General features: G+C 57.9%; 51 protein-coding genes and 1 riboswitch (1 of these 52 running past the window's edge). Of the genes, 21 read left to right on the top strand and 30 right to left on the bottom strand.

The annotated features are described in order from the left end of the window. On the top strand, positions 1–612 hold the 3' portion of the coding sequence (locus ABLU50_RS12905) for a TerC family protein (RefSeq protein ID WP_023318705.1). Its footprint begins 972 nt before the window's first position; 612 of the gene's 1,584 nt are visible here — the last part of the coding sequence; the start codon falls outside the window, past its left edge; its stop codon occupies positions 610–612. 414 nt (positions 613–1,026) lie between these two features. Here the strand turns inward: ABLU50_RS12905 and asmA are convergent, their stop codons facing one another. From asmA to alkA, 4 genes are all read right to left on the bottom strand, one after another. Then, positions 1,027–2,874 (bottom strand): outer membrane assembly protein AsmA, encoded by a 1,848-nt coding sequence (asmA, locus tag ABLU50_RS12900; RefSeq protein WP_049003005.1) that lies wholly within the window; start codon positions 2,872–2,874, stop codon positions 1,027–1,029. A 30-nt stretch (positions 2,875–2,904) separates the two neighbouring features. After that, a complete protein-coding gene (gene dcd / locus ABLU50_RS12895) occupies positions 2,905–3,486 on the bottom strand; it encodes a dCTP deaminase (protein WP_004151145.1) in 582 nt (193 codons plus the stop codon). Between the two features lie 90 nt (positions 3,487–3,576). Then, on the bottom strand, positions 3,577–4,218 hold the full coding sequence (udk, locus tag ABLU50_RS12890; RefSeq protein WP_002912442.1) for a uridine kinase: 642 nt from the start codon (positions 4,216–4,218) through the stop codon (positions 3,577–3,579). Positions 4,219–4,332: 114 nt separating this feature from the next. Further along, entirely contained in the window at positions 4,333–5,181 is an 849-nt protein-coding gene (gene alkA / locus ABLU50_RS12885) for a DNA-3-methyladenine glycosylase 2 (protein ID WP_048325112.1), read from the bottom strand. 138 nt (positions 5,182–5,319) lie between these two features. Here alkA and yegD point away from each other — a divergent pair, with 138 nt between their 5' ends. From yegD to ABLU50_RS12860, 5 genes are all read left to right on the top strand, one after another. Continuing rightward, entirely contained in the window at positions 5,320–6,672 is a 1,353-nt protein-coding gene (gene yegD, locus ABLU50_RS12880; RefSeq protein ID WP_087832212.1) for a molecular chaperone, read from the top strand. Positions 6,673–6,960: 288 nt separating this feature from the next. Beyond that, entirely contained in the window at positions 6,961–8,817 is a 1,857-nt protein-coding gene (locus ABLU50_RS12875) for a sensor histidine kinase (RefSeq protein WP_087832211.1), read from the top strand. 14 nt (positions 8,818–8,831) lie between these two features. Next, positions 8,832–9,539: a response regulator transcription factor gene (locus tag ABLU50_RS12870; protein ID WP_087832107.1), complete on the top strand. Its 708-nt coding sequence runs from the start codon at positions 8,832–8,834 to the stop codon at positions 9,537–9,539. A 237-nt stretch (positions 9,540–9,776) separates the two neighbouring features. Further along, complete coding sequence (locus ABLU50_RS12865; RefSeq protein WP_140414657.1) at positions 9,777–9,917, top strand: small membrane protein; 141 nt, start codon at positions 9,777–9,779, stop codon at positions 9,915–9,917. Positions 9,918–10,033: 116 nt separating this feature from the next. Continuing rightward, complete coding sequence (locus tag ABLU50_RS12860) at positions 10,034–10,645, top strand: LuxR C-terminal-related transcriptional regulator (RefSeq protein WP_087832106.1); 612 nt, start codon at positions 10,034–10,036, stop codon at positions 10,643–10,645. Positions 10,646–10,919: 274 nt separating this feature from the next. Here the strand turns inward: ABLU50_RS12860 and ABLU50_RS12855 are convergent, their stop codons facing one another. Next, a complete protein-coding gene (locus ABLU50_RS12855) occupies positions 10,920–12,194 on the bottom strand; it encodes a dicarboxylate/amino acid:cation symporter (protein ID WP_032456376.1) in 1,275 nt (424 codons plus the stop codon). Positions 12,195–12,494: 300 nt separating this feature from the next. On the opposite strand from ABLU50_RS12855, the gene ABLU50_RS12850 reads away from it, so the two are divergent. The 8 genes from ABLU50_RS12850 to yegS all read left to right on the top strand — a co-directional run bounded on the left by ABLU50_RS12850 (position 12,495) and on the right by yegS (position 26,381). Beyond that, a complete protein-coding gene (locus ABLU50_RS12850) occupies positions 12,495–13,733 on the top strand; it encodes an MdtA/MuxA family multidrug efflux RND transporter periplasmic adaptor subunit (protein WP_004201552.1) in 1,239 nt (412 codons plus the stop codon). Beyond that, entirely contained in the window at positions 13,733–16,855 is a 3,123-nt protein-coding gene (locus ABLU50_RS12845; protein ID WP_017899361.1) for an MdtB/MuxB family multidrug efflux RND transporter permease subunit, read from the top strand. The genes ABLU50_RS12850 and ABLU50_RS12845 overlap by 1 nt, the downstream gene beginning before the upstream one ends. After that, a complete protein-coding gene (mdtC, locus tag ABLU50_RS12840; RefSeq protein WP_087832105.1) occupies positions 16,856–19,933 on the top strand; it encodes a multidrug efflux RND transporter permease subunit MdtC in 3,078 nt (1,025 codons plus the stop codon). A 1-nt stretch (position 19,934) separates the two neighbouring features. Continuing rightward, on the top strand, positions 19,935–21,350 hold the full coding sequence (locus ABLU50_RS12835; protein ID WP_043520380.1) for an MFS transporter: 1,416 nt from the start codon (positions 19,935–19,937) through the stop codon (positions 21,348–21,350). Beyond that, positions 21,347–22,843: a two-component system sensor histidine kinase BaeS gene (gene baeS / locus ABLU50_RS12830; protein ID WP_087832104.1), complete on the top strand. Its 1,497-nt coding sequence runs from the start codon at positions 21,347–21,349 to the stop codon at positions 22,841–22,843. The genes ABLU50_RS12835 and baeS overlap by 4 nt, the downstream gene beginning before the upstream one ends. Then, positions 22,840–23,562 carry a two-component system response regulator BaeR gene (gene baeR / locus ABLU50_RS12825; protein WP_004201558.1) on the top strand — a complete coding sequence of 241 codons (723 nt, stop codon included), beginning with the start codon at positions 22,840–22,842 and terminating at the stop codon, positions 23,560–23,562. Before baeS ends, baeR begins: the two co-directional genes overlap by 4 nt. 318 nt (positions 23,563–23,880) lie before the next feature. Continuing rightward, positions 23,881–25,242 (top strand): tRNA 5-hydroxyuridine modification protein YegQ, encoded by a 1,362-nt coding sequence (gene yegQ / locus ABLU50_RS12820; RefSeq protein ID WP_087832103.1) that lies wholly within the window; start codon positions 23,881–23,883, stop codon positions 25,240–25,242. Between the two features lie 242 nt (positions 25,243–25,484). Further along, on the top strand, positions 25,485–26,381 hold the full coding sequence (gene yegS / locus ABLU50_RS12815) for a lipid kinase YegS (protein WP_348864763.1): 897 nt from the start codon (positions 25,485–25,487) through the stop codon (positions 26,379–26,381). Positions 26,382–26,621: 240 nt separating this feature from the next. Here the strand turns inward: yegS and ABLU50_RS12810 are convergent, their stop codons facing one another. The 10 genes from ABLU50_RS12810 to dalD form a co-directional block, all read right to left on the bottom strand. Then, positions 26,622–27,395, bottom strand: coding sequence for an ABC transporter ATP-binding protein (locus tag ABLU50_RS12810; RefSeq protein ID WP_004180550.1), 774 nt, complete (start codon positions 27,393–27,395; stop codon positions 26,622–26,624). Positions 27,396–27,405: 10 nt separating this feature from the next. After that, positions 27,406–28,269, bottom strand: a complete 864-nt coding sequence (locus ABLU50_RS12805; RefSeq protein ID WP_004175147.1) for an ABC transporter ATP-binding protein — start codon at positions 28,267–28,269, stop codon at positions 27,406–27,408. Beyond that, complete coding sequence (locus ABLU50_RS12800; protein WP_004200464.1) at positions 28,241–29,146, bottom strand: ABC transporter permease; 906 nt, start codon at positions 29,144–29,146, stop codon at positions 28,241–28,243. The genes ABLU50_RS12805 and ABLU50_RS12800 overlap by 29 nt, the downstream gene beginning before the upstream one ends. Continuing rightward, positions 29,143–30,180 (bottom strand): ABC transporter permease, encoded by a 1,038-nt coding sequence (locus ABLU50_RS12795; protein WP_106479208.1) that lies wholly within the window; start codon positions 30,178–30,180, stop codon positions 29,143–29,145. The genes ABLU50_RS12800 and ABLU50_RS12795 overlap by 4 nt, the downstream gene beginning before the upstream one ends. Then, complete coding sequence (locus tag ABLU50_RS12790) at positions 30,177–31,799, bottom strand: ABC transporter substrate-binding protein (protein ID WP_087832101.1); 1,623 nt, start codon at positions 31,797–31,799, stop codon at positions 30,177–30,179. Before ABLU50_RS12790 ends, ABLU50_RS12795 begins: the two co-directional genes overlap by 4 nt. A gap of 119 nt (positions 31,800–31,918) precedes the next feature. Further along, on the bottom strand, positions 31,919–33,073 hold the full coding sequence (locus ABLU50_RS12785; protein ID WP_087832100.1) for a mandelate racemase family protein: 1,155 nt from the start codon (positions 33,071–33,073) through the stop codon (positions 31,919–31,921). Positions 33,074–33,370: 297 nt separating this feature from the next. After that, positions 33,371–34,033 (bottom strand): HAD-IA family hydrolase, encoded by a 663-nt coding sequence (locus ABLU50_RS12780; RefSeq protein WP_087832099.1) that lies wholly within the window; start codon positions 34,031–34,033, stop codon positions 33,371–33,373. Positions 34,034–34,082: 49 nt separating this feature from the next. Then, the gene (dalT, locus tag ABLU50_RS12775) at positions 34,083–35,360 is read right to left on the bottom strand and encodes a D-arabinitol transporter (RefSeq protein WP_032418653.1); all 1,278 of its coding nucleotides are present in this window, start codon (positions 35,358–35,360) and stop codon (positions 34,083–34,085) included. A 70-nt stretch (positions 35,361–35,430) separates the two neighbouring features. Further along, complete coding sequence (gene xylB / locus ABLU50_RS12770; protein WP_087832097.1) at positions 35,431–36,894, bottom strand: xylulokinase; 1,464 nt, start codon at positions 36,892–36,894, stop codon at positions 35,431–35,433. A 9-nt stretch (positions 36,895–36,903) separates the two neighbouring features. Continuing rightward, positions 36,904–38,271 (bottom strand): D-arabinitol 4-dehydrogenase, encoded by a 1,368-nt coding sequence (gene dalD, locus ABLU50_RS12765; RefSeq protein ID WP_087832096.1) that lies wholly within the window; start codon positions 38,269–38,271, stop codon positions 36,904–36,906. Positions 38,272–38,477: 206 nt separating this feature from the next. Between dalD and ABLU50_RS12760 the strand changes: the two genes are divergently transcribed. After that, the gene (locus tag ABLU50_RS12760; RefSeq protein WP_004201572.1) at positions 38,478–39,419 is read left to right on the top strand and encodes a sugar-binding domain-containing protein; all 942 of its coding nucleotides are present in this window, start codon (positions 38,478–38,480) and stop codon (positions 39,417–39,419) included. Positions 39,420–39,440: 21 nt separating this feature from the next. Here ABLU50_RS12760 and ABLU50_RS12755 read toward each other — a convergent pair whose 3' ends face one another. Next, on the bottom strand, positions 39,441–40,442 hold the full coding sequence (locus ABLU50_RS12755) for a LacI family DNA-binding transcriptional regulator (protein ID WP_023318719.1): 1,002 nt from the start codon (positions 40,440–40,442) through the stop codon (positions 39,441–39,443). 256 nt (positions 40,443–40,698) lie between these two features. Between ABLU50_RS12755 and ABLU50_RS12750 the strand changes: the two genes are divergently transcribed. The 3 genes from ABLU50_RS12750 (at position 40,699) to ABLU50_RS12740 (ending at position 44,447) form a co-directional block, all read left to right on the top strand. Continuing rightward, positions 40,699–41,448, top strand: a complete 750-nt coding sequence (locus ABLU50_RS12750; RefSeq protein ID WP_023318720.1) for an SDR family oxidoreductase — start codon at positions 40,699–40,701, stop codon at positions 41,446–41,448. A 27-nt stretch (positions 41,449–41,475) separates the two neighbouring features. Further along, positions 41,476–43,083, top strand: a complete 1,608-nt coding sequence (locus ABLU50_RS12745; RefSeq protein WP_087832095.1) for an FGGY-family carbohydrate kinase — start codon at positions 41,476–41,478, stop codon at positions 43,081–43,083. Between the two features lie 80 nt (positions 43,084–43,163). Next, positions 43,164–44,447 (top strand): RbtT/DalT/CsbX family MFS transporter, encoded by a 1,284-nt coding sequence (locus ABLU50_RS12740; protein ID WP_004201577.1) that lies wholly within the window; start codon positions 43,164–43,166, stop codon positions 44,445–44,447. 60 nt (positions 44,448–44,507) lie between these two features. Here ABLU50_RS12740 and fbaB read toward each other — a convergent pair whose 3' ends face one another. The 4 genes from fbaB to ABLU50_RS12720 form a co-directional block, all read right to left on the bottom strand. Further along, positions 44,508–45,560, bottom strand: coding sequence for a class I fructose-bisphosphate aldolase (gene fbaB / locus ABLU50_RS12735; protein ID WP_004201578.1), 1,053 nt, complete (start codon positions 45,558–45,560; stop codon positions 44,508–44,510). 147 nt (positions 45,561–45,707) lie between these two features. Beyond that, positions 45,708–46,508 (bottom strand): bifunctional hydroxymethylpyrimidine kinase/phosphomethylpyrimidine kinase, encoded by an 801-nt coding sequence (thiD, locus tag ABLU50_RS12730; RefSeq protein WP_009307429.1) that lies wholly within the window; start codon positions 46,506–46,508, stop codon positions 45,708–45,710. After that, entirely contained in the window at positions 46,505–47,278 is a 774-nt protein-coding gene (gene thiM / locus ABLU50_RS12725; protein ID WP_087832094.1) for a hydroxyethylthiazole kinase, read from the bottom strand. Before thiM ends, thiD begins: the two co-directional genes overlap by 4 nt. Before the next feature lie 34 nt (positions 47,279–47,312). After that, a riboswitch (TPP riboswitch) is annotated at positions 47,313–47,410 on the bottom strand. 194 nt (positions 47,411–47,604) lie between these two features. Continuing rightward, complete coding sequence (locus ABLU50_RS12720) at positions 47,605–47,781, bottom strand: DUF3606 domain-containing protein (RefSeq protein ID WP_071579603.1); 177 nt, start codon at positions 47,779–47,781, stop codon at positions 47,605–47,607. Between the two features lie 234 nt (positions 47,782–48,015). On the opposite strand from ABLU50_RS12720, the gene ABLU50_RS12715 reads away from it, so the two are divergent. After that, the gene (locus ABLU50_RS12715; RefSeq protein ID WP_116362711.1) at positions 48,016–48,264 is read left to right on the top strand and encodes a hypothetical protein; all 249 of its coding nucleotides are present in this window, start codon (positions 48,016–48,018) and stop codon (positions 48,262–48,264) included. A 26-nt stretch (positions 48,265–48,290) separates the two neighbouring features. Here the strand turns inward: ABLU50_RS12715 and ABLU50_RS12710 are convergent, their stop codons facing one another. The 7 genes from ABLU50_RS12710 to ABLU50_RS12680 form a co-directional block, all read right to left on the bottom strand. After that, entirely contained in the window at positions 48,291–48,503 is a 213-nt protein-coding gene (locus ABLU50_RS12710; RefSeq protein WP_048988640.1) for a hypothetical protein, read from the bottom strand. Positions 48,504–48,625: 122 nt separating this feature from the next. Further along, entirely contained in the window at positions 48,626–49,642 is a 1,017-nt protein-coding gene (locus tag ABLU50_RS12705; protein ID WP_116362709.1) for a major capsid protein, read from the bottom strand. 18 nt (positions 49,643–49,660) lie between these two features. Further along, positions 49,661–50,005, bottom strand: a complete 345-nt coding sequence (locus tag ABLU50_RS12700; RefSeq protein WP_116362707.1) for a hypothetical protein — start codon at positions 50,003–50,005, stop codon at positions 49,661–49,663. A gap of 680 nt (positions 50,006–50,685) precedes the next feature. After that, a complete protein-coding gene (locus ABLU50_RS12695) occupies positions 50,686–51,000 on the bottom strand; it encodes a hypothetical protein (protein ID WP_017900996.1) in 315 nt (104 codons plus the stop codon). Positions 51,001–51,604: 604 nt separating this feature from the next. Continuing rightward, positions 51,605–52,315 carry an HTH domain-containing protein gene (locus tag ABLU50_RS12690; protein ID WP_116362703.1) on the bottom strand — a complete coding sequence of 237 codons (711 nt, stop codon included), beginning with the start codon at positions 52,313–52,315 and terminating at the stop codon, positions 51,605–51,607. Continuing rightward, the gene (locus ABLU50_RS12685) at positions 52,293–52,469 is read right to left on the bottom strand and encodes a hypothetical protein (RefSeq protein WP_165454598.1); all 177 of its coding nucleotides are present in this window, start codon (positions 52,467–52,469) and stop codon (positions 52,293–52,295) included. The genes ABLU50_RS12690 and ABLU50_RS12685 overlap by 23 nt, the downstream gene beginning before the upstream one ends. Positions 52,470–52,598: 129 nt before the next feature. Then, positions 52,599–53,030, bottom strand: coding sequence for a hypothetical protein (locus ABLU50_RS12680; RefSeq protein WP_070596174.1), 432 nt, complete (start codon positions 53,028–53,030; stop codon positions 52,599–52,601). Between the two features lie 1,009 nt (positions 53,031–54,039). On the opposite strand from ABLU50_RS12680, the gene ABLU50_RS12675 reads away from it, so the two are divergent. After that, entirely contained in the window at positions 54,040–54,411 is a 372-nt protein-coding gene (locus ABLU50_RS12675) for a hypothetical protein (protein WP_070596175.1), read from the top strand. A gap of 437 nt (positions 54,412–54,848) precedes the next feature. On the opposite strand, the gene ABLU50_RS12670 is transcribed toward ABLU50_RS12675, so the two are convergent. From ABLU50_RS12670 to ABLU50_RS12660, 3 genes are all read right to left on the bottom strand, one after another. Continuing rightward, positions 54,849–55,400: a recombinase family protein gene (locus ABLU50_RS12670; RefSeq protein WP_116362701.1), complete on the bottom strand. Its 552-nt coding sequence runs from the start codon at positions 55,398–55,400 to the stop codon at positions 54,849–54,851. A gap of 545 nt (positions 55,401–55,945) precedes the next feature. Next, a complete protein-coding gene (locus tag ABLU50_RS12665) occupies positions 55,946–56,260 on the bottom strand; it encodes a hypothetical protein (RefSeq protein ID WP_116362699.1) in 315 nt (104 codons plus the stop codon). 68 nt (positions 56,261–56,328) lie between these two features. Further along, entirely contained in the window at positions 56,329–56,775 is a 447-nt protein-coding gene (locus tag ABLU50_RS12660) for a hypothetical protein (protein WP_239729678.1), read from the bottom strand. A 580-nt stretch (positions 56,776–57,355) separates the two neighbouring features. Between ABLU50_RS12660 and ABLU50_RS12655 the strand changes: the two genes are divergently transcribed. Beyond that, on the top strand, positions 57,356–57,622 hold the full coding sequence (locus tag ABLU50_RS12655) for a hypothetical protein (protein ID WP_348864762.1): 267 nt from the start codon (positions 57,356–57,358) through the stop codon (positions 57,620–57,622). Positions 57,623–57,671 lie beyond the last annotated feature (49 nt).

The following is a 57,671-nucleotide window of genomic DNA, read 5'->3' as shown; positions in this document are numbered from 1 at the left end:
CGCAGCCTGGTGGAAAAAAATCAGCATACCCGCCTGGTGGTGACCGGCGGGAAAGATAATGAAGACCTGCTGGGAGTGGTGCATGTTATCGACCTGCTCCAGCAGTCCCTGCGCCAGGAGCCGCTGGATCTGCAGGCGCTGGTGCGCCAACCGCTGGTCTTTCCTGAGGGGCTGCCGCTCCTCTCCGCGCTCGAGCAGTTCCGTCAGGCCCGCACCCACTTTGCCTTTGTGGTGGATGAGTTTGGCTCCGTCGAGGGGATTGTGACCCTGAGCGACGTGATGGAGACCATCGCCGGCAACCTGCCCAACGAGGTGGAGGAGATCGACGCCCGGCACGATATTCAGCATCATCAGGACGGTTCATGGACGGTCAACGGCCATATGCCGCTGGAGGACCTGGTGCAGTACGTTCCGCTGCCGCTGGATGATAAGCGTGAGTACCACACCGTTGCCGGTCTGCTGATGGAGTATCTGCAGCATGTGCCGCAGGTGGGAGAAACCATTGAGATTGACGGTTATACCCTGCGCACGCTGCAGGTCGACAGCCATCGGGTGCAAAAGGTGCAGATCGTCCCGCCGGTAAAGCAGGATGAGCTGGATTATGAGGTGTAATCCTAAGGGATAAATAACGGCCCGGGGTATCCCGGGCCGTAAAATTGATAGCCAGGTACCCTGTTTATTGCCTGATGGCGCTTCGCTTATCAGGCCTACGGAATGGCGACACAAACCGGGGGACTCCCCCACCGCACAACCCAGGCCGAGTCAGGCGTAGCCGCCGCCCGGCGTTAACGTGACATCACACTTTGACGATATTCTCTCATCACGGGGAATTGATGCTCTACAGCCGCCACACTGCCTGACGGCGCTTCGCTTATCAGGCCTACGGGACGGCGACACAAACCGGGGGATTACCCCTATCGCACAACCCTGGCGGGATCAGGTCTAGCCGCCGCCCGGCATCCACGTGACATCCTACTTTGACGACATGCTCACAGCCCGGTAGTCCCGGGCTGCTGGTCTGGACGATTACAGCTTATCGAGCAGCTTTTTGGCGTCTTTGCTCTCTTTGCTACCTTTATTACGTTCGACCCAGTCGTTGAGGCGCTGCTTCGCTTCATCCTGCAGCTGTTTGCGCAGGATCTGGTCGACCTGCAGGCTGTAGCTCAGCGACTGCCAGTCGCCATAGATGCGCAGCGGGATAGCGGTCTGTTTCAGGCGGTCGATAAGTTTGCCCTCGCCTTTCCAGCCGCCGAGCACGCGCACGTTAAAGCGCATATCGCAGTTCTCTTTCTGCAAATCAAGCTGACCTTCGCCGGTCATCGCCATCACATCGGACTGCCCCTGCAGGCGGTTCAGCGTCACCAGCCCGTTATCCAGCGTGAGCTGGCTGCTCACGGCATCCAGGCGGGTGGCATTGTCATAGTTTTCCTGCGCCCGCACGTTGGTGCTGCGCTCCACGGCCTGTTGCACCAGCTGCTGGAAGTTAAGTCCTTCGGTTCGGGTATCGGTCATCTGGAGCTGCGCCTGGCCCTGCCAGTGACGGCGGAAATCATCCGCGTCAATGCGCGTTCCGGAAAACTCGCCGGTCAGTGACAGCTTGCCGGTCAGGCTTAATGAATAGTTGAAGGCTTTGATCAGCGAACCAATCTCCACGTTCTGCAGCGCCGGCTGGAACGTCGCCTGCGGCGTGTCGCCGCGGGCATCAAGGGTCCCGGGGAGGGAGAGCTGGCCGCCGTCGAGGGTGCCCTGCATTTTGCTGACCGTCAGTAGCCCCTGCTGATTGCTGATTTCGCTCTGCACCTGGGTGAAGTTCAGGCCGCGCCACTGCAGCTGGTCGGCGCTCAGGGCCATCCGGCCGTTAAAACCGCGCAGGCTCTGATAATCTTCGCGCTCATCGCTGTCGGCGATCACCGGACGCAGCGGTCGCGTCTGGCTCTGGCCCTGCTGGCTGGCGCTGCTGTCGGTCGCCGGCGAAGAGGATGCCAGCAGACTGTCGAGATTCAGGGTGGTGGCATGCAGATCCAATGACCAGTCCGGGCGGTCTCCCAGAACCACGCTGCCGTTGCCGGTGAGGGTGCTGCCGCTGGCCATCAGGTTCAGATTATCAAAGCGCAGAGTCTTGCTATCTTCCTGCCAGCTGGCCTGCAGGCTCCCCTGACCATTGATGCCGTCGGGGGGCAGCTCGGCGCCGCGCAGCTGCCAGCTGAGCTGGCTAAAGTCGGCTTTTAACGAGTGCGGATAGTCGCCACCCTGCACGGTGGCGGAGAAGCTCAGCGCCAGGTCGCGCTGGTCGCGGTTGACGCGGCCGGAGAAATCGACGGTGGCCCGGTGGTTCTCATCCTGCTCCATCTGCAGGCGGATGTCGCGCACGGTCACCTGCTCGCCGTTCTCATGCTGGAAGAAGAGCACGCTGTCGGCCACCTGCAGCTGGCGCACGTCGTAGGACCATCCGCGGTCCTCCGGAGCCAGCGGCAGGGTGTTGTCATGCGGCACCACCGGCGCGGCGCTGTCGCGAACCGCCTCGGTTTTCGGGGTCAGTTGGATCACCGCCCCCTTGAGCATCACCTGCTTCACCTGCAGCTGGTGCGAAAGCAGCGGCAACAGCGCCACGTCGAGGCGCATGTTGTCGGCGCGGATCACCGGCTCCTCGGCACCTCGGGCGGTCAGCGTCATGCGCCCGCTGAGAATGCTGAGCTGCGGCCAGACGTGCCAGCGCAGGGGGCCATCGAGTTCAAGCTGATAACCGCTGCGCTCTGCCACCTGATGCACCATATAGGCGCGAAAATCGTTGGGATTGACCAGCAATACCAACGAGGTAAGCCCGGCGACAATGACCGCCAGCAGGATCATCAGCGTTGTCAGTATTCGTCTCATGGCACCCTCAGCAACACCCCGTTGACGTTATCAATCCTTGTCGATTCGGCTCGCCACCGCGCCCTGTTGGTCGCGATATTTGGCGTCTTCACGGCGGTTATATGGCCGCGCCGCCGGGCCCGATAAGGGTTCAAAGCTCAGCGCGCCGATGGGCATCCCCGGGCGCAGCGCCAGCGGCAGTTTGCCGGAATTGTAGAACTCAAGCACGATGCAGCCGGACCAGCCCGGGTCGATGCGGTGCGCAGTCACGTGCACCATCAGCCCCAGGCGCGCCAGCGAGGAGCGTCCGTCAAGCCAGCCCACCAGGTCGGCAGGCAGGGTGACCGACTCGTAGGTCACCGCCAGCGCCAGTTCGCCTGGATGCAGGAAAAAGGCCTCCCCTTCCGGCAGAACGATCTCTTCGCTCATCACACGGTCCAGCGCGGCGCTGACCTCGGCCTTCGGGCCGCTTAAATCGATAAACGGCGCCGTGTGGCCGCGGAAGGTGCGGAATTTATTACCCAGCCGTACATCAACCGTCGCGCCATTAATACGCTCAACGGGCGGGCGCGGATTGATGGCCAGTCGCCCTTCATCCAACCAGGCTTCAATATCTCGGTCACACAGACGCATGGGCTTTCTCCTTATAAGGCTGCTTCCCGCACGCTTCGCGGCGGAGAGGGCAACAGGGCTACTCTTTGCACGTTACACAATTCGGCCAGGTTATTCAAAGAACTGACTGATTTTGGCCTTCAGAATATCAATCGCGATGCGGTTTTTGCCGCCGCGCGGCACGATGATGTCGGCATACTGCTTCGACGGCTCAATAAACTGCAGGAACATCGGGCGCACGGTTTTCTGATACTGGGCCATCACCGAGTCCATGGAGCGGCCGCGCTCGTTTACGTCGCGCTTAATGCGGCGCATCAGGCAAATATCGAGCGGGGTGTCGACGAAAATAGAGAAGTTGAGTTCGTTACGCAGACGCGCGTCGGTCAGCAGCAGGATCCCTTCAAGAATAATCACCTTCTTCGGCTCGACGTGAATGGTGTTCGGCGTGCGGGTATGCTCGACGTAGCTGTAGACCGGCAGTTCAATCGGCTGGCCGCTTTTCAGCATCTGCAGGTGCTGGAACAACAGACTGTGGTCCATTGAGCTCGGGTGGTCATAGTTGGTTTTGACGCGCTCTTCCATCGACAGATGACTTTGATCTTTGTAATAGCTGTCTTCCGGAATGACGCCAATATGTTCGTCGCCAACTTGTTCACGCAATTCGCGATAGAGAGTACTGGCAATAAGACTTTTGCCAGAAGCCGATGCGCCGGCGATACCTACAATGACGCACTGATGGGACATATCAGTCATAAATTTTTGCGACCTGATTAACCTGGATAGAGATGGAGGGTGGCGGCGGACCGCCAAACGCGGCAATTATAGGGATTTCAGCGTCCCGATACCAGTGGTATGCGCCCCGGACGGCTATTCCGCCGCCGGCGCCCAGTCATCGGTATACCAGATATGCAACAGCGCATAAGATCGCATCGGCTGCCAGCGGCGGGCATAGCGGGCGATGGCGGCTGGCGTCATTCCCGGAAAGCGCTGTTTAATCAGGTAGTCGTCCGGCAAAAAGATATCCTTCGCCTGCCAGCCGCGCAGGGCAAAGTAGTTTGCCGTCCAGCGGCCAATCCCGGGCAGAGTCTGCAGCTGACGCAGCCCGGCGTCGATATCCGCCGGCGCCGTCAGTGGCAGCTCGCCGCTGAGCGCCGCCCGGGCGAGGTGGATCAGCGCCTCCGCGCGGCGAAGCGGCATCCCCAGCGCCTTCAGCCCCTGCGGATCGGCCCGGGAGAGCGCCTCCGGCGTCGGGAATAAGGCATAGCCGGGGGCGTCCGCCAGCGGTTCGCCCCAGCCGGCCGCCACTTTGCCGGTGAGCCGGGCGGCCATCGCCACGCTCACCAGCTGGCCGAGCACCGCGCGCACCGCCTGTTCGAAAGCGTCCAGCGCCCCGGGCAGGCGCAGCCCCGGTCGCGCCTGCGCCAGGTCGCCCAGCGTGCGAGCGACCTGCTGCGGGTCGCAGGCCAGATCGAACAGCTGGCCAATTCGCGCATAGCAGATCTCAGCCACCGGCTGCAGCCCCGGGGAGAGCGTCACCCGCAGGCCCTGCGCCTCCTCGTCCGGCGCCAGATGAATCAGCCCGCCGTGGCCTGCTACGCGAAAGCTGCGGCTGTAGCCGCCGTCATGAAAACGCTCGACGCCAGCGACCGCACGCGCCTGCAGAAAACCAACCATCCACGCCCAGTCGTAAGGCGGGGTCCAGGGTAACAACACCATAAGCTCTCCTTTATATAGCGTTTCAATGATAGTCGCCCTTCACCGTCAGCGCCTTGCTTTTAAATTCCGGTTGTCGCCATGACGGCGATCCGCTAAAGTCGCCCCCCCTTCTTCACCGGCATGGGGATTTTGCAGACGATGTTTATTGGTTTTGACTACGGCACCGCCAACTGTTCGGTGGCCGTGATGCGGGAAAACAAGCCCCAGCTGTTGACGCTGGAAAACGGCAGCGCGCTGCTGCCCTCGATGCTCTGCGCGCCGACGCGCGAAGCGGTCAGCGAGTGGCTCTATCGCCATCATGACGTCCCCACCCACAGCGATGAAAACCAGGCGCTGCTGCGCCGGGCGATTGCCGCCAACCGCGACGAAGACATCGAGGTGCTGCGCAACAGCGTGCAGTTCGGCCTCGCCTCACTGCATCAATATGTTGAAGATCCGCAAGAGGTCTACTTCGTTAAATCGCCAAAGTCCTTCCTCGGCGCCAGCGGCCTCAAGCCGCAGCAGGTGGCCATGTTTGAAGACCTTGTCTGCGCCATGATGCTGCACATCAAACTGCAGGCGGAAAGCCAGCTGCCCGAGCAGATTGACCAGGCGGTGATTGGCCGACCGATTAACTTCCAGGGCCTCGGCGGCGACGACGCCAACGCCCAGGCGCAGGGGATCCTTGAGCGGGCAGCCCTCCGAGCCGGTTTTCGCGACGTGGTCTTCCAGTTTGAACCGGTGGCCGCCGGCCTGGATTTCGAAGCTACCCTCAATGAAGAGAAGCGGGTGCTGGTCGTCGATATCGGCGGCGGCACCACCGACTGTTCCCTGCTGCTGATGGGTCCGCAGTGGCGGGAGCGCGCCGACCGCCAGCAGAGCCTGCTCGGCCACAGCGGCTGCCGCATCGGCGGTAACGACCTCGACATTGCCCTGGCCTTTAAATGCCTGATGCCCCTTCTCGGCATGGGCGGTGAAACGGAGAAAGGCACCGCGCTGCCGATCCTCCCGTGGTGGAATGCGGTGGCGATCAACGACGTCCCGGCGCAGAGCGATTTCTACAGTACCGCCAATGGCCGACTGCTGAACGACCTGCTGCGCAGCGCCCGGGATGCCGATAAGGTGGCCCTGCTGCTGAAGGTCTGGCGTCAGCGTCTGAGCTATCGCCTGGTGCGCAGCGCCGAAGAGAGCAAAATCGCCCTCTCCAGCGCCGCCCGCGTTGAGACCGCGCTGCCGTTTATTCAGGACGAGCTGGCTACCGATATCGCTCAGCAGGGTCTGGAAGCGGCGCTGGATCAGCCTCTGGCCCGCATTATGGAGCAGGTGCAGCTCGCCCTCGACAGCAGCCAGACCACCCCGGATGTGATCTATCTTACCGGCGGTAGCGCCCGCTCGCCGCTGATCAAAAAGGCTCTGGCGGCCCGGCTGCCCGGTATTCCGCTGGCCGGTGGCGATGATTTTGGCTCGGTAACCGCCGGGCTGGCCCGCTGGGCGCAGGTGGTTTTCCGCTAGTCCCCCCCGGCGCTGCCGCGCAGCAGGTCTGTCCTGATCGTGGCGCTGCAGATTACGCTGGAATATTCCTGGTCTCCCACGCAAAATGGCCTGTTCTTCCGGACAGGCCAGTCCACTTTCCTCCGCTTCCGGGGGCGTATTATCCATACCGTAGCCAGTCGTCTGCGGTCAGTAATCTTTGCATGCCGCAAGGGGGCGTGATTGAAAAGGGTGTCTGCGATTTTCGCGGCGGTCCGGCGTTGCCGGCCGCAGTTCCTGGCAGGCTGGCTGGTCAGCTGCGGATTGCTCTTGCTGCTGGCCGCCCCACAGGCGCAGGCGGCGACGCGCCAGGTGGGCATTGATATTCCGGTCCAGTGGTACGCGGACGACAGCGGTCGGATGACCATCGATGGTTTTACTGCCCTGCCCGCGGACCGGCTCGCCACCACCCGGCAAATCCCCTCCTTCGGCTATTCACGCAAAACCCTGTGGCTGCGCAGCGAGCTGCCGGGTGATTGGTTTGCCGGCGAGTCGCGCTGGCTGCAGATTGGCCCCTCTTTTGTCGATCACCTGACCCTCTATTACCGGCCACTGGGTAGCGATGCCCCGTGGACAGCGCGTACCTTTGGCGACCGTGACCCGGCCCGCGAGAGCGATCTTCACTATCGGGAAAGCGTGCTGATCCTCCCTCCGCCGCCGACCGCCGCCGGCTATGAGATAGTCTTTCGTCTGCAGAGCACCAGCACTCTGATCCTGCTAGCCTCGCTCTCCTCGCCGCAGGCCTATGTGCAACGGGCCGCCGCCGACACCGCCTTCTGGAGCTTCTATTTTGGTCTCGCGGCGGTCGCCAGCGGCGTGGCGCTGTGGCTGGCCCTGGCCCTGCGCCGGCGTCTGCTATGGGGCATCTGCTTCTTCTCGCTCAATTATCCGCTGGTGGCTGCCCTGCACGGCTTCCCGGAGTGGTTCTTCGGCCACGCCGCACTGCCCTTCCAGGACTTTATGATCAGCAGCCTCTCGCTGTTCAGCTATGCCACCGCCCTCTGGCTGCACAGTGAGATATTCGATTTAAATAAAAATATGCCGCGGCTTTACCGGCTGCTGATCGCCGCCGTGGTGCTCAACCTGCTGCTGCAGGTCAGTATTCCGCTGGGTTTTTACGGCCTCGCGATGCAGATTGAAGGGGTCGTCTTCATCATTATCACCCCGGTGCTGCTGTTCACCTCCTGGTGGCTGTGGCGCAAAAAAGCTATCGACCGCAACACCCTCCTGCTGGGGCTCCTGCCGCCGTTCTATGTCGCCGCCGCGGTGTTGGTGCAGCTGTCGATCCATGGGATTATCCCGTTTCATATGGCGATCTATTCCCTCTGGCAGTACGCGCTGATCGTCCACATTATTACGGTGCTGATCATTGCCATCCTGCGGGTGCGGGCTGAAAACCGCCAGCTGGAGCAGAAGCAGCGCCTGGCGCGCGAGCTGCAGATTGAGCGCGAGGCCAGCTTCCACCAGCGGCAGTTTATGGGCATGGTGGCGCACGAATTCCGCACCCCGCTGGCGGTGATCCAGGCGGCGCTGGAGAATCTCCGCCTCTCGGCGGCCTCCGCCAGCCAGGAGGCGCGCTTCGATCGCATCGGCCGCGCCACTACCCGTCTGGTACAGCTCACCGATAACTGCCTCGCCGACGCGCGCCTCGCCTCCCACGATCTGCACGTCGACCGCCAGCAGACCGCCCTGCTGGCGGTGATCAACATGGCCGCCTCGGTGGTGGCCATCTCCCATGATCACTACCTGAACATCCACCATCACGGCGCGGTGGAAAGCCCCCAGCTGCAGGCCGATGCCGGCCTGCTGTGCATCGCCATCGCTAACCTGCTGGATAACGCCGTCAAGTATTCGCCGCCGGGAGAAATCACCATCGATATTCACGCTGATGCCGGGCAAACAGAGCTGCGCATTCGCGACTACGGTCCTGGGCTCCCCGCCGGACAGGCGGAACTGATCTTTGAGCGCTATCGCCGCGGGGAACATACGTCGCCGGTGCCGGGCGGAACCGGTCTCGGACTGTATGTTGCGCGTCAGATCGTGCAGGCTCATGATGGCAAACTGTGGCTGGCCGAGCATGGCCCGGACGGCTGCACCTTTATTCTCACCCTCCCCACGGTTGCTTAAGAGGAGAACGACGCATGGCTTTACGGCTGGCGATAATTGAAGATAACCCCGATCTGCTGGATGAACTGCTGGCCTGGTTGGGCTATCGCGGCTTCGAGGTATGGGGGACGCGGAGCGCTGAGGCCTTCTGGCGGCAACTGCACAGCCATCCTGTGGACATCGTGCTGATTGATATCGGTCTGCCCGGCGAGGATGGCTTCAGCGTGCTGAGCTACCTGCACGAGCTGGGGCACTACGGTCTGGTGGTGGTCAGCGCCCGCGGCCAACAGCAGGATAAACTGCAGGCGCTGAGCCTCGGGGCCGATGCCTATCTGATCAAGCCGGTTAACTTCGCCCATCTCGCGGAGACCCTGACCGCCCTCGGCACCCGCCTGCAACAGGATCGGCCGGCCCCTCAGCAGCCAGAGATGGCCAGCGCCGCCCCCGCTCCCGTTCCCGCCACCGGACTGTGGCGTCTGCATGAGGATAAACTGATCTCCCCGGACGCCCGGACGCTGGAATTAACCCAGCAGGAATATCGCCTGGTGGAACTCTTAATGCGCAATCGCAACGAAGTGTGTAGCAAACTGGATCTTCATGCTTGCCTGTTTGCCCATGAAAGCGAGCCTGACCTGCACCGTATCGACGTGGTGGTTAGCCGCCTGCGCCACAAGGCTCGCCAGCAGGGGATCCATCTGCCCGTACGCGCAATTTTTGGTAAGGGGCTGGCTTTTATCTCCTGAACGACGGGGCATGTCGGCGGCCGCGCGGGATATGAATGGCTCGCAAGTGTTAATTTTTCTCATTTTCTGAGAGAAATGAGAGGAATGAGACTGACGATAACCTTAAGAACTTTCTTATAGTGCTACTACATCAGGATGATGTCGTATGATTTTCATCGGACAGAAAAGCATATAACAAAACGTATTAGCCGTTCGCGGCAAATTCTGACACCATGCAACACAAACAAGGTATAAACAATGGCCATGCAAACGTGGTTAATTTTATTGCTATGCATTTTTTTCTTCAGCATCTCTGTATACAGTTTTATTTCCTATCTGAAAGACAGGAGACGGCAGAAATTTACCTTCAACGATAAGCGTTCAATGCGTCGTAAATAATTCACTGTAGAATAATAAAAACATATTGTAGGCACTTTAATACAGTCAACACACCGCATACGCCCGGAGGATGTGTCACAGCATGGCGTTATGTTTTTGCGTAAGGAAATAACGCCATGAGAAACATTAATGTCACCATCAACACCCGCAATAGCTTTGTCCGTGAATCGCTGATGGCTATGGTCAATGACCTCACGCAGGGCGAAATACGGGCGCGTTTTTCCTGGCGTAATAATGACCTGTCAGGGGAAGACATCATCATTTGCGAAGTGATCCCCGGCGAAATCTACCTGTGCAATACGCTGATTAAAAACAGGAAAAAAGGCAGTTCGCTGATTATCCTCCACAGCTACGACCAGTTGCCGGAAGATGATTTCATGATTAACTGCCTCAAAGGGGTTATTTTTGTTTCGCTAAAAACCGCCAGTATTCCGCAACTGCTGACGATCATTAAAAGCGAGCTCCAGCATTGTATGAGCCCGTCAGCCACCGACGCCGCGGGTCGGGAACTCAGCTGCGCCAGCTGCCCGCACCGCGTGCTGTCGCGCTCGCAGACCGCCGTGGTGCACGGTATTCTCGAAGGGATGGATATGAGTAAAATCGCCGCCCTGCAGCGCGTCAGTCCCCGTACCGCCGCCTATCATAAAAATAAGATTATGGAAAAATACAGTCTGAATAATAACCATGACTTTTTCCAGTTTATGAATCTGTTACGAGAGCGCTGGTAGCTAAATAGCGAGCAGAAGAGAATAAGATATTCGCCTGGCGATATTGTAGTAAATCCGAAAATAGCCACAGGATGCTAAAAAAGCGCCAGCGCTGCCAGACATAACGTTAAACTCTGACGCTTCCTCGGTATAAAGACGTTACCGCGCGCCTTTATATAAGAAAAAAGACTATTTACGAGGAAAACTGATACTTCGTCACATTGCCCCTGACGTGCCTGTCAGGGGTCTTTTTTTCGGTGTGGAATGGCGCCCTCTGCGCGAGGGCGCGGCAGGATCAGGCTTCCACTTTCTCCACTTGCCAGTCCGGCTGCGCTTCCTCGTCGGTCAGCAGACCTTCGTTTTTCGACAGCATGGCGGTGGCGATGCCGTTACCCAGTACGTTGATGGCGGAGCGCCCCATATCGAGGAAATGGTCGATGCCCATCAGCAGCAGGATCCCGGCAACCGGGATATGGAAGCTGGGGATAGTGGCCGCCAGCACCACCAGCGCCGAGCGCGGTACCCCGGCGATGCCTTTCGAGGCCAGCATCAGGGTCAACATCATGACCGTAATCTCGCTGAAGCTCAGCGGGACGTTATAGGCCTGGGCGATAAACATCGCGGCGAAGGAGCAGTAGACCATCGAGCCGACGAGGTTAAACGAGTAGCCAATCGGCAGAACGAACGAGACGATATTGCGCGAACAACCAAACTTCACCAGCCGTTCGAGGGTCTTCGGATAGGCAGCTTCCGAGCTGCTGGTGGTAAAGGCTACCAGCACCGGATCTTTGAGCATGTTCAGCAGACGGAAGACCTCTTTCTTCAGCACCATATAGCCGACGGCAATCAGCACCGCGCTGGTCAACAGCACCGCCAGGTAATAACCGCCGATGAACGAAGCGTAGTTGAGTAAAATCCCCAACCCCTGCGAGGCAATCACCGACGAGATGGCGGCGAAGATGGCCAGCGGCGCAACGTACATCACATAGCCGGTCACCTTCAGCATAATGTGCGACACCACGTTAAGGGCCGCCACCAGCGGAGCATTAAACTTCTCGCCCAGCGACGCGCCGGCGATGCCAAAGAACATCGAGAACACCACGATCTGCAGGATCTCGTTGTTGGCCATCGCCTCGGTGATGCTGGTAGGGATGGTATGCGACAGGAACCCTTTCAGGGTCATGCCGCTGACCGCCAGGCCGGTATCCACCGCCTCTTTCGGTACCGTCAGGTTCAGCCCGGCGCCCGGGTGCTGGAAGGTGACGATCACCAGCCCGACGAGAATGGATAATACCGATGAAGTGATAAACCACACCATCGCCTTACCGCCCACCCGGCCGATGGTCGCCGTCTCGCCGAGGCGCATGATCCCGACCGTCAGGGTGCTGAACACCAAGGGCGCGATAACCATTTTGATTAAGCGCAGAAACAGATCGGTCAGCAGCGTGATGTTGTCTGCCCAGGCGGAGATAGTAGTCGGCGTCGCGTAGGCATGGATAGCCGCGCCGGAGAGGATCCCCATCAGCATAAAAACGACGATGAAGAGCGTGAGTTTGTTTGCGTTTGCCACAGCAATGACCCCTGATTATTTAACACGTTGATTTTTAAGTGCATATTTTATTATTATGAGAATGCACTGATTTATTCACCGCATAAATCTAATTAAAGCCCCCGCGGATACAACTATTTTTTGCTTTTTTAAACTAAAAGTTGATATCACACCGGAAATCAGCGGCGAGAACGCCCGGCGTCGCGGCCGTTATCCAGACATTTCTCAACCTTCTTTTCATAATTCCTCCATTTTTACGGCCCCTTCCCTCACTAAACTAGTATCATTCAGCGAAACGCTTCAGGATGAGACCGTAAACTAATGAAAGGCAGTAACATACGTCGTTGGGGCGCCGCGCTGGCGGTAGTGATTATCGCCGGGGCCGCCTACTGGTTCTGGCACGATCGTGGAACGAGCGGCAGCGGGACGCCCGCCGCCGGGCAGGGTCCGCAGGGGCCGGGTGGCGCGCGCCATGGCCGCTTTGGCGGCGCGCTGGCGCCGGTGCAGGCCGCCACCGCGACCGAACAAGCGGTCCCGCGCTATCTCACCGGGCTGGGTACCGTGACGGCAGCCAATACCGTCACCGTGCGCAGCCGGGTCGACGGCCAGCTGCTTAGCCTTCACTTCCAGGAGGGTCAGCAGGTTAAAGCCGGCGATCTGCTGGCGCAGATCGACCCCAGCCAGTTTAAAGTCGCCCTCGCCCAGGCGCAGGGTCAGCTGGCGAAAGATAACGCCACTCTGGCGAATGCCCGCCGCGATCTCGCCCGTTACCAGCAGCTGGTGAAAACCAATCTCGTCTCCCGCCAGGAGCTCGACACCCAGCAGTCGCTGGTGGTGGAATCCGCTGGCACCGTAAAAGCCGATGAAGCAGCCGTCGCCAGCGCCCAGCTGCAGCTCGACTGGACGCGCATCACCGCGCCGATCGACGGCCGCGTTGGGTTAAAGCAGGTTGATATCGGCAACCAGATTTCCAGCGGGGATACCACCGGGATTGTGGTTCTCACCCAGACGCATCCGATCGACGTGGTCTTTACCCTGCCGGAAAACAGCATCGCCACGGTGGTGCAGGCGCAGAAAGCGGGTAAAGCGCTCAGCGTCGAAGCCTGGGACCGTACCAATAAGCAGAAAATCAGCGTCGGGGAGCTGCTGAGCCTCGACAACCAGATCGATGCGACCACCGGGACCATCAAGCTGAAGGCGCGCTTCAGCAATCTGGACGACGCCCTGTTCCCCAACCAGTTCGTTAACGCCCGCCTGCTGGTGGACACCCAGCAGAACGCGGTAGTCATCCCTGCCGCCGCTCTGCAGATGGGCAACGAAGGGCATTTTGTATGGGTGCTGAACGATGAGAATAAGGTCAGCAAACACAGCGTCACCCCGGGGATCCAGGACAGCCAGAAAGTGGTCATCAGCGCCGGGCTTTCCGCCGGGGATCGCGTGGTCACCGACGGGATTGACCGCCTGACCGAGGGGGCGAAGGTGGAAGTTGTCACCGCCAGCGGCAGCGAGCAGGCGCAGCCCGCCCCGCGCCAGAGCGGTAAACACGGAGCGCGTTCCTGATGCAGGTGTTACCCCCAGGCCGCACCGGCGGCCCGTCCCGGCTGTTTATTATGCGTCCGGTGGCCACCACTCTGCTGATGGTGGCGATCCTGTTAGCCGGGATCATCGGCTACCGCTTTCTGCCGGTCTCCGCGTTACCGGAGGTGGATTACCCGACCATTCAGGTAGTCACCCTCTATCCGGGCGCCAGCCCGGACGTGGTGACCTCCGCCATCACCGCCCCGCTGGAACGCCAGTTCGGCCAGATGTCCGGGCTTAAGCAGATGTCATCGCAAAGTTCCGGCGGCGCCTCGGTCGTCACGCTCCAGTTCCAGCTGACCCTGCCGCTGGACGTTGCCGAGCAGGAAGTGCAGGCGGCCATCAACGCCGCCACCAACCTGCTGCCGAACGATCTGCCCAACCCGCCGGTCTACAGCAAGGTGAACCCGGCGGATCCGCCGATCATGACCCTCGCCGTTACCTCCTCCGCGATCCCGATGACCCAGGTAGAGGATATGGTGGAGACGCGGGTGGCGCAGAAGATCTCTCAGGTTTCCGGCGTCGGTCTGGTGACCCTCGCCGGCGGCCAGCGCCCGGCGGTGCGGGTGAAGCTTAACGCCCAGGCCATCGCCGCCCTCGGCCTGACCAGCGAAACCGTGCGCACCGCCATCACCAGCGCCAACGTTAACTCGGCGAAAGGCAGCCTCGACGGGCCGGCCCGCGCGGTAACGCTTTCCGCTAACGATCAGATGCAGTCCGCTGAGGATTACCGCCGCCTGATTATCGCTTATCAGAACGGGGCGCCGATCCGGCTCGGCGATGTCGCCAGCGTCGAACAAGGGGCCGAAAACAGCTGGCTCGGGGCGTGGGCCAACCAGCAGCGGGCGATCGTGATGAACGTCCAGCGTCAGCCGGGGGCCAACATCATCGACACCGCCGACAGCATTCGCCAGATGCTGCCGCAGCTCACCGAGAGCCTGCCGAAATCGGTGAAGGTGCAGGTTCTCTCCGACCGGACCACCAACATTCGCGCCTCGGTGCGCGACACCCAGTTTGAGCTGATGCTGGCCATCGCCCTGGTGGTGATGATCATCTACCTGTTCCTGCGCAACGTGCCGGCGACCATTATTCCCGGCGTCGCGGTGCCGCTGTCGCTGGTGGGTACCTTCGCGGTGATGGTGTTCCTCGACTTCTCGATCAACAACCTGACGCTGATGGCCCTGACCATCGCCACCGGCTTTGTGGTGGATGACGCCATCGTGGTGATCGAGAACATCTCGCGCTATATCGAGAAAGGCGAGAAGCCGCTGGCCGCTGCGCTGAAAGGCGCGGGAGAAATCGGCTTCACCATTATCTCCCTCACCTTCTCGCTGATCGCGGTGCTGATCCCGCTGCTGTTTATGGGCGATATCGTTGGCCGCCTGTTCCGCGAATTCGCCGTTACCCTTGCCGTCGCCATCCTGATCTCGGCGGTGGTCTCCCTGACCCTGACGCCGATGATGTGCGCCCGCATGTTAAGCCACGAATCGCTGCGTAAGCAGAACCGCTTCTCGCGGGCCAGCGAGCGCTTCTTCGACCGGGTGATCGCCGTCTATGGCCGCTGGCTGAGCCGGGTGCTGAACCATCCTTGGCTGACGCTCGGCGTCGCCCTGAGCACCCTGGCGCTGTCGATTCTGCTGTGGGTCTTTATCCCGAAAGGCTTTTTCCCGATCCAGGATAACGGCATTATCCAGGGCACCCTCCAGGCGCCGCAGTCGGTCTCCTTCGCCAGTATGGCCCAGCGCCAGCAGCAGGTTTCCGACATTATTCTCAAGGATCCGGCGGTGGAGAGCCTGACCTCGTTCGTCGGCGTCGACGGCACCAACCCGGCGCTGAACAGCGCCCGCCTGCAGATCAACCTCAAGCCGCTGGATGAACGCGACGACCGCGTCCAGACGGTAATTAGCCGTCTGCAGCAGGCGGTGGCCGGCGTCCCGGGCGTGGCGCTCTATCTGCAGCCGACCCAGGATTTGACCATCGACACCACGGTGAGCCGCACCCAGTACCAGTTCACTCTGCAGGCGAACTCCCTCGAGGCGTTGAGCACGTGGGTGCCGCCGCTGCTCAGTCGCCTGCAGGCTCAGCCGCAGCTGGCCGACGTCAGCAGCGACTGGCAGGACAAAGGCCTGGCCGCCTATATCAAGGTGGATCGCGACAGCGCCAGCCGCCTCGGCATCTCGATGGCCGATGTCGATAACGCGCTGTACAACGCCTTCGGCCAGCGGCTGATCTCCACCATTTACACCCAGGCGAATCAGTATCGCGTGGTGCTAGAGCAGGATACCGAAGCGACGCCGGGCCTGGCGGCGCTGGATAATATCCGCCTGACCAGCAGCGACGGCGGCATCGTGCCGCTGACCGCCATCGCCACGGTGGAGCAGCGCTTTACCCCGCTGTCGGTGAACCACCTCGATCAGTTCCCGGTGACCACCATCTCGTTTAACGTTCCGGACAACTACTCACTGGGCGAAGCGGTAGAGGCAATCCTCACCGCCGAACAGTCGCTGGATTTCCCGAGCGATATTCGCACTCAGTTCCAGGGCAGCTCGCTGGCCTTCCAGTCGGCGCTGGGCAGCACCGTCTGGCTGGTCGTGGCCGCGGTGGTGGCGATGTATATCGTCCTGGGGGTGCTGTATGAGAGCTTTATCCATCCGATCACCATTCTCTCCACTCTGCCCACCGCGGGGGTCGGGGCGCTGCTGGCGCTGTGGCTGGCGGGCAGCGAGCTGGACGTGATCGCCATCATCGGCATCATTCTGCTGATCGGCATCGTGAAGAAGAACGCCATCATGATGATCGACTTCGCGCTGGCCGCCGAGCGCGAGCAGGGCATGCCGCCACGGGAGGCGATCTACCAGGCCTGTCTGCTCCGCTTCCGACCGATCCTGATGACCACCCTCGCCGCCCTGCTCGGCGCCCTGCCGCTGATGCTGAGCACCGGCGTCGGCGCGGAGCTGCGGCGTCCGTTGGGGATCGGCATGGTTGGCGGCCTGATGCTCAGCCAGGTGCTGACCCTGTTCACCACCCCGGTGATCTATCTGCTGTTCGACCGCCTGTCGCTGCACCTGAAGCGCCGCTTCCCGCGTCAGGAAGAGGAGGCGTAAGTGAAGTTATTCGCCCTCTTCATTTACCGCCCGGTGGCGACGATCCTCATCTCGCTGGCCATCACCCTGTGCGGCATTCTCGGCTTCCGGCTGCTGCCGGTGGCCCCGCTGCCGCAGGTCGATTTCCCGGTGATTATGGTCAGCGCCTCGCTGCCGGGGGCCTCGCCGGAGACCATGGCCTCGTCGGTGGCCACCCCGCTGGAGCGCTCCCTGGGGCGGATTGCCGGGGTCAATGAGATGACCTCCTCCAGTTCACTCGGCAGCACCCGCATCATTCTCGAGTTTAACTTCGACCGCGATATCAACGGCGCGGCGCGCGATGTCCAGGCAGCGATCAACGCCGCGCAAAGCCTGCTGCCGAGCGGGATGCCCAGCCGGCCGACCTACCGCAAAGCCAACCCGTCGGATGCGCCGATCATGATCCTGACGCTGACCTCCGACACCTACTCCCAGGGTGAGCTGTATGATTTCGCCTCCACCCAGCTGGCGCAGACCATCGCGCAGATTGACGGCGTCGGCGATGTCGACGTCGGCGGCAGCTCCCTGCCGGCGGTGCGCGTCGACCTCAACCCGCAGGCGCTGTTCAACCAGGGCGTGTCGCTGGACGCGGTGCGCACCGCCATCAGCGACGCCAACGTGCGCAAGCCGCAGGGGGCGCTGGAGGACAGCGCCCACCGCTGGCAGGTGCATACCAACGATGAGCTGAAGACCGCCGCCGACTATCAGCCGCTGATCGTCCACTACCAGAACGGCGCCGCGGTGCGGCTGGGGGATGTCGCCACCGTCTCGGATTCGGTGCAGGACGTGCGCAACGCCGGGATGACCAACGCCAAGCCGGCGATCCTGCTGATGATCCGTAAACTGCCGGAAGCCAATATTATCCAGACAGTGGACAGCATCCGCGCCCGCCTGCCGGAGCTGCAGCAGACCATTCCGGCGGCTATCGACCTGCAGATCGCCCAGGACCGCTCGCCGACCATCCGCGCCTCGCTGGAGGAGGTGGAGCAGACGCTGGTGATCTCGGTGGCGCTGGTGATCCTGGTGGTGTTCCTGTTCCTGCGCTCCGGGCGCGCCACGCTGATCCCGGCCGTCGCCGTCCCGGTTTCCTTAATCGGCACCTTCGCCGCGATGTACTTATGCGGTTTCAGCCTCAATAACCTGTCGCTGATGGCCCTGACTATCGCCACCGGCTTCGTGGTGGATGACGCCATCGTGGTGCTGGAGAATATCTCCCGCCATCTGGAGGCGGGGATGAAACCGCTGCAGGCGGCGCTGCAGGGAAGCCGCGAGGTCGGCTTTACCGTCCTGTCGATGAGCTTGTCGCTGGTGGCGGTGTTTCTGCCGCTGCTGCTGATGGGCGGCCTGCCCGGCCGCCTGCTGCGCGAGTTCGCCGTCACCCTGTCGGTGGCGATCGGCATCTCGCTGGCGGTCTCCCTCACCCTGACGCCGATGATGTGCGGCTGGCTGCTGAAAAGCGGCAAACCCCACCAGCCGACGCGCAACCGCGGCTTTGGCCGCCTGCTGGTGGCCGTACAGGGCGGCTATGGTAAATCGTTAAAATGGGTACTGAAGCACAGCCGCCTGACCGGCCTGGTGGTGCTGGGCACCATCGCCCTCAGCGTCTGGCTCTATATCTCGATCCCGAAAACCTTCTTCCCGGAGCAGGACACCGGCGTGCTGATGGGCGGCATTCAGGCCGACCAGAGCATCTCCTTCCAGGCGATGCGCGGCAAGCTGCAGGACTTTATGAAAATCATTCGCGAAGATCCGGCGGTGGATAACGTCACCGGATTTACCGGCGGCTCGCGGGTCAACAGCGGGATGATGTTTATCACCCTCAAGCCGCGCGACCAGCGCCACGAGACGGCGCAGCAGGTGATTGACCGGCTGCGCAAAAAGCTGGCCAACGAGCCCGGGGCTAACCTGTTCCTGATGGCGGTGCAGGATATCCGCGTCGGTGGCCGGCAGTCGAACGCCAGCTATCAGTACACCCTGCTGTCCGATGACCTGTCGGCGCTGCGCGAGTGGGAGCCGAAGATCCGCAAAGCGCTGGCGGCGCTGCCTGAGCTGGCGGACGTCAACTCGGATCAGCAGGACAATGGCGCCGAAATGGACCTGGTCTATGACCGGGATACCATGTCGCGCCTCGGCATCAGCGTTCAGGACGCCAACAACCTGCTGAACAACGCCTTCGGCCAGCGGCAGATCTCCACCATCTACCAGCCGCTTAACCAGTACAAGGTGGTGATGGAGGTGGATCCGGCCTACACCCAGGACGTCAGCGCCCTGGATAAGATGTTTGTCATCAACAGCGAGGGCAAGCCGATCCCGCTGGCCTACTTCGCCAAATGGCAGCCGGCCAACGCCCCGCTGTCGGTGAACCACCAGGGGCTGTCGGCGGCGTCCACAATCTCCTTTAACCTGCCCACCGGCCGCTCGCTGTCGGAAGCCAGCGAGGCGATTAACCGCGCGATGACCCAGCTCGGGGTGCCGTCAACCGTACGTGGCTCATTTGCCGGTACCGCTCAGGTGTTCCAGCAGACCATGAACGCGCAGGTGATCCTGATCCTCGCGGCTATCGCCACGGTCTATATCGTGCTGGGGGTGCTCTACGAGAGCTATGTGCATCCGTTGACCATCCTTTCGACGCTACCCTCCGCCGGGGTGGGCGCGCTGCTGGCGCTGGAGATATTCGATGCCCCGTTCAGCCTAATCGCCCTTATCGGGATCATGTTATTAATTGGCATCGTGAAGAAAAACGCCATCATGATGGTTGATTTTGCCCTTGAGGCGCAGCGCACCGGCAACCTGACGCCGGAAGAGGCGATTTTCCAGGCCTGCCTGCTGCGTTTCCGGCCGATTATGATGACCACCCTCGCCGCGCTGTTCGGCGCCCTGCCGCTGGTGCTCTCCGGCGGCGACGGCTCCGAACTGCGCCAGCCGCTGGGGATCACTATCGTCGGCGGTCTGGTGATGAGCCAGCTGTTAACGCTCTACACCACGCCGGTGGTCTATCTTTTCTTTGACCGTTTGCGGCTGCGTTTTTCGCGTCATTCCACTCAACCGGTAAGCGAATAAGATGACAGACCTCCCGGCCAGCGTGCGCTGGCAGCTATGGATAGTGGCGTTCGGCTTCTTTATGCAGTCGCTGGACACCACCATTGTCAACACCGCCCTCCCCTCGATGGCCAAAAGCCTCGGGGAGAGTCCGCTGCATATGCATATGATCATCGTCTCCTATGTCCTGACGGTGGCGGTGATGCTGCCGGCCAGCGGCTGGCTGGCCGACCGGGTCGGGGTGCGCAATATTTTCTTTACCGCCATCGTGCTGTTTACCGCTGGATCGCTGTTTTGCGCCCAGGCCAGCACCCTTGACCAGCTGGTGATGGCGCGGGTGCTGCAGGGTATCGGCGGCGCGATGATGGTGCCGGTCGGTCGCCTGACGGTGATGAAGATCGTCCCGCGCGATCAGTACATGGCGGCGATGACCTTCGTTACCCTGCCGGGCCAGGTCGGCCCGCTGCTCGGCCCGGCGCTGGGCGGGGTACTGGTGGAGTACGCCTCCTGGCACTGGATCTTCCTCATTAACATCCCGGTGGGGATCGTCGGCGCCATCGCCACCCTCTGCCTGATGCCCAACTACACCATGCAGACCCGACGCTTCGATCTCGCCGGCTTTGTGCTGCTGGCGGCCGGGATGGCGACCCTGACACTGGCGCTGGATGGCCAGAAAGGGCTCGGCATTTCCCCCGCCTGGCTGGCGGGACTGGTGGCCGTCGGCCTCGCCGCCCTGCTGCTCTACCTGTGGCACGCCCGCGGTAACGCCCGGGCGCTGTTCAGCCTTAACCTGTTTCGCAACCGCACCTTCTCCCTTGGCCTCGGCGGCAGCTTCGCCGGGCGCATCGGCAGCGGCATGCTGCCGTTTATGACCCCGGTGTTTCTGCAGATCGGCCTCGGTTTTAGCCCCTTCCACGCCGGGCTGATGATGATCCCGATGGTGCTCGGCAGCATGGGGATGAAGCGGATCGTGGTCCAGGTGGTCAACCGCTTCGGCTACCGTCGGGTGCTGGTCGCCAGCACTCTGGGGCTGGCGGCGGTCAGCCTGCTGTTTATGTTTAGCGCCCTGGCGGGCTGGTATTACGCGCTGCCGCTGATCCTGTTTCTGCAGGGAATGATCAACGCCAGCCGCTTCTCGTCGATGAATACCCTGACCCTGAAAGATCTCCCGGACGATCTGGCCAGCAGCGGCAACAGCCTGCTGTCGATGGTGATGCAGCTGTCGATGAGTATTGGCGTGACCATCGCCGGGCTGCTGCTGGGGCTGTACGGCCAGCAGCATCTGAGCCTCGACGCCGCCGGCACCCATCAGGTCTTTCTCTATACCTATCTGAGCATGGCGGCGATCATCGCCCTGCCGGCGCTCATCTTTTCCCGGGTACCGGATGACGTCGGCAGCAATACCGTCATCCGTCGACGCAACAGGAGTGGATCGTGAAATTTTGGCGCCCGGGCATTACCGGCAAGCTGTTCCTCGCTATTTTCGCCACCTGCATCGTGCTGCTGATCAGCATGCACTGGGCGGTGCGCATCAGTTTCGAACGCGGGTTTATCGATTACATCAAGCGCGGCAATGAGCAGCGGTTAACCATGCTTAGCGACGCGCTGAGCGAGCAGTATGCCCAGCACGGCAGCTGGGCGTTTCTGCGCAACAATGACCGCTTTATCTTCCAGCTGCTGCGCACCTTCGAACGGGATAATGACGACCGCTCGCCGCCGGGGCACGCCATGAAGCCGGGGGCGATGGACGCGACGGACGCCGGTCCCGATGGGCCGCCGCCGGATGGTCCCCCTGACGGCCCGCGCCCGAGGCCGGAAATGCCGCCCCACGGCTGGCGCACCATGTTCTGGGTGGTCGATCAGTCTGGCCGGGTGCTGGTGGGCCCCCGCGAGCGCGTGCCGGAGGACGGCAGCCAGCGCAGCATTATGGTCAACGGCGTGGAGGTAGGCAGAGTGATCGCCTCGCCGGTGGAGCGGCTAACCCGCAATACCGACATTAACTTTGACCGGCAGCAGAAGCGCACCAGCTGGCTGATTGTCGCCCTCGCCACCCTGCTTGCCGCGCTGGCCACCTTCCCGCTGGCCCGCGGCCTGCTGGCGCCGGTGAAACGGCTGGTGGAAGGCACCCATAAGCTGGCGGCGGGCGACTTTTCCACCCGCGTGACGGTGACCGGCGGCGATGAGCTCGGCCGCCTGGCGCAGGATTTTAACCAGCTCGCCAGCACCCTGGAGCGCAACCAGCAGATGCGTCGCGATCTGATGGCCGATATCTCCCATGAACTGCGTACCCCGCTGGCGGTGCTGCGCGGCGAGCTGGAGGCGATTCAGGACGGGGTCCGGCGTTTTACCCCTGAATCCATTCCCTCTCTGCAGGCTGAAGTGGCCACCCTCACCAAGCTGGTAGACGATCTCCATCATCTGTCGATGTCCGATGAGGGAGCGCTGGCCTACCAGAAAACCTCGCTGGATATCATCACCCTGCTGGAGGTGGCTGCAGGTGCCTTTCGCGAGCGCTTCGCCGGCCGGCAGCTGAGCATCCAGGTGTCGCTCCCGGAGCAGGCGATGATCTTCGGCGACCGCGACCGCCTGATGCAGCTCTTTAACAATCTGCTGGAAAACAGCCTGCGCTATACCGACAGCGGCGGCAGCCTGCATATCACCGCCCGCCGCAGCGGACGGATGCTGGTGATCGACTTCGCCGACAGCGCCCCCGGGGTCAGCGATGAGCAGCTGGCCCGCCTGTGCGAGCGCTTTTACCGGGCAGAAGGATCGCGCAACCGCGCCAGCGGCGGCTCCGGCCTTGGGCTGGCGATTTGCCTCAATATCGTAGCGGCCCACGGCGGCACCCTGCGTGCCGACCATTCGCCTTTTGGCGGGGTTAGCATTAAAGTTGAGTTACCTCTGGAACATGATTTACCGAGAGACGTATGACTGAATTGCCTGTAGATGAAAACACCCCGCGCATTCTTATCGTGGAAGATGAACCCAAGCTCGGCCAGCTGCTGATTGATTATCTGCAGGCCGCCGGCTATGCGCCTACGCTGATTAACCATGGCGACAAGGTCCTGCCCTACGTTCGGCAGACTCCGCCGCACCTGATCCTGCTGGATCTGATGCTGCCCGGTACCGACGGCCTGACGCTGTGCCGCGAAATTCGCCGCTTCTCCGACGTTCCGGTGGTGATGGTGACGGCGAAAATCGAAGAGATCGACCGCCTGCTGGGGCTGGAGATTGGCGCCGACGACTATATTTGCAAGCCCTACAGCCCGCGGGAAGTGGTCGCCCGGGTGAAAACCATTCTCCGCCGCTGCAAGCCGCAGCGCGACCTGCAGGCGCTGGACGCGCAGAGTCCGCTGATTGTCGACGAGGGCCGTTTTCAGGCCTCGTGGCGCGACAAGCTGCTGGACCTCACCCCCGCCGAGTTCCGGCTGCTGAAAACCCTCTCCCAGGAGCCGGGGAAGGTCTTCTCCCGCGAACAGTTGCTCAACCATCTGTATGACGACTATCGGGTAGTGACCGACCGCACCATCGACAGCCACATCAAGAACCTGCGGCGCAAGCTGGAGGCGCTGGACGCCGAACAGTCGTTTATCCGCGCCGTGTACGGGGTTGGCTACCGCTGGGAAGCCGACGCCTGTCGACTGGCGTAGTGAGCCTTTTCCCGGCTCGCGCTGCGCTTAGCCGGGCTACAAGTCCACCGCCCTCTGCAATCCGTAGCCCGGGTAAGGCGTTTACGCCGCAACCCGGGAAACTCCGTAGCGACTATGACACCAGGCGTTATGAGTGCTGTCAGTGTGAGCACTGCCCAGGTTTAAAATGGCAAACAAATTAGCCATACTGAAAGATACCCATCTGATATTTACTCCCCTTCGCCGCGGCGCTACAATGCCCACCCTTAATGTGGGGACACTCCCCAACTCGCCGCACCCGGTGCGGCGAATCTGACCTGTCATCAGAACGAGAACACCATGTTTAAACCAGAACTCCTTTCCCCGGCGGGAACGCTGAAGAATATGCGTTACGCTTTCGCCTATGGCGCTGATGCCGTTTATGCCGGCCAGCCGCGCTACTCGCTGCGCGTGCGTAACAACGAATTCAATCACGAAAATCTGCAGCTCGGCATCAATGAAGCCCACGCGTTGGGTAAAAAATTCTATGTGGTGGTCAACATCGCCCCGCATAACGCCAAGCTGAAAACGTTTATTCGCGATCTGAAGCCGGTGGTGGAGATGGGTCCGGACGCGCTGATCATGTCCGATCCGGGTTTAATCATGCTGGTGCGGGAAAACTTTCCGGATATGCCGATCCATCTTTCAGTGCAGGCCAACGCCGTCAACTGGGCGACGGTCAAATTCTGGCAGCAGATGGGCCTCACCCGCGTGATCCTGTCGCGTGAACTGTCGCTGGATGAAATCGAAGAGATCCGCCGCCAGGTGCCGGAGATGGAAATTGAGATTTTCGTTCACGGCGCGCTGTGCATGGCCTACTCCGGCCGCTGCCTGCTCTCCGGGTATATCAACAAGCGCGACCCGAATCAGGGAACCTGCACCAACGCCTGCCGCTGGGAATACAACGTGGCGGAAGGTAAAGAGGACGACGTCGGCAACATCGTTCACAAATATGAGCCGATTCCGGTGCAGACCGTGGAGCCAACCCTCGGCATTGGCGCGCCGACCGATAAAGTCTTTATGATCGAGGAAGCCAAACGTCCGGGCGAGTACATGACTGCCTTCGAAGATCAGCACGGCACCTACATCATGAACTCGAAAGATCTGCGGGCTATCGCCCACGTTGAGCGTCTGACCCAGATGGGCGTTCACTCGCTGAAGATCGAAGGCCGCACCAAATCCTTCTACTACTGCGCGCGCACCGCCCAGGTTTACCGCAAGGCGATCGATGATGCCGCCGCCGGCAAACCATTCGATACCAGTCTGCTGGAAATCCTTGAGGGGCTGGCCCACCGCGGGTACACCGAAGGCTTCCTGCGCCGCCATACCCATGACGATTACCAGAACTACGAATATGGCTACTCCCTCTCCGAACGCCAGCAGTTTGTCGGCGAATTCACCGGGGAGCGTAACGGCCCGCTGGCGGCAGTGGCGGTCAAAAATAAGTTCAGCGTTGGCGACAGCCTTGAACTGATGACTCCGCAGGGTAACGTCAACTTCACCCTCGAGCATATGGTAAATGGCAAAGGCGAAGCCATGCCGGTGGCCCCGGGCGACGGCTATACCGTATGGTTGCCTGTGCCGGACGACCTGCCCCTGCAGTATGCGCTGCTGATGCGCAACTTTACTGGTCAGACAACCAGAAACCCGCACGGTAACTAGTTAATTTGCGTTATTTTTTCACGATGTAAGGATATTAGAATCGGATCACATACCGTTTCGATCGAAACAGGTATCATCCATTTCGCTGAAAAACATAACCCATAAATGCTAGTTGTACCAGGAACCACCTCCTTAGCCTGCGTAATCTCCCTTACGCGGGCTTATTTTTTTGCCTCTCTTCCGGCCTTCGCTTGCGTCATGCGGTACACTTTATGCAACATTGAGCAATAAAGGTTCCCTTGATGATGTCTACGTTTCCTGCCAGCTTACTGATCCTTAACGGCAAAGGTGCCAATGAACCGCAGCTACGCGAAGCGGTTAACCTGTTACGCGATGAAGGGATTAATATTCACGTCCGCGTGACCTGGGAAAAGGGCGATGCCGCGCGGTTTATCGATGAAGCCCTGCAGCTGAACGTTGAAACGGTGATCGCCGGCGGCGGCGACGGCACGATTAATGAAGTGGCGACCGCGCTGGTGGAGCGCGGCAGCAACATGGCGCTGGGGATTTTACCGCTGGGCACGGCCAACGACTTCGCCACCAGCGTCGGTATTCCACAGGATCTGGCCAGCGCCCTCAAGCTGGCGATCGTCGGTCGCGATGTGCCGATAGATATCGCCCGGGTTAATGATAAGACCGGCTTTATTAATATGGCGACCGGCGGGTTCGGCACCCGGATCACCACCGAAACGCCGGAAAAGCTCAAAGCCGCGCTTGGCGGTGTCTCTTATTTAATCCACGGCCTGATGCGCATGGATACCCTGAAGCCGGACCGCTGCGAGATCCGCGGGGAGAACTTTCACTGGCAGGGCGATGCGCTGGTCATCGGCATCGGCAACGGCCGCCAGGCGGGCGGCGGCCAGCAGCTATGTCCGGAGGCGTTGATTAACGATGGTCTGCTGCATCTGCGCATTTTCACCGGCGAAGAGCTGATCCCTGCCCTCTTCAGCACCCTGGCGAATCCGGAAAACTCGCCGAATATTGTCGACGGCGCCTCCTCGTGGTTTGAGATCACCGCCCCCCATGAGATGACGTTTAACCTCGACGGCGAGCCGCTCAGTGGCAAAACCTTCCGTATGGAGCTGTTACCGGCGGCCCTGCGCTGCCGGCTGCCGCCCGACTGCCCGCTGCTACGCTGATCAGGCTTCGCAAAGCAAAGACGGTGCCCGGCTGGTATACAGCAGCCGGGTTCGTTGATTGAGCCTCTGAATGTTAAGGTAAAACGGCACCTGCGGCTGCAGGAAAAACCTAGGCAGGATATCGATCCAAACAACGCGCTTACATTAATAGACGATACCCACAACCACAAAAAACCTATAACATCAAATAGTTACCTATTAAAATGGGCGCATCTGCCGTGAGACAATGCGCCATAAAGCTTAGTATTCCGCCACCTCACGCGCCATTTCGCGCGTATATTGCCGACTGGCGTTAACCAGCATCTGCGTATAGGCCGTCTGCGCCTGGCCGCTGACCAGCGCATCGACCGTCAGGGTTTCGAGGATCTTCCCGTACTGCATCACCGCCACTTTCTGGCATAAGTGGGCAATAACCCCAAGATCGTGGGTGACCATCAGGTAAGTGAGCTTAGCCTCCCGCTGCAATTCTGCCAGCAGGTTAAGGATCTCAGCCTGCACCGACACATCCAGCGCCGACGTCGGCTCATCCAGCAGCAGCACCTGAGGCTCAAGAATCAGCGCTCTGGCTATCGCCACGCGCTGCCGCTGCCCGCCGGAGAGCTGATGCGGATAGCGCTCGCGAAAGGCGCGGTTGAGGCCAACTTTATCCAGCAGCACATTGATCCGCCGGTCGCGGTCGTTGATACGATGGATCTGCAGCGGCTCTTCGAGGATATCGCCAATGGTGTGACGGGGATGCAGCGATCCGTAGGGGTCCTGAAATACCATCTGCACCTGACGGCAGCGCTCGCGGCTAATTTCATGCCCTAAGGGCTGAGCATCGATGGTCAGTTCCCCCTGCCAGTGGGTAAACAGCCCCGCCAGGCACTTGAGCACCGTCGTTTTACCGGAACCGGACTCTCCTACCAGACCGTAGATCTCGCCGGGCTTAACGTGGAAACTGACGTCATACAGCACCTGGTTACGCTTCTCCCCCTCGCCAAACGCGAGGTTGAGATGTTGAACTTCAATCATTATCCGCTCCTTAATCCGTTAACCAGCTGGCCTGACGCTGCAGCACCGGCAGTATCGGGCGACGATGCTGCATATCCGGCAGCGAGTTAATCAATCCCTGAGTGTAGGGGTGACGGGCGTGATCGAGATCTTTAGCGGCGATGGACTCCACTACCCGTCCGGCGTACATCACCAGCACCCGGTCGCAGAAGCTGCGCACCAAGTTGATATCGTGGCTGATAAAAATCAGCCCCAGCCCGCGCGACTGAACCAGGTCATCCAGCAGGCCCAGCACCTGCAGGCGCACCGACACGTCCAGCGCGGAGGTGGGCTCATCGGCAATGATCAGCTCCGGGTCGGTAATCAGCATCATGGCGATCATGATGCGCTGCCCCTGTCCGCCGGATATTTCATGCGGATAAAGCTGATAAACGCGCTCCGGCTGGCGAATACGCACCACCTCCAGCATCTCCAGCGCCCTGGCTTTCGCCTCATCTTTGCGCCCGGGATGATGAGTAAGCCAGGCCTCGGCGATTTGCTTACCCACGCAGACCACCGGATTAAGCGAATATTTCGGGTCCTGCATAATCATAGAGATACGTTTGCCGCGTACGCCGCGCATCTGCGCTTCGCTAAGATGCTGCAGATCGAGGTCGGCAAACTGCATCCGGCTGGCGCTGACGCGGGCCTTTTTCGGATGCAGCTGCAGCAGCGCGCGCCCAACGGTGGACTTACCCGAACCGGACTCGCCGACAATAGCCAGCTTCTCATGCCCCAGCTGGAAGGAGACGCCGCGCACGGCGTGGGTCACCGCGCTACCGTTAACAAAGTCGACGCACAAATCGCGCACGTCGAGCAGCGGTGCATTATTCACTACGGGGATCGAGGATGTCACGTAGGCCATCTCCTAAGAAGTTGAACGCTAAGCTATTGATCAAAATCGCCAGCCCCGGAATGGTTACGACCCACCAGCACTCCATCATATAAGTGCGCCCGCTGGAGATCATCGCTCCCCACTCCGGCTCTGGCGGCTGCGCGCCGAGGCCGAGAAAGCCTAGGCCGGCCGCGGTCAGAATGATCCCGGCCATATTCATGGTGATACGGATAATGACCGAGGGCAGACACAGCGGCACGATATGGCGCCAGAGGACGCGGGCCGATGAAGCGCCCTGCAGACGCACGGCGGAGATAAAATCAGCCTGGCGCAGAGAGAGCGTTTCGGCGCGCGCCAGACGGGCAATCGGCGGCCAGGCGGTCAGCGTGATGGCGATAACCACGTGCTCCAGCCCCGGTCCTAAAGCGGCGACAAACGCCAGCGCCAGGACCAGACTCGGGAAGGAGATGAAAATATCGGTGACGCGCATCAGCACCATATCGACTTTACCGCCGAAATAGCCGGCACTGACGCCCAGCAGCAGTCCGAGCGGACCGACGGTCACTGAGACCAGCAGCACGATATAGAGCGTGATGCGGGAGCCGTACACCAGGCGACTAAAGATATCTCGGCCAAACTCATCGGTGCCGAACCAGTGCTGCGCATTCGGCGCGACCAGCGCACTATTCAGGTCCTGTACCAGCGGGTTATAAGGCGCAATCAGCGGCGCGAAAATCGCCACCACCAGCAGCATAAAGATAATTCCTCCGCCGATGGCCGTGAGCGGATTGCGCGCCATTTTGCCGATAAACCCGACGGCCCGCGCCGCCGCGCGTTGCAGCCGCTGACGGCCTTCGCCCGCACCACCCGAAAGCGGCGAATCCAGAGAAACGGTCATGATTTTGTCCTCGGGTCAAAGAATTGATACAGCATGTCGGAGAGCAGGTTGAGCATCACGAAGATCACCCCCACCAGCAGCACGCAGCCCATCACCGCATTCATATCGCCCAGCAGCAAGCTTCCGGTAAGGTAGGAGCCAAACCCCGGCCATGAGAAGACGGTTTCAATCAGCACCGCGCCTTCCAGCAGCGCGCCGTAGGCCAGCGCCACCACCGTCAGCAGTTGCACGAGGATGTTACGAAACGCATGGTTCCAGATAACCTGGCGCTCGGTCAGCCCTTTCACCCGGGCGGTAATAATGAACTCCTGCGACAGCTGGGCCAGCATAAAGCTGCGGGTCATACGGCTGATATAAGCCAGCGAGTGAAAACCCAGCAGCGAGGCGGGAAGAATCAGATGATTAATGGCGTTCCAGAACACCTGGCCGTTGCCGGCCAGCAGCGCATCAATGGTCATCAGCCCGGTGCAGCGCGGCACCACACCATCCAGCCCGAGCTCTACCCTCCCGGCGCCGCCTACCCAGCCAAGCCAGGCATAGAACACCAGCAGCCCCATCATCCCGACCCAAAAGATCGGCATCGAGTAGCCCGCCAGGCTGATAATGCGTACCACATAATCGGAGACGCTATTGCGCCGCGCCGCCGCCAACACGCCCAGCGGAATACCAAGACCCGCGCCGACAATAATCGCCATCGTTGCCAGCTCCATGGTGGCCGGGAAGACGCGGATAATATCGTCCACCACCGGTTTCCCGGTCAGCAGCGCGTTGCCCAGATCGCCGTGCAACAGGTTGACGAAATAGATGCCAAACTGGGTGGTCAGCGATTTATCAAACCCCAGCTGCTGGTAAACCTGCTGATAGGTACTCTGGTCAGCATCCGGGCCGACAATCGCCAGCACCGGGTCGATGGGCATGACGCGGCCAATGGTAAAGGTCAGCAGCAGCAGGCCGAACAGTGTAATCACCACCTGCAGTAGCCGTTTTGATAAGCGCCGGCCGCGTGAGCCGGGCGCAAGGATTGCGGTACTCATCCTTTCTCTCCTTCGCGGACTTTATAGACGTCACGCAGAAAAGTGGTGGCGGAGGGGTGCGGCTGATACTCCCGTACCTCGTTGCGCACGACGACCGAATCAACCATCTGCGAAAGCGGAATTAAAGCCGGAACCAGCTGGTCGTAGCGTGTCTGGATGGCCTGGTAGTCAGCCACCTGTTTTTGCGGATCGCGTTCCAGCAGGGCCTGGTCAATCATCGTATTCAGTTGCGGGTCGTAAAAACCGGTACGCCAGCCCTGGAAGTTGGTCAGGCGCGCCTTATCGCTGTTATCCGGGTTATAGACCAGCGCGCGCAGGCTGGAGTGCGGATGCGGCTCCATCCCGCTGCCGCCGCGACCTACCAGCAGGTCAAATTTACGCTCGCGCATTGCGCCGTAGATCTGGTTACCAGTGCCGGTGATGATTTTGGCGTTAATCCCCGCCTGCATCAGCGTCGACTGCACGGCGATAGCGATGTTAAGAAATGGCTGATCGGAGAGTACCCGCAGCGTGGTATCAAAGCCGTTGGGATATCCCGCTTCCGCCAGCAGCTTTTTCGCCCGCGCCACATCCAGCCTGTAGCCGGGATCGGGTAGCGTGGACGGCATTCCCGCTTTGATAGGCCGCTGGTGCAGCACGCCGTAGCCCGGCATCAGCGCTTTATTGATACCCCGGTAATCAATCAGATAGCGCACCGCCTCGCGCACTTTCGGATTGGCGAAGTGCGCCTCTTTCATGCTCATCGCCACGTAGTACATGGTGCCGCGCTGCACCGCATCGACGGTCAGCTGCGGATCGCTGCGCAGGGCGTTGATATCGGAAACCGCCATATTGTTGGCAATATCAAGGTCGCCTTTTTCGATCATCAGGCGCAGAGTTTGCGACTCCTGGAAATGACGCAGTACCACGCGGCTCATTTTTGCCTCGCCGCGCCAGTAGTCAGGGTTGCGCTTCATGCGCAGCACATCTTTCGCCTGCCAGGTTTCGAGGATAAACGGCCCGGAACCGGCTTCATGGGTGGTTAGCCAGCGGTTACCCCAGTCGTTATCCTGCTGGTGGCTTTGCACCGTTTTACTGTCCAGCACTCCGAGGTTGCCCAGCGCCGCCAGCGAGTAAATCACCAGCTGCGGATCGTTATCTTTGGGTAATACGATTTGCACCGTGAAGCGGTCCGGCGCGCTGACCTGGCTGTCGATATTTTTCTTACTGAAGCCATAGGATTTCCATACTGAGGCCTGGGCCAGGTTGAGGTGCAGGATGCGCCGCATTGACCACACGACGTCGGCGGCGGTCAGCGGGTTGCCGGAGTGAAACTTAACGTCATCGCGCAGATGAAAGGTCAGGGTTTTGCCGTCGGGGCTGATATCCCAGGATTTCGCCAGCGCGGGCCTGACGGTGGTGAGCTGCTCAGGGTCAAGCTCCACCAGCGAGTCGTAGAGGTTGACCACGATCCCCACCACTTCGTTACCGGTCATCGCCGCCGGGTCAAGGGTGAGCAGGTTATTCATATTCATGCCGATGATCAGCTGGTCGGGCGGCGTTTTCGCCACCGCCTCCCCGCTCCCCATCGACATGGCGAGCGCGAGAATACACGCTCCCAGTAAGGAGGTTTTTTTCATATCTCTGTTTGCCTGTACTGTAGGGTACATGTTGCCGGATGGCGGCATTTTCGGCTTATCCGGTCTACCGGGCCGCAGGCTCGATAAGCGCAGCGCCATCGGGTATTTATTTTTTTAAATCAGTCGTGGCTAACGGTATTGGCTTCGATATACGCAAAATTAATGTCTTCACCGAGACCCGGACGTTGTGACAAATGCACAAATCCCTGGTCATCCATCGGGTCGACAATGCTGTTGAGATAGGCCGCCGGTTCATCGTAGTCGAGGAACGGATGCAGCAGGCCGCGCTCGTACCAGCGGCAGTTGCGGATCGCGCCCACCACCGCCAGGCTTGCCGCTCCGTTGCCGTGGACTTCGCAATCCATGCCGAAAGATTCCGCCAGCGCCGCCACCTTCATGGTCGGTGTAATCCCCCCCACGCCGTTAGCGCCGGCGCGCAGAATGTCGCAGGCCCCGGCTTTCACCCATTCGGCGCGCATGTGGTGCTTGCCGCCGAAGCTCTCCGGCCCGACGATGGGAATCGACAGGTTTTCCGCCAGCCACGCATAGGAGGACATCGAATCCTCCTCCATCGGCTCTTCAAACCAGGCGAAATTGAGTTTTTCCAGCTCTTTGCCGATCCACAGCGCCTCGGCGCGGCTGTACCAGTGATAGCCATCAATCATCAGGTCAATATCCGGCCCTACGGCTTCGCGCACCGCCGCGCAGGCTTTAATGTCCATTTTGGGATTGGGCGCAAAAGAGATTGGCGGCATCCAGGTGTGCAGCTTGATGGCCTTGTAGCCGCAGGCGACCAGCTTCTCAGCAAAAGCGGCATACTCTTCCGGGGTCGACAGGCCGCCCGGCAGATCGTCGCCGCACATGGTGCTACCGTAAGCCGGGACAGTGTCGCGATAGCCACCGAGCAGCTTATAAACCGGCATCTTAAGGCTGCGGCCGATCAGGTCCCACAGCGCCTGTTCAACAAACGACAGCGCGCGCTCCGTTAGCTGATGTGCGCTGCCGCGCTGCCAGTGGTTAAGATCCTGCCAGATACGCTCACGGTTAAACGGGTCCTGTCCCACCAGCACTTTGCGAAAAAAAGTATTCACCACGAACGGGCGCACGACTTCCGGAGGCGCAAACGAAAAGCCCTGCGCCCCATCATCAGCGGTGATGGTCAGCATCGCCATTTTGGCCATGCTTTCAACCCCCGGATGGGAGTGCCCGGCGCTGTCGGAAACCCGACGAGTGGGATATTGGAAAACGGTGACATTCACAGATTCAATTTTCATGCTCGGTCCTTATCACGGCCAAATCCGATCGACATAATCAAATCGGCAAAGCGGTTTCACATTATTGAAAATACGTTTCAATATATAATCTAAGCACAACTTCGTAGTAGTGCCTCGGACAAACACCGCTAAGCAAGGCCATAAATTTGGGCATTGGCACAACAAGACGTGACTGTTTTCACAAAAGATGAGCGAAATGTGAGGCAGATCGACCAGGAGAAAAAAGGGCGTGAGCGCAGAGAAGAGATTAACCGACCAGCTACATCCCGGGAATGTCTGCGCCCACAAATGGCTGACTTAAACCGCCGCCGCTGGCTCCGCGCTAAGCGCTTCCAGCAGTTCAGGTAAGGTTTGATAGCGGCCAGCGGCGGCCTGAAAACGCGCGTGCTGGCTATCTTCTGCAATCACTATCGTGGCAATCCCCGCCGACTGGGCCGCGCAAAAGCCGGTAAAGCTATCCTCAATCACCAGACACTGGCTGGCGTTGAGATTGAGCTTCCGCAGCGTCGTGAGGTACACCGCCGGGTGCGGTTTGCCGCGTGGTTCATCATCCGCGCTGGAGATCGCGTCAAAAAAGTGCCAAAGCGAGAGCTTGTTCAGCACGGCGGCGATAACCTGGCGGGATGATGACGTGGCGAGCGCAATTTTATAGCCGGCAGCGCGAAAATAGCCTAACGCCTCCTGCACCCCACGCATCGGCTCGCCATCGGCGGCAATCAGGCCGGTGATGCGCTGCAATATGGCCTCTTCCAGCAGCGATGGGGCAAGGTTAAGCTGAAAATAGCGGCACCAGGTGTCGGCGATTTCGTCGAGACGCTTGCCCTTGGTCAGGGTTTCACACTCAGCCACGCTCGCCGTTGCTCCCCACTGCGCAAGGGCGTCAATCTGCGCCTGGCGCCACAGCGCCTCGGAATCAATAATCACGCCATCCATGTCAAAAATAACCGCCTGCAAACTCATTCGTTCACCTCATTAAGGCTGGCATGGAGTCCATGCCAGCCGCATCACCTTAAGAGAATTCAACCTGCTCGCGGGCAGTCGCTTCCTTGTGGGAAAATCCCGGCTGCTCCACGCGGATAAACGCACAGAGGAAAAAGGCCACCACGTACAATGCGGTATAGGCGATGACTACCCCAATGGTGCTGAAGAACGGCAGCAGCACCACGGCAATCGCCGGAGCGAGAAAGTTAGACATCCCCGCCGACAGGTTATACACCGAAATCGCCGCGCCTTTGTGCTTCGGCTCCAGCGCCGGGAACACGGCGGCCAGCGGCACAAAGGCGGCGACAAAGATCCCAAGGGCGATGGCCGGGATCAGCGCCATCGCAAAGCTGTGGCCAAAGTGCTGAGGGATGTAGTAAAACGCCAGGCTGGAGAGCGCCATCCCGATGCAGCCGAACCAGCGCACCACCTTCATCCAGCCCAGTTTTTCACCCAAAATGCCCCACAGCACGTTAGAGAAAATGGTGGTGAAGAAGAAGACCGCCCACACCTGAAGCCATTCTGAAGTGGTAAAGCCCAGCTCATCAACGAACATCATCGGCATAATCACCGCAAACCCGAACAGCGAGAGGGTATTGATGATCCTGACCATGCTCGACAGCAGAATATTGCGGTTGGTATACAGCAGCGTCGCGGCGCGTCCCAGCTCGGCAAACTTCTCACGGGTGGTGAGATTCTGCATATGCTGCGGCGTTTGAATATGGCGCAGGGAAGCCAGAGCAATCACGCCCCCGGTAAGGCAGAAGGCCAGCGCCAGCCACAGGGTGCCCATTTCGCCAATATGCGGAATGGTGAAACTCGGAATATAGCTGCCGAACACGCCGATGCCGATGGAATAGACCGCCCAGAACCAACCGATGGCCGAGCTTGCGTTGTCGCTTTTGACGTTATGGACAATCGCCACGATAAACGAGTAGAGGAACAGCGGATAGGCGAAGCCGCGGATGCCGTAGAAAAGCAGGATCAGTGCATAGTTGGCGTGACCGAGGCCGAAAACGAGGAACAGCACGTGGAACACGCACCACAGTACGAAGCCAATCATCATCGTTTTCAGCGGGGTGATAATTTCCGCCACCACGCCGGAAATCCACGCCGACAGCGCGGCGGCCAGGCCGTAGAGGGTAAAGGCAAAGGAGGCCTCCGCCGGAGAGAAGCCGAGCGCTTTGATATAGTGCGAGAGAAAAGCTAATTCGAAACCGTCGCCGGTCATAAATACGGCAATGGCGATGTATCCCCAGAGCAGGTTCAGGGGTAAACCGAGCCACTGTTTATTATTGATAGACATAATGACCTCGTTTTCAGGGTACAGGGTGGCCGCTCCGCGATGTGCAACGAAGCGGCTGTGGTGATGAAAATCAGTGCTGTCGATAGTGCAGATCGTTTAAATACAGGGCCTTAAACTGCGCGTAGCGTTGCATCAGGGTGTGGTGGCGAACAGGATCCGCACGCCAGGTCTGCCAGACTTCCGGTTTTTCACACACCGCGGCAATCGGTTTGCCCGCCGCCAGGCAGGCCAGCCGCGCCGCGCCCAGTGCGCCGCCGGTCTCTCCGCCTTTGTGGGTCACCACCGGCATAGCGAGAATATCGGCCAGCAGCTGGGCCCAGAACGGACTGCGGGCGCCCCCGCCCACCAGCGAGCACTGCGCGATCGGCGTCCCGCTCTCTTTCAATGCCTGCAGGCCGTCGTTGATGCCAAAGCTCACCCCTTCCAGCACCGCGTAGCCGAGCTGGGCACGCAGGCTGGAGTGGGTCATGCCCCAGAAGATGCCGCGGGCGTCAGGATCGTTATGCGGGGTTCGTTCCCCGGAGAGATAAGGCAGGAAGAACGGCGCGTTGGCTTTATCCTCCTCGCTTAGCTCGGCAATCTCCGCCAGCAGCGCCACCTCCGTGGTACCGGTGAGGCGGCAGAACCACTGCAAACAGCTGGCGGCGCTAAGCATCACGCTCATCTGATGCCACAGGTTCGGCAGAACGTGACAAAACGCATGGACCGCCGACTGTGGCGCCGGACGATAGGCGTCGGTCACCACAAACAGCACCCCGGAGGTACCGAGCGAAATAAACGCGTCCCCCGGCGAGACCGCGCCGACGCCAATGGCGCTGACCGCGTTATCGCCGCCGCCCCCGGCCACCACCACCGAGGCGTTCAGCCCCCAGCGCGCAGCCACCTGCGGGTCAAGGGTGGCGGAAACCTCACAGCCTTCCACCAGCGTCGGCATCTGGCTGCGCGACAGGCCGCACTTGTCCAGCAGCGCATCGGACCAGTCGCGCTTCGCCACGTCCAGCCACAGCGTTCCGGCGGCGTCCGACATATCGGAGACTTTCTTCCCGGTCATCCGGTAGCGCAGATAATCCTTCGGCAGCAGCACCGTGGCGGTGCGCTGAAAGTTTTGCGGCTCGTGACGACGCACCCACAGCAGCTTCGGCGCGGTAAAGCCCGGCATCGCCAGGTTGCCCGCCACCTGATGCAGCTCCGGCGCCATCTCCTCCAGCTCCGCGCACTCTGCGGCGCAGCGGGTGTCGTTCCACAGAATGGCCGGACGAATCGTCTCCCCCTTTTCATCCAGCAGCACCGCGCCGTGCATCTGTCCGGAGAGGCCAATCGCCTTGACGGCCGACCAGTGCTGAGCGCATTTTTCCCGTAGGGTGGCCATCAGGTACTCCGTCGCCTCCCACCATAGCTCCGGCGATTGTTCTGACCAGTGCGGATGAGGCCGCTGAATGCTCAGCGGCGCGCTATGGCTGGCGATAACCTGATTGTTCTCATCAATGACCAGCGCTTTGACTTCCGATGTGCCAAGATCGATACCCAGATACATAGCCACCTCTTATTTAATCAGCGTGTAAACAGCGGCGATTTTCTCGCGCATTAGCGCCAGGAAATCCGCGTTGTCGGCCAGGTCACCAAACAGGGCTTTATCACGGGCGAAGACAGCCACCGGATCCTGAGCCTCATACATCTCATGCACCGCCTGCTCATCCAGGATGCCGTCCTGGTACTGATACGGCAGGGTTCCCTTATGCCACTGCTCCATAAAGACGAAGAACAGCGCCGGCAGCATGGCGGTCGCTTCCGGACGGACGCCGCGCTGATAGCACTCCTGCAAGGTTGGCGCGATCATCGCCGGAATCTTTGAGAAGCCATCGGCGGCAACGCGCTGGTTGGTGTCCTGGATATGCGGGTTGGTAAAGCGCTTGAGCACCACATCGCGGTAGGTCGGCAGATCAATACCGTTATCGCCGAGGCAAGGAATGACATCCTCCGTGACGTAGCGGTCGGCAATGGCGTAGATAGCATCGGTGAGCGTACTTTCGTGAATATACTGCTGGCCGCTTAAGGTCCCCGCCCAGGCAATGCAGCTGTGCGATGCGTTCAGGATGCGGATTTTCGCCTCTTCATAGGGGATAACCGACTCGACCATCTCCACGCCGACCGCTTCCAGATTTGGGCGGGCATCGCGGAAGTTGTTCTCCACCACCCACTGGATAAAGGTCTCGCCCATCACCGGCGCCTTATCGTCAATGCCGGTTTGCGCTTTGATACGGGCCGGCAGATCGGCCGCCGGACGCGGGGTGATGCGGTCCACCATGGTATTCGGACAGGTGGTATTCGCGGCCATCCAGTCAATCACCGCCTGTTTGCCGGTAAGCTGCAGGAACTCCACCATCCCGTCGTGGAAGCGCTCACCGTTATGCCGCACGTTATCGCAATTGAGCAGAGTCAGCGGCCCGGCGTTGTCCGCCATGCGCTTTTCCAGAATTCGTGCGAGGGTGCCGTAAATGGTTTTGCATTCGCCTTTCAGGTCGGCTTGCAGATCGGGGTTGCTGGTTTCCAGCTGATGGCGGGTATTCAGGTAGTACCCCCCTTCCGTCACGGTAAAGGCAATAACTTTGGTCTGCGGGTTGGCCCCTTCGTTAATCAGCGGCTGCAGCCCGGCCTGCCAAGGCAGCAGTTTCTGAATAGCGGTGATTTCCTCGTATTCGCGCTCCCCTTCCGGGCTGACGGTCTCCAGCACGTAACGTCCTCCCTGCGCCGCCAGCGCCTGCAACACCTGCTCGGCGTCGTTGCGAATATTGCCCGCCGCGATGCGCCAGCGCTTATCCCCGGAAGCGATCAGACGATGCAGATACCACGCCTGATGCGCGCGATGAAAAGAACCCAGACCAATGTGAAGCCATGTGAATTGATTGTTCATGTTCTGCTCTCCTTGAGTTGATGGCGCCACTGTAATTGATCATTTGACCAAAATAAGAGCCACAGATCACAAAAGAACAATTACCCAATTAAATTACAAATGACCAGTCGAGAGCAAAAGCTTGCCAGTTATGCCAACCACGGCGAGAATGCGGTTATTCGCCGGGCCAATTGCGTGCCCAGGCCAGCAACTTAGGGCGGGAAACCATGAGTAAAGAAGACGATATCCGGTTGGATCAGAAGGTGCGTGCCGCATGGATGTACTACATCGCCGGCCAGAATCAGAGCGAGATTGCCAGCCAGCTGGGCACCTCCAGACCGGTGGTGCAACGGCTGATCGCCGCCGCGAAAGAAGAAGGGATTGTGTCGATTAATCTGCACCATCCAGTGGCCAACTGCCTCGATTATGCGCAGTTGTTGCAGGAAAAGTATCGGCTTCTTGAGTGCAATGTGGTCCCCGCCTTTAGCGAAGAAAGCACCCTCGACAGCGTATCGTTTGGCTGCTATCAGCTGATGGCTCGCTACCTGCAGGATGATAAAGAGAAAATCATCGGTCTGGGCTCGGGCCTGACCCTGAAAAAAGCGCTGCAGCGCATCGATTTCGACAGCCTGAATACCCGCTGCGTGGCGCTGATCAGCGCCATGGACGCCGACGGGCAGTGCAACTATTACGATGACGTGCCCCTGCTGCTGACGAGCAAAATAAAAGCCAAGTACTATCAGTGGCCGGCGCCGCGCTACGCCCAGACCGCGGATGAGTATGAGATGTGGTGCACCAATCGCTTATTCCGCAGCGTCTCTGGCGTCGCCCGGGAGGCGGACGTGATTTTTGTCGGTATTGGTCCGCTGGGCACGCAAAGCCCGATCTTTAAAGACGGATTTATCAATCAGGCGCAGATGGATGAGCTGACCGCCCGCGGCGGCATCGGGGAGATCCTCGGGCGGTTTATTGATGCAGAAGGCGAGGTGGTCGACAGCGAGATCAACCGCATGATCACCAGCTATGATATCCGCCAGAACCACTGCCCGCGGATTGCCGCGGCCTGTGGAGAATACAAACGACCGGCGATCCTGGCCGCCCTTAAAGGCGGCTGGATCAACGGCCTGGTGACCGATGAACATACCGCTCGCTGGCTGCTGACGCGCTAACGGCAAACAGCAAACCGCGACTCAACTGCTGCTCATCAGTCGCGGCGGAATTTCAATCCGCTGCTGGCTGGCTTCGCCGGCGTCAATAATCGAAAAAACAGCGTCCAGCATCGCCGGCACGTCCTGCTGCACCATGTCGATATCGTGCCCCAGCAGATAGACAAACGGATCCCAGTCGAAGCAGCCCATCGGCGGCTGCTCGCTGCCGGTCAGCCCCACCTGCGACAGCCAGCGCACAACCCCTTCAAGGGATATCGTCGAGTTAACAAATATCCCCTGCAATAGCGTCTTCGCGCTGCCAAACCGCTCCTGCAGGCAGTCCTCAACGTGACCTTTCGAATAGCCGGGAGCCAGAATATTCGCCTGCGGCACGCTCAGCCCCTGCTCGTGATGCGCATCGTGGAAACCGCGTAAACGCTCGCTGGTGTTATGGTCGCTGCTGCGCCCGCCGATGAAGGTCAGCGGCGCCAGCGATCCCCGACGGCGGGCGCTGTTAGCGAGGATCTTGTGGGTCAGCGCTTTCGCACCGCCGTAGTTATCCGAAATCACCGACGGAGAGAGAGACCCCGGCAGGTCGAGATTGACCGTAGGCACGCCCGCCTGCTGGCAGAGCGCGGAAATTTTATCCGGATTGGTCGCCCCGGTCGCGATCACCCAGTCAACCTGCCAGGAGAGCATCGCTTTTACCGCTTCGAGCTCCAGCTCCGGGCTTCGGCGCGTACAGGTGATAATCGGCAGCAGGCCACGCTCGCGGGCCATCTCCTCAAAGCGTTCAGCGACGGAACCGAAGTAGCGGTTATCGTATTTGGGGATAATCATGCCAATGACGTGTGATTTTTTACTGCGCAGCATGCTGGCCTGACGGTTAATCGCATAGCCCTGCTCCTCAGCAATCCGGGTCACCTTCTCGGCAAGCTTTGCGCTGATGCGGCGCTTTTTCCAGTTACCGTTGAGGATAGCGCTCACCGCGCTCGCCGAAACGCCGGAAAGCTCCGCCAGGTCGTAAATCGTTATCTTCTTCATTTTTCCAACTTGCGTCACAAAATCATGTCGCTGTTAATTTCCCCACTTGCTCAATCGATGAAGCGAGCGCAACATAGCTTCATCGATTGAGCATCCATTTCACGCCAGGAAGTACGCGCGCATACTGCCTTAACATGCCAGCAAGCCTGAATAATGATGCTGATATTCAATATGTTACCAGGTTTTTTGTCCATAACCTCGAACGCGATGCCCTCGGGTTCGATAGTTTTAACCAGACACGGCAAAGGATTATAAAATGAACCACTCTGTCTCCTCTATGAATACTTCCCTCAGCGGTAAAGTCGCCGCGATCACTGGCGCGGCGTCCGGTATCGGCCTCGAGTGCGCGAAGACCCTGCTGGGGGCTGGCGCAAAAGTAGTGCTAATCGATCGCGAAGGCGAAAAGCTCAACAAACTGGTCGCCGAACTTGGCGAAAACGCCTTCGCTCTGCAGGTGGATCTGATGCAGGCGGACCAGGTCGATAATCTTCTGCAGGGCATTTTGCAGCTTACCGGTCGTCTTGATATCTTCCACGCCAACGCCGGCGCCTATATCGGCGGGCCGGTGGCCGAGGGCGACCCGGACGTCTGGGACCGCGTGCTGCACCTCAACATCAACGCCGCCTTCCGCTGCGTGCGCAGCGTCCTGCCGCATCTGATCGCGCAACAATCCGGGGATATTATTTTCACCAGCTCCATCGCGGGCGTGGTGCCGGTGATCTGGGAGCCTGTCTATACCGCGTCGAAATTCGCTGTGCAGGCGTTTGTCCACACCACTCGTCGTCAGGTGGCGCAGTATGGCGTGCGCGTCGGCGCCGTACTACCGGGCCCGGTAGTGACCGCGCTGCTGGACGACTGGCCAAAAGCCAAAATGGATGAAGCGCTGGCCAACGGCAGTCTGATGCAGCCGATTGAAGTGGCAGAGTCAGTGCTGTTTATGGTGACGCGTTCGAAAAACGTCACCGTACGCGACATTGTGATCCTGCCGAACAGCGTGGATCTCTGACCCGTAACCAGCCTGTGAGAGGATGTGATGCAAAACGATACGCAAAACATTATTGGTGTGGATGTCGGTTCGGGCAGCGTGCGCGCCGGGGTCTTCAATCTGCGGGGCGAGCTTCTCGCCCACGCGACCCGGGAAATTACCCTGTTTCGCAGCGCCGGGAATAGGGTTGAGCAGTCGAGCCGTGAAATCTGGCAGGCGGTGTGCTACTGCATTAAAACCGCGGTGGCCAGCGCCGGCCTCCCGCCGTCGTCGATTGCCGGGATCGGCTTCGATGCCACCTGTTCGCTGGTGGTGATTGGCGATAACGACGCGCCGCTGGCGGTCGGGCCTTCGGACGATCCGGACCGCAATATTATTGTCTGGATGGATCATCGCGCCACCGCGCAGGCGGAAAAGATCAACGCGACGGGCCACCCGGTACTGCAGTACGTTGGCGGCAAAATCTCGCCGGAGATGGAAACGCCGAAAATTCTGTGGCTGAAGGAGAATCGCCCGCACATCTATCAGCAGGCGCGCCACTTCTTCGACCTCGCCGATTACCTTACCTGGCGCTCAACCGGCGATGACGCCCGCTCGGTCTGCACTGTGACCTGTAAATGGACCTACCTGGCGCATGAACAACGCTGGGATGCCGGCTACTTCCGCCAGATTGGCCTCGACGAGCTGGCGGATGAAGATTTTGTCCGCATCGGCCAGCGGATTGTCGACCCTGGAACCCCCTGCGGCGACGGTCTTTGCGCCACGGCGGCAGAAGAGATGGGCCTGCCGATCGGCACGCCGGTGGCGGTGGGGATGATTGACGCCCACGCGGGCGGCATCGGCACCGTTGGGGTGCTTAACGGCGCGGTCAACAATATGGCCTACGTCTTCGGCACTTCTTCCTGCACCATGACCACCACTGAGGAAGCGGTGTTCGTCCCTGGCGTCTGGGGCCCCTACTATTCGGCGATGGTCCCGGGCTACTGGCTGATTGAAGGCGGACAAAGCGCCGCCGGCGCAGCAATCGACCAGCTGCTGAGCTTCCATCCGGCGGCGGCGGCGGCTCGCGAGCAGGCGCAATCCGCGGGCGTCCCTCTGCCGGTCTGGCTGGCAGATCGCGTACTGGCGCAGGCTGCCTCACCTTCTGAGGCGGTCAAGCTGGCCGCCGGTCTACACGTGGTGCCCGAGTTTCTCGGTAACCGCGCGCCGCTTGCCGACCCCCACGCGAAAGCGCTGATTGCCGGGCTGGGGATGGAGCGGGACCTGGATAACCTGACCGCGCTGTACGTTGCCGGGTTATGCGGGATTGGCTATGGCCTGCGACAGATCCTCGACGCCCAGCGCGCCTGCGGAATTGAGAGTGAAAATATCGTCATCAGCGGCGGGGCCGGACAGCATCCGCTGGTGCGGCAGCTGCTGGCCGACGCCTGCGGCGTTAGCGTCGTGAGCACCGCCTGCAGCGAGCCGGTGCTGTTAGGCTCCGCCATCCTCGGCGCCGTCGCGGGCGGAATCGCGGCTTCACTGCCGGAGGCCATGAAGCAATTTACTCAGGTGGATGCCACCTATCACAGCGAGACTGCGTTTAGCTCGCTACATCAGCGCAGGTATGAGGCCTATAAGGCGCTACAACAGGCCGGCAGGCTGATTCGCGAATAACATCCCTCTTTTTTAATAACAATAATGCTCCGCTGCTGTGCAGCGGAGACACTCATCTGCACTCTGAAATCGAGGTCAACATGTCCGTTAATAACAAACAGTGGTACGGTCTACCGCTCAACCTCATCTGGGGATATGTCGCCATCGCCGTGTTTATGACCGGCGACGGCTTTGAGCTGGCTTTTCTGTCGCACTACATCAAAGCACTCGGATTCACCCCGGCGCAGGCTTCCTTTGCCTTTACGCTATACGGTCTGGCCGCCGCCCTGTCGGCGTGGGTCTCCGGCGTGGTAGCGGAGATCATCACCCCACGCAAGGCCATGATGATCGGTTTCGTACTGTGGTGCGTATTCCATGTACTGTTCCTCGTCTTCGGCCTCGGTCGCGCCAACTATGCGCTGATCCTGCTGTTTTATGGCATCCGCGGCCTGGCCTACCCGCTGTTCCTCTACTCATTTATCGTCGCCATTATCCACAACGTTCGCAGCGACAGTTCCAGCTCTGCGCTGGGCTGGTTCTGGGCGGTCTACTCCGTGGGCATCGGCGTGTTCGGCAGCTATATTCCGAGCTTCACCATTCCCCACATTGGCGAAATGGGCACCCTGTGGCTGGCGCTGGTCTTTTGCGCCACCGGCGGCATCATTGCGCTGGTGTCGATGCGTCATACCGAAACGCCGCGCCATATGCAGAACCTGACCACTCGCGAAAAACTCGCCGAACTGGGGCGCGCCGCGACGCTGCTCTATACCAACCGCAGCATCCTGTTCTCGAGCATTGTGCGCATTATTAACACCCTGTCGCTGTTTGGTTTTGCGGTGATTATGCCGATGATGTTCGTTGATGAGCTGGGCTTTACCACCTCGGAGTGGCTCCAGGTGTGGGCGGCCTTCTTCTTCACCACTATCTTTTCGAACGTTTTCTGGGGGATCGTGGCGGAGAAAATGGGCTGGATGAAGGTGATTCGCTGGTTCGGCTGCATCGGGATGGCGTTCTCCAGCCTGGCGTTTTACTACATCCCTCAGCACTTTGGCCACAGCTTTGCGATGGCGCTGGTGCCGGCTATTGCCCTGGGTATTTTCGTCGCCGCATTCGTGCCGATGGCGGCGGTGTTCCCGGCGCTGGAGCCGAACCATAAAGGCGCGGCGATTTCGGTCTATAACCTGTCAGCCGGGCTGTCGAACTTTCTGGCGCCGGCGATCGCCGTGGTGCTGCTGCCCTATTTCAGCACCATCGGGGTGGTGATTGCCTATACCGCCTTATATATTCTGGCCTTCTTCCTGTGCCCGTTAATCCGCGTTGAACAGCCTGGCTTTACCAGTGCTCAGAGTGCAAAACCGTTTACCGCCAACGCGGCGGAGTCTTAATAAACCCGACATCGGGTAGGAACAACGAGCAATCCGGGCGGTGACGCCCGGATTTTCGCCTTAGGCGATGGTGACTTTGCCGTCGAGGTAGACATCCTGCACGGCATTGATCAGCTTCACGCCGTCGGCCATCGATTTCTTAAACGCTTTACGGCCAAGGATCAGCCCCATGCCGCCGGCGCGTTTATTGATCACCGCCGTGCGCACCGCGTCGGCAAGGTCGGTCTCCCCGCCCGCCGCGCCGCCGGAGTTAATCAGCCCGGCGCGGCCCATATAGCAGTTGGCCAGCTGGTAGCGCACCAGATCGATAGGGTTATCGCTGGTCAGTTTGCTGTACACCCGGTCGTCGGTATAGCCGAAGTTAACCGCTTTGTAGCCGCCGTTATTCTCCGCCATTTTCTGCTTAACGATATCGGCGCCGATGGTGGCCGCCAGGTGGTTGGCCTGACCGGTCAGGTCAGCGGAAACATGATAGTCGACACCGTCTTTCTTGAAAGCCGAATTGCGCAGATAGGCCCACAGCACGGTGACCAGGCCCAGCTCATGCGCCCGCTCAAAGGCAGCGGAAATCTCTTCTATCTGACGACGCGATTGTTCCGAGCCGAAATAGATCGTCGCGCCCACGGCCACCGCCCCCATATTGAACGCCTGCTCAACGCTGGCGTAGAGGGTCTGGTCGTACTCGGTGGGGTAGCTCAGCGTTTCGTTATGGTTGAGCTTCACCAGGAAAGGAATGCGATGCGCGTAACGGCGCGACACCGAGGCCAGCACGCCGTAGGTCGACGCCACGCAGTTACAGCCGGCTTCGATCGCCAGCTCGACGATATTTTTCGGATCGAAGTACAGCGGGTTGGCGGCGAAGGAAGCCCCCGCCGAGTGCTCCACGCCCTGGTCGACCGGCAGAATGGAAAGGTAGCCGGTCCCCCCCAGACGTCCAGTGTTGTACAGGGTTTGCATATTGCGTAGCACCGCCGGTGGCCGGTTGTTATCCACCATCACCCGATCAACATAATCTGCGCCAGGCAGATACAGCTGGTCGGCCGGAATGGTTATACAACGGTGCTGCAAAAGGCTCTCGGCATCTTTGCCCAGCAACTGCGTAATATCAGTCATAGCAATCTCCCGTAAGGCCGGCCGGAGCCGGCATGCATTATCCCAACCCAATTATTTTGGGCAGGTTAAGCCTGGTACCGACTTAGCCTATTTTCCAGCCGGGAGGGCATTTTTTCAGGAGATTCTGCTGTCCCGTTACGCTGCCATTTACCACCAGGCGTGGAAATGGTGTACCGGTCCGATGCCGTGGCCCACCTCCAGGGAGTCGGCCTGGGCCAGGGCCGCCGACAGCCAGGCCTTGGCCTCGGTAACGGTGGCCGCCCAGTCGGCGTGACGCGGGCGCAGCGCCGCCAGCGCGGCGGAGAGTGTGCAGCCGGTGCCGTGGGTGTTTTTGGTCTGCACTCGCGGCGCGGTAAATCGCTGTTCCCCTTCGCGGGTGAAGAGCCAGTCCGGGCTTTCGGCATCGTCGAGATGGCCGCCTTTCATTAATACTGCGCCGCAGCCCAGCGCCAGCAGCGCCCGCCCCTGCTCCAGCATTTCGCGCTCGTTGCGCGCATGGGGGGCGTCAAGCAGGGCGGCCGCTTCCGGCAGGTTTGGAGTGATCAGCGACACCTGCGGCAACAATCGTTGACGCAGGGTCTCCACCGCCGAGGCCGACAGCAGCGGATCGCCGCTTTTCGCCAGCATGACGGTATCCAGCACCACATTGGCCACCCGGTAGCGCGCCAGCCGCTCGGCCACGGCTTCCACAATATCGGTCTCCGCCAGCATGCCGATTTTGGTGGTATCGATGCGCACATCGCTGAATACCGAATCGAGCTGCGCCGCCACAAAGTCCGGTTCAATACGATAGACCGACTGCACGCCGCGGGTATTCTGCGCCACCAGGGCGGTGATCGCCGAGCAGCCATAGGCCCCCAGCGCGGAGAAGGTTTTCAGATCGGCCTGGATACCGGCCCCGCCGCTGGGATCGGTGCCGGCGATGGTCAGGGCATTGATGCGTTTCATGCGCGCACCTCCTGATACAGCGCGTCGAGAAACGCCGGAACAAAGCTCCCGGGTCCGCCGTGACGGGCGGCGATTTCCCCGGCCTGCTTCATTAGCCCGCAGGCGGCGGCCACGTTTTCCAGCCGGTCGCCCGGCAGCGCCGCGCTCGCCGCCACCACCGCCGACAGCGCGCAGCCGGTGCCCACCACCCGGGTCATCAGCGCGCTGCCGCCCGCCACGCTGAGCACCCGCTCGCCGTCGGTGACGTAATCCACCTCGCCGGTGACCGCCACTACGGTGGTCAACTGACGAGCCAGCGCCTGGGCCGCCGGCAGCGCTGCGGCGGCCGTATCGGTGGTATCCACCCCGCGCCCGCCGCCGCTCATCCCGGCCAGCGCAAGAATTTCAGAGGCATTGCCGCGGATGGCTGCCGGCTGCAGGGCCAGCAGCTCGTGACAAAAGGCCGTGCGCTCGGTCAGGGCGCCGACCGCTACCGGATCCAGCGTCCAGGGCTTGCCGGCCTGGCGGGCCTGCTCCACTGCGGCGCGCATGGCCACGGCGCGGTCTGCGGTCAGGGTGCCGACGTTGATTAACAGAGCATCAGCGATAGCGGCGAACTGCGCCGCTTCGCGGGGATCGATCACCATCGCCGGCGAGGCGCCGACGGCCAGCAGAACATTGGCGGTAAAGGTCTGCACCACGTCATTGGTCATGCAGTGCACAAGGGGGGAATGGGCGCGCAGCAGATGGCGCAGGTGCGCGACAGGCGCGGGATTCAGCAGCTCAGGCATGGTTTGCTCCCGCCAGACGAGGTAGAAGCAATGACCCTGCGGTCTCTGACTTCCCTACGCTGGCATTATCCAGATCAGGTGGTACGGGTATTTCTCAGCCTTCAACGAAGAAGGGCACCCCGAGTCATTTGGTACAAAATCAAAAAGTTGCGATTAACGTCCCGTTAATCCCTGTTCTGGATCATGCCAGCGGGAAGCCAAAGACTCAACCCTAAAAAATGCTCTGTGTGCCAGCTTGTGTCCCAAGTTGTGGCTCACAGCACCAGACACAAAAAAGGCCGGGTTTCCCCAGCCTCAACAGCACAATTGAAGGTGCCTTCACAAACCTATTTACCTAGATGTGCTCTTACCTTAGCGGTGCCATTACCAACAGCTCTAACAGCAGCCCTAAGCTGAGATTCAGTAACACCCAACGCTTGGGTCCAATATGCCACTTCCCAAGATTCACTCAAGCTGATGAAACGTTTATCTTCTGGCTGCCGACGCTGTAAGTTATCTGCCATTTGGTTTGTCCTGAGTATTACAAGCTTATGCCTGCACACTACTTATATGACTCCTCCGCCGCTTAGTAAACGGTCAGTTATTAAACAATTGACACTGGTCATAAAACCAGTAAAAAACATTTGCCGAGCTTGCGTACTCTACCGCTTCGGAACTATCATTATCACTATATATTGTGGTCATACATAATGAAAATACAATATATGCAACCATCCATACTGTGAATAGGTGTTTAAATGGTAGCTAATAGTAAACAGTCGTCTAAAGATGTATCTCATCTGGCAGCAGAGACCCTTAACAATCCAAACCCCTCGGCGATTCAGAAAAGTTTAGCAGGTTCTGTACTGTCCCAAGCCGGGACAAAAAACCAGACTGGTGCAGATATGGAAGCCAAAGCATCAGCGGCATTAAAAAATCCGCGCTCAAGTGATATCACCAAAACGCTAGCTGGTTCAGTTGTTTCTCAATCGAACAAAAAACGTTAATGAAAAAAGCCGGGATTTCCCGGCTTTTATACTTGTAACGTCTTACTTCTTTTTAGGTTCAGGTAAAACTTCACGGCACTATCAAATCCGTAGGTTTGAATCCGATCCAATAGGCTCGATCTGCTACAGCCAAGACGACGCGCCAGCGCTGACATGTTGATGATCGCATCATCGCCCTTGCCATCTAGAATCCACTGCATAAGCGGCATGTTGCCAGTACCGATCAAAGCTAATTTCATTTTGTGAATCTCCTCTTCTTTGCCTCCAGCACCGAAGGTGTCTCGCAATAGCGAGAGTGCTTCGCACCGTTAGCCTCGCCACGGTGGGGACAATGCGCCCCCAATACCGTTAAGCCAATTGCTTACGCTGCGTCATCCATAGTGACCTTCAGAACGAAGTCCGGACGCATTGGGATCTGAATCTGTGATAACTCACTGACCACCTCATAGTTCATGAACTTATCACGCAGAACGTAATGGTAAGACGGATAAACCGGACCATTAGCAACTTCAGCATGACGGCTCGCCGGAGTCTGGTAAGTCATGTACGGAGACAGGTCGCCCTCTACGATGTTGGAGAACGTCGCCAGCATGTAGCCTTCACCGTCTGCAATGCCGTATAGCGGATCGTCAACCTGCACCACTGTTACGCGCCCGATGTTGTATCGGTCATATGCCCCCAAATTGTCAGGGAAAATGATGTCACGGGACGTGGCTTGGAATAATGCTGCCTGATATGCGGTTGGGTTCGCCTGAATAGCGGCGAATAACGAAGGTGAAGCCAGCAGATAAACCTGCTTAATGCTGGAAGACCAGCCACCCAGATTTTTCTTCAGCAGCGTGACAGCGTTCTGCATCTCAGTAATGACGTTGGCACTGGTGCCAGTCTTCACGGTTGTTGTTGGCTGGCTAATGCCCCAGAAGGTTTGCCAGTTCAGGTCAGGGCCTTCACGTAGGTGTGTCGCCTCTACAGTATTGTGAAGAAGACTCTGTGCCATTGCATATTCAACATCGCGGCGGGTTTGCAGGTAGTGCTTCAGGGTATGATTAGCAACTACATCTTCAGCGGTCATCTGGCGATTTGTTCCCGGCTGACGTTTCCCCTGCCAATCCTGGCTGGTGATGGTCGAACTATAGACATGGAGTGGAGCCTGGACGGTCACGTTAGCCGCTTTAGGGAAGTTGATAGCGCTCATTTCAGAACCATAACGGGCAACTGATTTAGTCACTTCACGCTGCACATCTTCCAAAGTATCGAGTGCGATGATTTGTGTATCACTCGGACGGCTGGTAAAGATCCCCAGGCTGGACAGGAGGTACCCCTCGCCACTCGGCTTGACGAATTGCCCAGAAAGGTTTGTAAAATCACTTAATTTCATATTGTTATCTCTCCTTGATTAGATAGCGGTGTTTGCGTCAGCAATGCGGTTGCCTTGCTTAACAAGGGCGGCGTAAGCAGCATCTTTTGCAGCAGCCGCTACAACCAGACCCGCCGGGTTGAAAACGCATTGGGTATCACTGATAACCAGGCTACGGGCATCACCTGCAATTTGGTTTTGCAGAGCTACAGCACAGTTATCAGCATCGGCTGCAACATATGCCGCGCCTGTGGTCGGGTTAATCACATCACCACAAGTCACGTTAGCAGCCAGATCGAGGATCACGGTGCGCTTATGAAAGATCGGACTATCGGTATAAACCAATACATCCTGTGGGGTTTTGCTTTCGTATTCGAATGCCATGTTTTTGTATCTCCATACAGTTATTCGGTCACAAAGTGATGAACCGTAGGTTCACCGCCAAGCGGCCTTGTTAAATAGCCTGATATACAGGCAGTTATCGTTATTCGGCAGATTTGCCGGGATTTGGTACAGGTGTAAAAGAGGCCGCCCAGGGGCGACCTTTTTCGCTTCGTGTTCCACGCAGAAAAAACACCCGGAAGCAGGAGCCCCTGCCCCGGTGGTAGAGAAATAAACAGCGTTTATTATTTTTCTGATGGAGAGATTAAGAAGAAGGGAGCACGGCTAACGCCAATTGATGGGCAAGGAGTCCCAAACGCGCCGCGCTCGTGCCAATTTTCGTCTGGCGATGACGGCCTGCGAGGAGGCAGGGCTTTGGCTAATCCCGTCGAGGTGATACCACGGCAGTATTATTTTGTTTCAGTCGGGGTTTGTTGTCCGGCTGAACGAATAAGCGGCTGGCTGGTGCAAAGAGGCTCGTGCAAAGCGTTTCGGAGACCAGCTGCCTGAGAGGTGACACGTAACAATTGGCAGCAGTACGCAGACTCTTTCGAATCTATTAATCACATCTTTTTATTATTTTATCATTAAACCGTTAAATTCGCCATCAATTTAATTGACATCTTGGTTTATTTGTGATTCAAAATAAAAGGTTATATCTAACCAGCACCGCTACGTGCTGGTTAGATAATATGTGAATAGCGGTCTGGGTCTGAGGCTACAACCTCGCGGCATTTAACGCGAGCACGTTCGAGAGCGCCCTCATCTATAATGTGAGGTGTAAACGTTCCGGCATTAACCGGGACGGACTTGAGCACTTCTAACTCGGTAGGGGGGTTGCCTTCGGCAAATCTCCCTCGGAGATATTCAGGATGTTGATCCAGAAAGTTATCGGTGACGCCCTTCAGATTATCCCGTGCCTTTTGAAGTTCGTATTCCTCCGGTGTCATGCCATGCATCGCGGCGCACAGAGCATTTCGAATGCTGTTCAGTGTCATTTTTATATTTCCTGTAGAGGTTCAGGCCGTTACGTAGCCATAGGAAAACAGCTACCGATAACGGCAGGTAGGGGAAAATGTCTTGTAAATTCAATATTTTTAGTGCAACTGGATGGGTTTGTGCTTTCTGTTCGCGTGGTGTTTTACGGTTTTACGGTATGCAATGTATAGAGGGTCTGTACGGTCAGGCATACGGCTCGTAATCTGCTGATCCGTCACGCCCTCAGAGTGAAGGTGCGATATGACGGTAAAAAGCGGCATCTGCAAATCTCGGCATATCGTTGCCAGCATACTACCGGACTCAAAATATTGGCGGACAGTTAATCTAGTTACATATTGATTTGTATATGTAATTCGTCTAAACCTAGGGTTCCACGTCTCCGCCAACTCTGCCACAAACTCAGGATCAAGTCGGAGGAGCAATGCGACTTTGCCGCAAGTCATACCCATTACCAATAATTTCTGTGCGGTTTTAACAATTGAGTCGTCTCTACGACGATTTTTGAAAAGACGAGTTAGGTCGGGAATTTTTTTTTCTGGGTCAGCCTTCAGGCTGTTAGTAGTCTGGCTATCGCCAGTTGCTTGCTCACACAATTTTCCTCCTTTAAAGGTTTTCTAAGGCAGCATCAAAATCGGCTTGGGTTGGTTCAGAATAAGTCTCTTGCTCAATATCCCCTCCATATCCCTGATAGGTTTCCTCTTGGTCGTCATCATCTGGTGAGACAAATTTAAAACTGAGCTTGGGTCTACCACTACGGGAGAACTCAACAACATTTTTCCCGTCTGGCCCACTCAGGGGTGTATTATCATCAATGGGTAGAGCATCATCGACAGGAGCACCCACAACAGGTACGCCGTCTGGTTTTCCAGCAGCAGCCGCAGAAGTCTCAGGGGCATCAGTAACAGGTTGTTGTTCATCTTCACCGTTGCTCTCCTCTTTCGGTGTGACTTTCTTATTTGTTTTCTTCGCTAGGAACTCCTCTACCGATGCTGCTGTGAATATACTGCTTGTCCCTTTACGTTTCTGGATGTCCAATAATCCGAGACTCTCCAGTCTGGCTGTTCGGCGCGTGACAGTCTTCTCACTGCACTCGAAGCGATCTGAAATCGTTTTTCTAGTTTGGTAACACGGTTTCTTCTGGTAAAGAAAAGTGAAGAAGAACATCCACCATACAAGATCATCACCATCTATTTTCTCAACCCTCCCAGATGGAGTAAGAATGTTTTTACCCAAGATTCCAAGGATCTCGTTTGGGAGCATGGCAAACTTGCCAGATACTGTCTGCTCGGTATTAGTTTCTAATGTCTCGGTCATTGTTATATCCTCGCTGGTTATCTGTTTTATTCTTTTCAATAATTTTTGCTGCTGTTTGCAGCAATTCACTGCATAATTTCGCCATTGGCATGTCGCGGCGGTTCGCCTCTTTCAGCAATGTGCGATAGGTTTCATCCGGGAATGAAATGTTCATGCATCCTGTCTCCTGTCCGTCAGATGTGGAAATTCTCCCCTGCGATCATCGTGGCGATCAGGGGTAAAGGGCCGTGTTTGCGGCGATTTCGTTTTGACGACTTTGCGCCAGTAGGTGAAGGGGGCGGGGTTATTCGGCTGTGGTCAGGTCGGGGATAGCCTTTCCTGTTATCTCTTCGTACTCATCACCAGACTGGATGGCAAGGAGTAGCAGGATTTGACTATCCATGAGCCCCAGACCTTTATCGGCATAGTACAAGCGCCACGCTGTGATTATCGGTTGAATTATGTCCAGCACATTCCGCCCTTTCGCCAGTTCAGCGTTATACGGCTTGAGCATATCCTTAAGGATCTGGAAATCCTTTGCCATTTTCTTACGTTGTTTCAGAAGGCGGATTGCCTCTTTGGTATGTGGATATAGTTTGTCAGCACCTGCGGCACCACCTGGGCAGCGGTTACGGAATGAATGCAGTGCCTGAACGGTGATCACATTGTTCATGATGCAGTCTACGATTGTGGATGCGTCCACGCTGGTAAAATCCAGCACTTGTTTCTTAGCCATTTAATCTCCTTCTTCATATGGGTATCACCAGCACCGCTGGCATTCTTTAATCGCTCATTCGATTTCATGTTACTACTTTAACATTTTAGAGAGTGTTTGTCAAGTTGTTTTACTCTCAATTAAAATGTCAACTATTTTCTTAATGAAACACGCTAGTAACTTCAACTTTAGCACTGTAAGCGAAGCAGTACGACGTTACCTACCGAGAAAACCCGCTCTTAGAGCGCGATATAGAGGACGCACGCGCACCTTGATTCCCCGCCGGATACGGAATCAGGATTACGGTAGCTTTTACTCTAACGGGCCTTATAAGGCTCAGGAAAGCGCCGCCCCGGAGTGAACCGGACAGATGCAAAGCAGTCCTCTGCGCCGTGCTCGATCCACATATGGCGAACAAGTTCGCATACCCACACAGAGCAGCGTTTAACGCTGTTGGAGTAGCCTGTCGGGTTACCCGAGTCACAGAGGCCAGCTTGCTGGGTGATGTGCTCACGAGGGTTAGGAGGTCATGAGATGGCGTTGCTGTTTACGTCATCGATAATGGGCTTCTTACCCACAGATATCTAAAGTGGCGGAGCCTGTATACGATATCCCGCGAAGCGGATAACAACCACAACCCCGACAAGTTAAACGCAAGTTTAACCCTGCCTTTGCCCTTTGAGTTTTACAGATTTATTAAAGAGATTTTTTATTTTAGATGTATTAAAGATGTATTAGGGAGACACCATGCCGTCCCTACCACCGAGACACTATATTGTCCCTACCACCGAGGACACCATGCCGTCCCTACCACCTGAGACACTATATTGTCCTCACCACTTATTTACATAGTAGGTACATTATACTGTCCCCACCACGAAACAGCCTTCCCAGTAATCCAGGCGATCAGCCAGCTTTCTCGACATGGTTGGTTAAGCACCTTTACTAATGGTCTACCATAAACTTTCCCGCTGGTACTTCCTGCCGTAACTGAGTAACCTCGTTCAATCAGTGAACAAAAGGAAACATTATGGAATTCGTCCAAGGCAAGGACAGCTTTAACGAGATGGCAACTGGAATCCTGGTGAAACTGTTTGCGGACTATCCGGCTTACTCTTCTTTCGAATTTTCAGACTTCGGCTGGAAGCCCAGAGGAGACAGAACTCAGATTGACCTGCTTTGCAACACACTCCAGGCTCTCAGCGATATGGGTTACATTGATATAATCTCATCAACCGACATGGACTACGCCGCCAAGTTAACTCCAATAGGCTTAAAGTTGCTTCAACAGCAAGCGCCAGGCGCAGGCGATACCGTGATCAACATTCTGAAAGGTGCAGCAGGTGAAACCCGGACAGCGCTCATCGGTGCCATCATCGGTTGGATTTTCGGCGGGAAATAATTGAGTTTAAATACCTTTTAATTGCGGTTAATTGATAGAAAATCCTGTCTGTTGTCACTGGCTCGCCTGTGGGATGTGGTGATCGTTATATCGAGATGTACACAACGCATCCAGCACTGACGTGGCTTCGTTAAATCTGTCAACCAGTCGGGTGTTAAACCTGTTTACCGTCCCCTTTCCAAAACCGAAAAATAAATTTTCTTCTCAAAATCAATAAAATCCAGTCGCTTCTGGACTCTTTGAGCCGCCTGCATAACGCTGTGGGAGGTCGTGGATTATCGGTCAGTCAGTTCACAGTTGTGTAGATATAACGCCGCTACGGGCTTCTGGTGAAACGTAGGAGGGATTGGTGGTGGTGCTCGCGCTGGTGTGGATTTCAGGCAATAAAAAACCCCGCTAAGTGGCGAGGTCAGAGAGACAAGGGGCGTAAAGTTAAATCATTTCAGACGATAGAAAGTAGCCTTGCTGATACCCAACTCCTTTTGAATATCCTTTGGTGATAAACCGCAGCTAATAAGCTCTTGAACCTGTTCTGGCGTCACTTTGTTAGGTCTACCGCAGTGAACCCCCTCAGACTGAGCACGTTTAATGCCAGCGGTTCTACGCTCTGCGATCAAATCCTTTTCCAGTGAAGCCAGTCCAGCCATCATGGTTAACATCAATTTACCCACTGGTGTTGAGAGGTCGAAGCCTTCACGCAAACTGATAACCTTCACACCTTTAGCCCGTAAAGTCTCAACCGTGGATAATACGTCGATAGTGTTACGGCCCAAGCGGTCTATACCAACCACAATTAAAGTATCACCTTCACGAATGTAAGCCAGAAGGTCACCGAACCCTTTACGCTCTGCCGCCTTCACACTACCGCTTGTGGCTTCATCGCAGTACCACTTGCTAACCTGGTAACCTGCATCAGCAATTTGTTGCTTCTGGTTCTCTACTGTCTGCTCGTTGGTAGACACACGCACATATCCGATGATTGATGTCATGGGAATTTCCCTGTCTCAAAAGTAAGTCTCATTAAGATAACTGTCTCAAAACTTAAAATCAAACTTTTAAGACATCATCAGGGCGCATTCTTCCGTTAAGTAAAATCGTCTTAAAAGGAAGTCCTTTTAAGACTGCATAGTAAAGGTTATGCAGTCAGACTAATGAGCCAGGACACCGGGGACCAGTCAGACGACCCCATCGATATTTCGTAAAGATCCGTAAAGATAGTTGACGGTATATCTGTCCGTTAGACACCGCAGATGATGTGAAACAGATATTTTTCGGGCAGAACATCAGAAGAGGGGTGCTTGCTTACATTTTTCTCGTGGGGGGACAGGTGGGTTTCAGGATGTGGCGTGAGCCACACGCCGAAACCTACACTTCATCAAGGTTTCAGCAATCACAGGAGCGCAATTATATACACTTCTGAAGCGAATCAAAACAAAACCCACATTACTTTAGTGGTAACACTTTGTGATGCGAGAGTCGATCTCTACCGCCATTCTGTTTCGAAGAAAAACTAAGCAGACATTGCCATTTTCGCCTATTTGATTATCAAACGATTCTCGTCATCAAGAGGTGCGATATAGACTAAATTAAACATGTCCCCATTAGATGTCCTAACAGTCAGTTTTTCCCAATCAACAATCGCATGGTCTGGAAGGTTGGGAGTAATCCATGCGCTTTGATATGTTCGATTGCCTTTTAATGTAAAATTACCTTTAGCGGTTAATTCTTGAGCAGGCCCTGCAAGAGGATTCAACTCATACCACCATACCCCTCCATCATTTCTTAAATGTCCATATAGTGGGTTTCCATCAGCATCTTGAATTTGATAAAAATCCTTTAAATCACTCATGTTTCTAACCTACCCCTATTTTTTATTGTCGACGGCAGTAATACCACTGGTCCATTATGATAGATTCTTTACTTAAGCTCAGTTGAGGTGGATGTAACGAGATGTTCCCAAGGTAAATCCTCATTGGCAGGCATCCCAGACAGTGTTCTTGCGTATGACTCAGCCTCGGCATAACTCCCGAAATTTTGGCTGGCGAGACATTCTGAGGCATACGACATAACTACGCTCCACCCTGCATCTCTTTCATAAATAGAGATAATCTTTCCGTCACTTTTCTTCATCTCTTGCATTACTCTTCCCATGACTCCCCCAGTTGAAAGCTTTTTGATTAGTATATGGAATGTACCATTCATATTATCAATCAAATTCTTTCGAAAGCCAGATTTTAAATAATAGCAGCCATTTAGCGCCGTGATGGGACACCATAAAAGCGCTGTAGGCGCATCATTGGGGGAGGCAGGAACACCAATCGAGACGATCAGTAAGATGCTGAACCACAGCAGCCCAGCAGTCACTATGACGTATCTTGATATTACCCAGGACGAAGTGAACCAGACCTATCAGATGGTGATCTAGGTTCCTCACAGATAATGCGAGCCAATTGTTAACTATATGTTGCATACCTCCACAAAACAGGACTGAGGTCAGCCCCTCAGCTTATGGTGATTGCGCGGCATGAAGCCGCTTAGTTAGTACAACCGATGAAGAAATCAGCATTCGATCAAATTTACATATTTTTTTCAATCTTGTTGAAATCTTCTCCAGGCCTTATACGACGTGGGCTTGCGGATTATTACCCTTCCGCAACCTCAATTTAACGTCAAAATCAACCCTTGTACTCAAAAGATTCCTTAATAAAATATTGCTTATGTAGTAGGTAGTCATGATCATGCCACTACATGTAGTACCCTTGCCTAAATTGCAGGCATAAAAAAACCGGGTCCATTTTCACAAACCCGGTCTCTGAAGCATGACCGCCATGAGTTTGCAGACTCATAACGATTGTTAGCCTCATCATCATTTTTGACGACTTGATTGTGCCTGGCTTGGTTGGTCATGTAAACCCTGAAGTTAATGTTGATAAAGGACAAATACATGCCAATTTGCAAACAAGCACACCGTTATAACTCTATTTTCATCAGCTTACCTCATGATCAAGGTGGTGATGGTCGCCACAAATGTTGTGGTTGTGCCTATGATCAGGGGTATCGCGCTGGTCTAGCTCGTACAGGTCAACCTTGGGTTGATTTGGCGGCTCTTCCTGATAGTCAGGCAGGGACTGTGCGTCATAAAAGCCCACAGGCTTCTTTTGCTGAAGGGTATCGTAACGGTGTGAATGATTCTTATCTTCAGGTTATTTAGGGAAGGTGCGAATAAGCAGGTCATTTCTTCCCAAGCTGACTCGCTGATT

The sequence above is a fragment of the Klebsiella sp. GG_Kp173 genome (assembly GCF_040062415.1).
Lineage (GTDB): Bacteria > Pseudomonadota > Gammaproteobacteria > Enterobacterales > Enterobacteriaceae > Klebsiella > Klebsiella quasipneumoniae.
The sequence above is the reverse complement of the archived record's forward strand: the minus strand, read 5'-3'. Positions and strand labels throughout refer to the sequence as shown.

Excerpts from the sequence above, each read along its gene's own strand:
- dalT (WP_032418653.1), bottom strand. The coding sequence starts at position 35,360 with ATGTCTATCAATAATAAACAGTGGCTCGGTTTACCCCTGAACCTGCTC.
- ABLU50_RS12845 (WP_017899361.1), top strand. The coding sequence starts at position 13,733 with ATGCAGGTGTTACCCCCAGGCCGCACCGGCGGCCCGTCCCGGCTGTTT.
- ABLU50_RS12860 (WP_087832106.1), top strand. The coding sequence starts at position 10,034 with ATGAGAAACATTAATGTCACCATCAACACCCGCAATAGCTTTGTCCGT.
- ABLU50_RS12710 (WP_048988640.1), bottom strand. The coding sequence starts at position 48,503 with ATGAAATTAGCTTTGATCGGTACTGGCAACATGCCGCTTATGCAGTGG.
- ABLU50_RS12780 (WP_087832099.1), bottom strand. The coding sequence starts at position 34,033 with ATGAGTTTGCAGGCGGTTATTTTTGACATGGATGGCGTGATTATTGAT.
- ABLU50_RS12755 (WP_023318719.1), bottom strand. The coding sequence starts at position 40,442 with ATGAAGAAGATAACGATTTACGACCTGGCGGAGCTTTCCGGCGTTTCG.
- ABLU50_RS12760 (WP_004201572.1), top strand. The coding sequence starts at position 38,478 with ATGAGTAAAGAAGACGATATCCGGTTGGATCAGAAGGTGCGTGCCGCA.
- ABLU50_RS12715 (WP_116362711.1), top strand. The coding sequence starts at position 48,016 with ATGGTAGCTAATAGTAAACAGTCGTCTAAAGATGTATCTCATCTGGCA.
- ABLU50_RS12680 (WP_070596174.1), bottom strand. The coding sequence starts at position 53,030 with ATGGCTAAGAAACAAGTGCTGGATTTTACCAGCGTGGACGCATCCACA.
- ABLU50_RS12665 (WP_116362699.1), bottom strand. The coding sequence starts at position 56,260 with ATGAGTGATTTAAAGGATTTTTATCAAATTCAAGATGCTGATGGAAAC.
- yegS (WP_348864763.1), top strand. The coding sequence starts at position 25,485 with ATGATGTCTACGTTTCCTGCCAGCTTACTGATCCTTAACGGCAAAGGT.
- ABLU50_RS12800 (WP_004200464.1), bottom strand. The coding sequence starts at position 29,146 with ATGACCGTTTCTCTGGATTCGCCGCTTTCGGGTGGTGCGGGCGAAGGC.
- ABLU50_RS12700 (WP_116362707.1), bottom strand. The coding sequence starts at position 50,005 with ATGGCATTCGAATACGAAAGCAAAACCCCACAGGATGTATTGGTTTAT.
- ABLU50_RS12785 (WP_087832100.1), bottom strand. The coding sequence starts at position 33,073 with ATGAAAATTGAATCTGTGAATGTCACCGTTTTCCAATATCCCACTCGT.
- xylB (WP_087832097.1), bottom strand. The coding sequence starts at position 36,894 with ATGTATCTGGGTATCGATCTTGGCACATCGGAAGTCAAAGCGCTGGTC.
- ABLU50_RS12720 (WP_071579603.1), bottom strand. The coding sequence starts at position 47,781 with ATGGCAGATAACTTACAGCGTCGGCAGCCAGAAGATAAACGTTTCATC.
- ABLU50_RS12790 (WP_087832101.1), bottom strand. The coding sequence starts at position 31,799 with ATGAAAAAAACCTCCTTACTGGGAGCGTGTATTCTCGCGCTCGCCATG.
- dcd (WP_004151145.1), bottom strand. The coding sequence starts at position 3,486 with ATGCGTCTGTGTGACCGAGATATTGAAGCCTGGTTGGATGAAGGGCGA.
- ABLU50_RS12835 (WP_043520380.1), top strand. The coding sequence starts at position 19,935 with ATGACAGACCTCCCGGCCAGCGTGCGCTGGCAGCTATGGATAGTGGCG.
- ABLU50_RS12745 (WP_087832095.1), top strand. The coding sequence starts at position 41,476 with ATGCAAAACGATACGCAAAACATTATTGGTGTGGATGTCGGTTCGGGC.
- ABLU50_RS12705 (WP_116362709.1), bottom strand. The coding sequence starts at position 49,642 with ATGAAATTAAGTGATTTTACAAACCTTTCTGGGCAATTCGTCAAGCCG.
- ABLU50_RS12655 (WP_348864762.1), top strand. The coding sequence starts at position 57,356 with ATGCCAATTTGCAAACAAGCACACCGTTATAACTCTATTTTCATCAGC.
- thiD (WP_009307429.1), bottom strand. The coding sequence starts at position 46,508 with ATGAAACGCATCAATGCCCTGACCATCGCCGGCACCGATCCCAGCGGC.
- ABLU50_RS12670 (WP_116362701.1), bottom strand. The coding sequence starts at position 55,400 with ATGACATCAATCATCGGATATGTGCGTGTGTCTACCAACGAGCAGACA.
- yegQ (WP_087832103.1), top strand. The coding sequence starts at position 23,881 with ATGTTTAAACCAGAACTCCTTTCCCCGGCGGGAACGCTGAAGAATATG.
- ABLU50_RS12675 (WP_070596175.1), top strand. The coding sequence starts at position 54,040 with ATGGAATTCGTCCAAGGCAAGGACAGCTTTAACGAGATGGCAACTGGA.
- udk (WP_002912442.1), bottom strand. The coding sequence starts at position 4,218 with ATGACTGATATGTCCCATCAGTGCGTCATTGTAGGTATCGCCGGCGCA.
- ABLU50_RS12685 (WP_165454598.1), bottom strand. The coding sequence starts at position 52,469 with ATGAACATTTCATTCCCGGATGAAACCTATCGCACATTGCTGAAAGAG.
- baeR (WP_004201558.1), top strand. The coding sequence starts at position 22,840 with ATGACTGAATTGCCTGTAGATGAAAACACCCCGCGCATTCTTATCGTG.
- ABLU50_RS12810 (WP_004180550.1), bottom strand. The coding sequence starts at position 27,395 with ATGATTGAAGTTCAACATCTCAACCTCGCGTTTGGCGAGGGGGAGAAG.
- ABLU50_RS12865 (WP_140414657.1), top strand. The coding sequence starts at position 9,777 with ATGGCCATGCAAACGTGGTTAATTTTATTGCTATGCATTTTTTTCTTC.
- thiM (WP_087832094.1), bottom strand. The coding sequence starts at position 47,278 with ATGCCTGAGCTGCTGAATCCCGCGCCTGTCGCGCACCTGCGCCATCTG.
- ABLU50_RS12740 (WP_004201577.1), top strand. The coding sequence starts at position 43,164 with ATGTCCGTTAATAACAAACAGTGGTACGGTCTACCGCTCAACCTCATC.
- alkA (WP_048325112.1), bottom strand. The coding sequence starts at position 5,181 with ATGGTGTTGTTACCCTGGACCCCGCCTTACGACTGGGCGTGGATGGTT.
- ABLU50_RS12750 (WP_023318720.1), top strand. The coding sequence starts at position 40,699 with ATGAACCACTCTGTCTCCTCTATGAATACTTCCCTCAGCGGTAAAGTC.
- ABLU50_RS12795 (WP_106479208.1), bottom strand. The coding sequence starts at position 30,180 with ATGAGTACCGCAATCCTTGCGCCCGGCTCACGCGGCCGGCGCTTATCA.
- dalD (WP_087832096.1), bottom strand. The coding sequence starts at position 38,271 with ATGAACAATCAATTCACATGGCTTCACATTGGTCTGGGTTCTTTTCAT.
- ABLU50_RS12690 (WP_116362703.1), bottom strand. The coding sequence starts at position 52,315 with ATGACCGAGACATTAGAAACTAATACCGAGCAGACAGTATCTGGCAAG.
- ABLU50_RS12850 (WP_004201552.1), top strand. The coding sequence starts at position 12,495 with ATGAAAGGCAGTAACATACGTCGTTGGGGCGCCGCGCTGGCGGTAGTG.
- ABLU50_RS12695 (WP_017900996.1), bottom strand. The coding sequence starts at position 51,000 with ATGACACTGAACAGCATTCGAAATGCTCTGTGCGCCGCGATGCATGGC.
- yegD (WP_087832212.1), top strand. The coding sequence starts at position 5,320 with ATGTTTATTGGTTTTGACTACGGCACCGCCAACTGTTCGGTGGCCGTG.
- ABLU50_RS12870 (WP_087832107.1), top strand. The coding sequence starts at position 8,832 with ATGGCTTTACGGCTGGCGATAATTGAAGATAACCCCGATCTGCTGGAT.
- asmA (WP_049003005.1), bottom strand. The coding sequence starts at position 2,874 with ATGAGACGAATACTGACAACGCTGATGATCCTGCTGGCGGTCATTGTC.
- fbaB (WP_004201578.1), bottom strand. The coding sequence starts at position 45,560 with ATGACTGATATTACGCAGTTGCTGGGCAAAGATGCCGAGAGCCTTTTG.